Consider the following 41231-nt stretch of genomic DNA (forward strand, 5'->3'; position numbering starts at 1 on the left):
GTACTCCTTGAAATCAGTGGGGGTGTCCGGTCCCGAGGATGGTTCCTGCCGAGTAGCTCGGACGGGGCCGGTGCTTGTCTGTCAGGAGTACTTCGACAGCACACCGGCTACGGATGGGTGCCACCGTTTTCGTAACCAATCCGTTATGCCGGCCCACCGGATCAAGGGCCACCAGGGAGTCCCTCTGGTTCGCAGCCGACGATCCAGCACGTCCCCGAGATCAACACCGCGAAACGCGGACAAGGGGTGCGCTTTCTCGAGGGTGCGTCCGCTCCGTCGATCAGCGGCGGCGCATGGAGGGTTCCCGCATCGGAACGCGGGAATATCACCGGCCACCGAGTGGTGTCAGCCGTTTGTGAACTGCTCGACGGCGGGGAGCTGACCCGGCTCTCCCCGCCGGAAATCAGGCGTCTGCTGGTCCGGCTGATCTGCTACCGGCCACTTCACCCGGATCGGATCCCGAGTCATCCGATCCGCAAGCGGAAACATCAGCAGCGCGCACCACACGGTTCCTACAAAGCCCGCGGGCGCACCCCACAAATGCGGCTGTGGTGCTAAATCACTTTGTCCGGGTCGACGTTGGTGGCGGCGCCGGCCGGTGTTGCCCCGCCTTCGCCGGACCAGTCCTGGCCGGCCTCGTCATTCTGCGCCGGGTCGGATTCGACGTCGCGGCCCACCGCAGCTGCGGAGGTGCCGAGATTGACGGTCTCGGGGTGGGTGCTGTGGGCGGGGATGCCGCCGACGACGGTTCCTGACTGGCCGGCGCCGCCAGCAGTCGGGCCGCCAGCTGCCGCGATGTCTGCTGCCGCGTTGGGGGCGTTATCGCGGCGCACGGCGGACCCGATGACGGTTCCTGCGCGGCGTGCGGCCTCGGCGAGCTGTTCCGAGACCTCCGGGGCCTTTTCCTTGACCGCCTCCGCCGCTGCTGTGACCTTATCCTGGACCGGTTTGCTGTCCCAGAGGGCCGCAGCACGGGACTTGATTTTCTCGTAGGCGGCCCGGCCGGACCGTGATCCGAGGACGAAGCCCGCGGCTACCCCGGTGCCGAAAAGAAGTTTGGCTTTCATGCTGTACTCCTGCTCATTGGTGGTGCTTGTACGTGAGGGTGCTGGGTGGAAACGCCGTGAAGCCCGGGTGCCAAAAAACCGGCCCCGGGAAAGGATCCCGGGACCGGTTTTCGGTCACGCCCAGCTTTAGCGGACTGAACGCTTGGAGATCATGCCGTAGACCAGCAGGACGATGATTGCCCCGCCGATGGCCAGCAGCCAGGTGGACAGCGAGAAGAACTCGTTGATGTTGGCATTGAAGAGCAGCCCGCCAATCCAGCCGCCAAGCATGGCGCCGACGACGCCGAGCAGCAGCGTGATGAAGATGCCACCGCCCTGCTTGCCGGGGAGGATTGCCTTAGCGATTGCTCCGGCGATAAGGCCCAGAATCAGAAATGCGAAAAAACCCATTTTGTCGTTCCTTCTTCTTTCATAGAGGAGGCACCCGAGTTGCCGGGTGCGCTTCATCCTTCTAGGTCAATACTAATCATGCTTAGTATTAAAGTGCCACTCAGGACGGCCTAAATTCCCGGTTTCCTTGCTAATAGGGGGTCTTTTGGCCCGGATTTCATGCGATTCCTGCCGGCGCCCGGCCCCCGGTGCTCCCGGGTCCTCCCGGTGTCAGCGCTCCAGACGGAACCCTAGCTTGATCGTCACCTGCCAGTCGGCCACCTCGCCGTTTTCGAGGTGGCCGCGGACTTCCTTGACCTCGAACCAGTCGAGGTTCCGAAGGGTCTTGGCCGCCTCGGCGATACCGTTGCGGACGGCCGCGTCAATGCCATCCTTTGAGGTTCCGACAATTTCAGAAATGCTGTACGTGTGATTGGACAACTTCGCTCCTCATGATGGCCACCGATGCCCGGCTGCGGGCCGTCACAGCAGATTAGCCGACAGATCGTGGCTGGGCTAGGGGCCGGCGGATGCCCGTCAGGACCCGAAGACGGGTCCCGGATCGGGACGTTTGGCGGTCAGCGGTGCGCCGCCGTCGTGCGGCCTGATCTTGTTCACCATCCACGGCAGCAGGTAAGTGGTGAACCAGGCCAGGTCGCCGGCCTTGCTGTCCCGCCAGCTGCCGGCCGGCAGGGGCTTGGGCTCCAGCGGACGCAGGCCGTGCGGAACATTCAGGGTCTCCAGGACCATCGCCGCGATCGTGTGGTGCCCCATCGGTGAGAAATGCAGGCGGTCCGGATCCCACATCTGCGGGTCCGTCAGTTGCCGCAGCGTCCACAAATCGGCAATGACGCCGTGATGGCGTGCGGCGATGGTGCGGATGTTCTCGTTGAAGACGGCCACCTTGCCGCGGATGTGGCCAAACACGGGCGTGGCGCCCCAGTCCGGGCCGGTGAACAGCACAACCGTGGCGCCTGTAGCGCTAAGAAGGGCGACGGCGGCGTCGAGGGTCACGGCCAGCCGGTCCGGATCGCTCCGGTGGAAGACAAGATCATTACCGCCCGCCGAGAGCGTCACCAGATCGGGTTTGAGCTCAATGGCCGGCCCGAGCTGCTGGTCCAGGATCTCGCGCAGCACGAGTCCGCTGATGGCAAGGTTGGCGTAAGCAAAGTCCTGCCGTCCCTCGCTTAGCTCCTCGGCGATCCGGTCCGCCCAGCCCCTGATACCGCCGGGGCTCCGCGGTTCCGGATCTCCGATGCCTGCGGTGAATGAGTCCCCCATGGCCACGTACCGGCTCCAGGAGCTCTCTTTCCAGGCTCCCGCAGACCGTCCTGAAGCGGACCGTGCGGAAGAAGGCTGTCCGGAAGAAGGCCGTCCGGAGGCGGACCCCGGACCGGGAACCGGAGCGGGACCCGTTGCGCCGGTCCGGCCGGCGCCAGGATCGAGGAAACTGGCGGCGTTCACATCCCCAGCAATACGCCGAAAATCCGGGCCGCGCTAGGCCCTTAGGCCCCTGGCAGCCCCAATCCCAAGGTTTCCGCAAGCTTTCGGTTCCGGCGACCTGAGTACCCCGTGGCGTATGCTGCATACGCATGGGGGTATACCATGGAAGAGAATCTTGTTGATCCCCGGAGGTACCCATGGAACTCGATCCCGCAGACATGAAGTCTGTCATTAACCGTCTTCGCCGTGCCCAGGGGCAGCTTGCCGCGGTCACCAGGATGATCGAAGAAGGCCGCGACTGCAAGAGTGTGGTCACCCAGCTGGCTGCCGTCTCGAGCGCCCTGGACAAGGCTGGATTCTCGATCATCGCCACGGGCCTGCAGCAGTGCATGAAACAGGAAGATCCCAGCGTGGACCGCGCGGAGCTGGAAAAGCTCTTCCTTTCGCTCGCCTGAGCAGGCCGCTCGCCCGCCTATGAGACCGGGCGGCCGGCCAGGACGTAGGTCTTGAGATCATCGAGAGTCTGCCGCATGTGTGCGTCCATCGCGTCCCGGGCCAGGTGCGGATCGCGCGTTGCGAGAGCATCCGCGATGCTCTGGTGGTGGCCGATTGCGTGTTCCTGGATCTCGCGCACCTCGGAGGTCTGGGTGCGGCGCAGCTCAAGCACCCGGTGCAGCGGCGCGAACAGCACGGCAATAAATACGTTCTCGGCGGCCTGCAGGATGAGGTCGTGGAAGGCGAGGTCGGCTTCGACGAAACCGGCCAGGTCGTGGGCTTTGTACGCCGCGCGCATCGTCTCCAGCTGCCCGTGGAGGGCCGCGAGACCGGCGTCGCTGATCCGGACGGCAGCCAGTTCGCAGGCCCCCGATTCCAGCATCCGGCGCAGCTCGATCAGCTGGACCGCGGCAGCGGCGTCGTCCTTCCCTTCTGACGCAGCTCGGAGCACGGCCTCCAGGGAGTTCCAGCGGCTCAGCGGGTTCACGAACGTACCGCGGCCGCGCTCCACGCTGAGGATGCGCTGGGCTTCGAGGGTCTTCATGGCTTCGCGGACCGTCATCCGGCTGACCTCGTGCCGGGCGCTCAGCTCAAGCTCGCCGGGGACGGATGCACCGGGCGGGAACTCACCGGCAATGATCCGGTCCAGCAGTTCGTCTGCCACGACGCCGACCAACGATTTCCTAGCCAATTTTCCCCGTTCAATGCCGCCGCGCTGTCTGACCGACCAGTCTAGTGGCGCCGTACTTGCGCGCTCTTTATGCCGTATGCCACACTAGCAGTCAAACGCTAGATGTCAGACATCTTACAAATGTCAGCCTTCACCGGCGGTTTGTGTTCGCACCGCAGAGTTTCACCACAATGGAGTGCAGAGTGCCCTTTGAAGCAGATCTTCTGGCCGCCTTCCCGGCGGAGGTCCCGATTTCCGCCGCGCTCGTGGCGGGTGCCATCGGCGCCTCCACCGAGGCTTCCCCCCGGATACTGGTGGTGCTCGACGACGACCCGACAGGTACCCAGTCCGTGGCAGGCCTGCCCGTGCTCACCCGCTGGGACGTCGCCGACTTCAGCTGGGCATTTGCCCACAGGATCAACGGCAAACGCCCGGCTGCCGTCTATGTGCTGACGAATACCCGGAGCCTGGACCCGGTGGAAGCCGCCGCCCGCAACGAAGAAGTCGTCCGGAACGCCCTCGCCGCAGCCGGCGAACCGGGCGAACCCGGCGAATCGGGCAAACCGGGCGAACGGGGCGATGCCGCCCCGGGTGGCGAACCGGGCGGTGCCGGCCCCGGACTGCGCCTCGGCTTCGTCAGCCGGAGCGATTCCACCCTCCGCGGCCACTACCCGCTGGAACCGGACATCATTGCGGCGACCGTCGCCGCGGTCACCGGCGAGGTGACGGACGGCGTCGTGATTGTCCCCGCGTTCCCCGACGCCGGACGCGTCACCATCGGCGGGGTCCACTACATGCGCGGAACCGGCGACGACGCCCGCCAACTCACCCCCGTGGCCGCGACCGAATTCGCCCGGGACGCCAGCTTCGGCTTCGCCAACTCCGAGCTGGCCAAGTACGTCGAAGAGAAGTCCAGAGGCCGATTCCCGGCAGATTCGGTGATCGTGCTGGACCTGAACGTCATCCGCGCCGCCAGCCCGGACGGTGACCCGCAGGTTTCGGCCAACGCCATAGCGGACGCCATCGAAGCCGCCGTCGACTCCACGCCGATCGTGGCCGACATCGTGACCGAAAACGATCTCCGCGCCCTCGCACTGGGGCTTGAGGAGGCCGAACGCCGCGGCAAGAAGCTGCTCTACCGGGTGGGCCCGCCGTTCGTCCGGGGCCGCATCGGCCAGGAGATTCGTGCCGAGCTCAGCGGCGAGGAGGCGTACGCGGGCAACACGCCGTACGACGCCGGCGGACTGATCGTGGTCGGCTCGCACGTCGGCGTCACCACCCGCCAGCTCAGGGCCCTTGTCGAGCAGCACGGCGCCGCACGCATCGTGGAGATCGACGTCGAAAAGCTGCTGAACGGCAGCGCGGAAGCCTACCTTGACGGGATCGTGCGGACCGTGGCGGAGTCGCTGCGCAGCGCCGACGTCATCCTTCATACGAGCAGGCTGCTGATCAAGACCGACGACGCCGCCGTGAGCCTCAACATTGCCCGCACGGTATCCGCCGCCGTCGTCGCGGTGGTGAACAGGACCCTCAAGACCTTCCCGCCGCGGTTCGTGATTGCGAAGGGCGGCATTACGTCCTCGGACGTCGCCGCCCACGGGCTGGAAATCCGTCACGCCATTGTCCGCGGCCCGATGCTGCCGGGCATCGTGAGCCTGTGGGAGCCGGTGGACGGGCCCGCGAAGGGCATTCCGTACATCGTCTTCGCCGGGAATGTGGGCGGCGACCAGTCCTTGGCCCAGGTCACGCGCAAGCTCAGCAACCGATGGCCGAGCGTGTGAAGACCCTGACGCCGCCGTTCAATCGGTGCCGGCCCATCACCGCCGACCCATCACTTTCTGACGCACCTACCCCCTCGTTTCAACGGAGAAAACCATGACCTGCACTGTCGCCGTCCTCGGCCTTGGCGCCATGGGCCTGCCGATGGCCAGCCGCCTTGCCACCCGGCTGACCGTCCATGGCTTCGACATCGCGGAGCCGCGACTGCGCCTGGCCGAGGCCGCCGGAGTCCGCACCTTCGCTTCTGCCCGGGAGGCCGCCGAGGACGCGGATGCCCTGCTCCTGGCCGTGCGCAACGGCGAGCAGCTCAACGATGTCCTCTTCGGCGCCGACGGCGTGGCCTCCGTGCTGAAGCCGGGCGCCGTCGTGATCCTCACCAGTACCGTCGGCACCGAAGCCATCCCGGAAACCGTCGCCCGGCTCGCCGAATTCGGCGTCGGCCTCGTGGACGCCCCGCTGTCCGGCGGGCCGAAGCGCGCCGGGGAAGGGGACCTGCTGATCGTGGTTGGCGCCGAACCGCAGGCGCTGGAAGCAGCCCGCCCGGTCCTGGAACTGCTCGCCTCCACCCTCACCGTGGTGGGCGACAAGCCCGGCGACGGCCAGGCGCTCAAGACCGTCAACCAGCTGCTCTGCGGCGTCCACATTGCCGCCGCCGCCGAGGCGCTGGCGCTCGCGGACGCCCTGGGCCTGGACCAGGCCAGGACTCTCGCCGCCCTTGAGGCAGGGGCGGCAGGGTCCTTTATGCTCTCCAACCGCGGCCCGCGCATCCTCGAGGCCTACTCGGAGGACGGCGCGGAAGTCCTCAGCCGGCTGGATATCTTCGTCAAGGACATGGGAATCGTGGGCAAGGCCACCCGTGCCGCCGGCCTTGCGGCCCCTGTTGCCGCCGCTGCCGAGCAGCTCTTCCTTCTGGGCCAGACCCAGGGCCTGGCCGCCGCGGACGACTCCGCCGTCATAAAGGTTGTGGCACCCGCGAAGCGCACCGTTTAGCCCGTTCCGCACGCCCCTGAGCGGGGCGGCTAGGATCAGAACTTGGTCCTGGGCTCCCTCATTTTGCGCTGCTGGCAGCCCTGCCGCACGTCTGGATCTTCAGGCTGGAACCCATCACCCAGACGCAGCCCGCCACCTGGAAGCGGTTCAGTACCACCTCGCAGTCCGACGCGGACACCACCTGGCCGCTGGCCTGCAACCAGGGCTTCCACAATCTGTTCCTCGCGCCGGGGTCCTGGCCGGCCGCCGGAGCCATCGCCCTCGGGCACCCGGCCGCCGGGTGGATCCTGGTCTTCAGCAGCTGCGGCTCCATGCTGCTCGCCGCGATCGTGCTCGCCCTGAGCGGGCGAAAGTACCTCCGCGCGGCCGCCACGCAGGGCGCGACGCCGCTGCTCGCCGTCGTGCTCGGGGCGCTGGGGCTGCTGGCCGCCTGAGCCTTCCAGAAGTATGTTCCGGGACATTCCTTTGCGGTAATATCTCCGTTGCAAAGGGCAGTAGCCCTGGGAAGTGGGTCTGGCAGTCTTACGGATGGTACGACGAGCCGGGCTCGCAGTTCTTACCGGTCGCAGCCGACGATGTCCTGGACCAGTGGAGCAGCCTTGCGGTTCCAGGCTCCGCCTTTCTGGTGGCACCACGACACAGTGCCGCTGACCCGCAGAAACGGTTCCTCACAGGTCTGCAGTGCACGTGCTGAAAGGCTGTGCCGCTGCCCTGGCAGACGTTCTCAGCCAGCACACGACCACGCCCGACCAATGCTTCTTCGCCGTCTGGGCAGGCTACTCCGACATCAGGGACGAGCTGGCCGCTGCCCCCGTGGTGGTCTTTCCGCCCGAGCGGTAGATGTACCTCCTCGAAGGACCCGTCGAGGCTGCGACCGAGGCATTCGATGAACATCGTTCCAGGCGAAGTCTGCGTTGGTGGCCGGCTGATCAAGCATGGTGCATTGGCAACGATATTTACGCTGATTCGGTCTACGCGGCTGGTTCCAAAGAATGCGTCTCGGCTCTGGTGGATGACCCCCGCCTAGAAACCCTCGTTGTCGGCCCCTCAGTCGTTCATCCCGGAATTTACGCCTAAGCACCTCGAGGTTGAAGCCAGGCCTGCGTCCACATGTGGAACCCTCAGCGGGACGCGGCATGGAAAATTCTTGGCGCCGTGCGCGCGGTTCCTCAGTGGCTTGCCCGCTGATGATTGCTGGGGTTAAGTATCCTGTTGCCGGTCACGGAGTATCTGCTCGTGGTCCCGGCCGCCGTAGAAAATACCGACGATTGCCACGGTCTCATTCAGGATGGCGTAGGCGATCACGACGCGCTTCCTGTAGCCGATCGTCCTCAGCACTGGACGGAGGTCCTCCCTCGCCAAACCACGGTAGGGGAAATCGGTTAGACCTTCACAGAACGAGACGATCGATTCAGTGAAGCCTGCCGCGTTGGCCGGAGACCCGGCATCGGCGATGAAATCGTAAAAGCTCCTCAAGCTGTTTCAGTGCTTCCCGACGGAATACAAGCCGGTACTGAGTCACTGCTGCTCGTCATGCTTCGCCGAAAGCCGCGCACGCACTTCATCGACGCTCACCACAGCAGAGGGGTCGGTCACGAGTGCGTCATAGGCACTTACAACCTCCTCGCGAAGCCAAGACTCGAGCACCTGGTCGCGCGCGAACAAAGTGCGCAAACCATCTCGGATGACTTCGCTCTCACTCGCATATGCGCCCGAGCTCACGCGCTGGCGCAAGGCATCAGCCATCTCGTTCGGAAGGGTGATGCTCAGCTGCCGTGTCGTGCGCATGGTCAAGTCTCGTCTCAGTAGGACTAAATCCTACGCGCTTTAGCTACGCGTGAGTAGTTAAATCGGCGCGGAAATGACGTGCGAGTCGGCGCACGTTGAGGACGGAGCGTCGTCGACGTGGTTCCGACCACCATCGCCTCCGGAAGCGGCAGATAGCTTCGATAGCAAGGTTGAGCCCGACAAGCGGGGGTGCCCGTGTTGGCCGTTGCGGTGGACGACGAATTCCACGCGAACCTTGGCACAGGAGCTGACCCGGAGCGGTCATCCGGTGTCGGCGTGGACGGTGGCGAACTTGCTGCACGAACAGGGGTTCAGCCTGCAGGGCAACGTGAAACAGGTCGAGGGCACCGTCCATTAAGATCGTGATGCCCAGTTCAAGTACCTCAATGCCCAAAGCGCGGCACATATCAATGCCGGCCAGCCGGTGATCAGCGTGGATACCAAAAAGAAGGAGATCGTCGGCCTGTTCAATAACGGTGGGCAACAATGGCGCCCGGCCGGAGACCCGGTCCGAGTGAATGTGCACGACTTCCCCGACCCGGACCTGGGCAAGGCCAAACCCTACGGGGTTTACGACGTCACGGCCAATACCGGATGGTCTCGGTCGGGACCGATCACGATACCGCCGCGTTGTTACGCGTCGCAGTGCAGACAATCCGCCGCTGGTTCGACCAGGTCGCCAAAGTCGCCTACCCGGAGGCCGACCGTCTGCTGATCTGCGCCGACGGTGGCGGCTCCAACGGCTACCGGCTCCGCGCTTGGAAGAGCGAACTCGCTGCCCTGGCCGCTGAAACAGGAATGGAAATCACCCTCTGCCATCTCCCGCCCGGCACCAGCAAGTGGAACAAGATCGAGCACCGGCTCTTCAGCCACATCTCAATGAACTGGCGTGGGCGCCCATTGACCAGCCATGAAGTCATCGTCGATCTCATCGGCGCGACGACCACCAGGACCGGGCTGAAAGTCCACGCTGAACTCGACAAGGACACCTTCCCGACGGGGGTCAAGATCGGCGACACCGAGATGGCCGCACTGCCCATTAACCGTCACGATTTTCATGGCGAGTGGAACTACACCCTCCGGCGCGCAACACCGGCATGACCGCGTGTTGTTTACTCACAGGCCCTTAGCACCCACAGACTTCAGAACACGTTCTGAGTTAGTGTTGGTACATGAGCGCAGCAACAAAACCACGAAAGGCCCTTCAGTCCTCCAAAACCTCAGTCACATTCCAGCCCTTCAAGAACCGGACGACGTTCCAGTCTTCTGAACTAAGCCGCTCCTCCGCTGATGTTTTTGCAGCAGCGGCAGACCACCCTGTCCGGGTCACTCGCCGTGACGGCGAGTCCCTCGTGCTGATGTCCGAGAGCGCGGATGCGGCACGCATTTCACTGCTGGAACTGGCAGCCCAGCTCGTTGCAGTCTCAACAAGCACGGAGGGAACGCTTGCAGCGCGCATGAGCGACCGCTTCCCGTGGATGCTTGCTCTGAGCGCAGCTGACCAGGAGGCTTGCGCCGATGATGTCCTGGCGGCAGCGAGGGCGTCCTTTGCCACCAATCAGCCCCATCTGGCCATTGCCGAACTGACCTCGTGGCGTGAGACTGCCACAGCCATCGCAGCCGGCCTCGGCAAGGAACCTGTGGAATGTCTCGACGATGCGGAAGCCGTCGAGCGTCCGTAGAGCATGGCGAAGAGTGAGAGCGACAAGGTTGAGCGTCCGACGAAGAAGAGTGAGTGCGAACTTCGGTTTGCCTCTGTCCAGGCGCGGCGTGGCTGGACAAATCTAAAAGCCACGATCAGGATCCCCTGGTCGATGCCTGGGATTTTCTGACGCACACCCCTGAGCGGACAACACCCTTCAACTACCCTCTACGCGGTGAGCTCGGTCTTGTGAAGCGTGGCGGGGCCACCCATGAGCGGTGGCAGCACAAGCCCACGCTCAAGGGTGATGCCCGCATCTGGTTCTACGTCGTGGATCAAGTGGTCATTCTTGAGCAGGTCCATGCAAGACGTCCCAACGAGACCAAAAGTTGAGTGATCACGCATCCGTGACTTCACCGGACACCAGGATGTCGGCTGAGCCACCCCTCATTGGGACCTCGTGACCCCCCACTCGTCTGCTCAGACGGCGCCAATCACAGCGTCCGCCAGACCCGCCAGGGAAGGTGTCCCACCCGCACCACCCTGACGTCTCGCGACCCTTGGAATACGATACGTCTCGCCGACCCGGCGACCGCTGCGGCGACAATGCTTTTCTTTTCTAAAGTAGTTAAAGTACTGAGCATTAGGAGGTGACCTTTCAGTAGAAACAATATTGGAGGGAGCCACCATGCAGCTGTCAAAGGTAGCCGTCGTCAGTTCCGGCATGACCGTGCGGGAACGGTTGACCGCCCAGTCCCGGGGTGTGCTAGCCATCCAGATGGCAGATATCTCCGTTGGCAGCGACTTGGATGTGCTCGGCATGGCCCGAATCCCGTCACCGCATCCCCGCTACCTGGTCACCCGAGGCGATGTCCTCCTCCGTTCCCGCGGCCAGACCACCATCGCGTGGGCCGTCCCAGACCGTTCGCCGGAACCAGCCGTAGCCGTCATGCCACTGTTCATCATCCGGCCCAGCACTGACAGTTACGATCCGGATTTCCTCGCGTGGTGGCTGAACCAGCCGGATGCGCAGACGCACCTGCGGCGCGCCGCACAGGGGCAGACCATCCAGATGGTGGCCAAAGCGACGCTCGAATCAGTCCCGCTGCAGCTGCCGCCGCTTGCGCAACAGCGCCTCATTGCCGACGCCGCTCGCCTCGCCGCCAGCGAAGCCCAGCTGATGCACCGCCTGGCGGATTGCCAGCACACACTTCGACAAACCCAATTGACCTCCGCTGCCCTTGCCGGACAGTCCCACCCGAAAGCAGGCCGCATATGACCGAGCAAGGAAGCCCCCGCCAACCGAACAGCAGGAAGGACCAGGTCACCCAGGACCAGATCAACAATGCTGCCTGGGCAGCCTGTGACACCTTCCGCGGCGTGGTCGACGCAACGCAGTACAAGGACTACATCCTGGTGATGTTGTTCGTGAAGTACATCTCGGACATCTGGACCGAGCACGAGGAGAACTACCAGAAGCAGTTTGAAGGCAACCCGGAGCGGGTTGAGTCGCTGCTGCAGCGCGAACGGTTCCCGCTGCATAAGGAGTCAACGTTCAACCACCTGTACGCCAACCGGACCGCTGACAACATCGGCGAGCTGATCAACATTGCGCTGGAAGCCATCGAGGAGGACAACCGTGCAAAGCTCGCCGGCGTCTTCCGGAACATTGACTTCAACTCCGAGTCGAACCTGGGGCAGCCCAAGGACCGCAACCGCCGTCTGAAGAACCTGTTGGAAGACTTCGCCAAGCCCGAGCTGGACCTCCGCCCGTCGCGGGTAAGCGATGACATCATCGGCGAGACCTACATCTACCTGATCTCGCGGTTCGCCTCGGATGCCGGCAAAAAGGCCGGGGAGTTCTACACGCCGCGCTCCGTTTCTGAGCTGCTGGCCCGGCTTGCCTCGCCTCAGGAGAGGGACAGTATTTACGATCCCGCCTGCGGATCCGGTTCGCTGCTCATCCAGACTGCCGCCCAGGTGGGAAGCAACAACTACGAGCTTTTCGGCCAGGAGGTCAACGGCTCCACCTGGGCGCTGGCACGCATGAACATGTTTATGCACGCCAATGACAGTGCGCACATTGAGTGGGGCGACACTCTGAACGACCCCAGGCTGTTGGAGGGCGACCAGCTCAAGCAGTTCGACGTGGTGGTGGCCAATCCGCCGTTTTCCCTGGACAAGTGGGGAGCCGAAGTTGCCGAGTCGGACCGATGGGGCCGGTTCTGGCGCGGTGTCCCGCCCAAGAGCAAGGGTGACTACGCCTTTATTTCGCACATGATCGAATCAGCACGACGGCGGACGGGCCGGGTTGCGGTGATTGTTCCGCACGGCGTGTTGTTCCGTGCCGGTGCCGAGGGGCGCATCAGGAAGTCGCTGATCGAAGAGAACCTGCTGGACACGGTAGTGGGCTTGCCGGCGAATCTGTTCACCACCACCGGCATTCCCGTCGCCATCCTCATCTTTGACCGTTCGCGTGAAAAGGGCGGCGCCAACGAGGGCCGCGATGACGTCCTGTTCATCGATGCCAGCCGGGACTTCACCCCGGTCAAGTCGCAGAGCCTGCTGGACGAGGAGCACCTTGAGCGGATCGTTGAGGCTTACCGCGGCCGGACGGAATCTGAGCGGTACTCGCGCCTGGTGCCCCGCGACGAGATCAGCGAGAACGATTTCAACCTCAACATCCCGCGGTACATCGATACCTTTGAGGCCGAGGCTGAGATTGATGTGGCCGCCGTCCAGCATGAGATCGAGCAGATCGAAGCCGAACTGGTGGAAGTCCGTGCCCGCATGGCCGGCTACCTGAAGGAGTTGGGCCTCGATGACTGAACAAGGTGGCGCACAAGGCGGCGCAGCGGGTGAACTGGTGCTCTACACGAGCGACGACGGTCTGGCTTACGTGCAGTTACGGGCACTGAATGGCACGGCATGGTTGTCCCTAAACCAGATGGCCGAGCTCTTTGGCCGTGACAAGTCGGTCATCTCCCGGCATATTGCCAACATCTTCGAAGATGGTGAGATTGACTCCGCGGCAGTTGTTGCAGAATTTGCAACAACTGCCGCGGACGGCAAAAAGTACCAGGTGGCCTACTACAATTTGGACCTCATCCTGGCCGTCGGCTACCGGGTGCGTTCGGCCCGCGGCGTGCAGTTCCGCCGTTGGGCCACTACGGTGCTCAGCGAGTACTTGGTCAAGGGCTTCGCTATGGACGATGCCAAGCTCAAGGATGCAAAGCAGTGGGACTACTTCGACGAGTGGCTCCAGCGCATCCGCGACATCCGCGCCAGCGAGAAGCGTTTCTACCAAAAGGTGCGTGATCTATATGCCACGGCAGTGGACTACGACGCCAAATCCGATGCTTCACAGACTTTTTTCGCCAAGGTGCAAAACAAGATGTTGTGGGCCGTAACCGGCATGACGGCCGGAGAGCTATTCAAAGCCCGAGGCGACTCTGAAGTGCAAAACATGGGTCTGACCAGCTGGGCTGGAGCCATCGTGCGCAAAGGTGATGTGGCGATTGGCAAGAACTACCTGAGCTCTGAGGAAGCCGAGCAGCTCAACCGCATCGTCACGATGTACCTTGACTACGCCGAAGACCAGGCAACTCGTCGCCAGTCGATGAGCATGGCCGACTGGGCCGATAAGCTCGATGCATTCCTCAAGTTCAACGAACGCGAACTGCTCATGCACTCGGGCAAGGTGAGCGCCGCCGTAGCCAAGAAACTCGCTGAGGAACGCTACGGAGACTTTGACACGAAGCGGAAGGCTGTGGAGGCCACGGCTGCGGATGATGCGGACTTCGCTGCGATCGAGCGACTTGCGAACGAAGGGAAAAAGACTAGAGGCACTAACCAATGAGCTTGATTCCTGCCGGTTGGCATTTTTCTCAAATAGGCTCCACGGGCGGGGTCATGAGCGGAAGGCAGCGATCACCTCATCTCACGAGCGGCCCACCGACCCCATACCTTCGAGTTGCAAACGTGCTCGACGGCCGGATTAACTACACTGACGTCAATTCTATGCCGTTCACTTCGTCCGAAGTCGAGAAATATCGGCTAGTTCCCGGCGATATCCTCCTCAATGAGGGACAGAGCGTTAATCTGGTCGGGCGTGCCGCAATGTTCGAGGACCCGGAAAATACGTACTGCTTCCAGAACACGCTGATCCGCTATCGTGCGGGCGACAGCGTGGACCCAGATTTTGCCCTCCAGCTTTTTCGATTCAGTCAGAGGGAAGGCATATTTTCGAAAATCGCTGTACGGACAAACTCTATTGCCCACCTGGGCGTGTCTCGTTTCTCCGAGTTGGAGTTGCGATTCCCGCCGCTTCCGGAGCAGCGGAAGATCGCCGAGATCCTCCGCACCTGGGATGACGCGATTGAGCGCGTCGACTCAAAGCGTCGTCAATCACTGCAGCGGCGAACGGGGCTTGTTCAGACGTTGATCTTTCGACATGGCTGGCCGCACGGTGTCATTTGGCATCAGACGGCACCCGGTTGGGATATACGGCCCATTGGAAAGGTCGCCTCTGACGTTTCGTCGCGAAACGCTGACCTGAAGGCTACAGACGTTCTGACATGCTCAAAACACCGTGGATTTGTGCGTTCGGCAGACTACTTCGCCCGGACCGTACACAGCGCTGATCTGAGCAACTACAAGATCATTAGACGAGGGCAATTCGGCTTTCCCAGTAACCACATCGATCGGTCTGCAAAACGTTGTGGATGTGGGTGCGGTAAGCCCGATCTACACAGTGTTCGAGTTCGACCGGTCACTAGTCGATGTCGATTTTGCCTACCTAGTAGTAAAGACGCGCGCTTACGCCCACATGTTTGACGTGAGCACCAGCTCTTCCGTGGATCGCAGGGGAAGCCTTCGCTGGCCGGAATTTTCCAAGCTCCCCTTCCCGGTGCCGCCGCTCGATGAACAACGGCGGATTGCTGCGATTGCATCAGATGCGGACCGTGAGATCCAACTGCTGCAGCGCAAGGCCGAGCTCCTTCGCACCCAGAAGCGCGGACTCATGCAGAAACTACTCACAGGGCAGGTGCGTGTAAACGTTGCTGCCGAGACCGTCGCCCGGGGGACAAGATGATGATTGACGAGACGTTCGACGCTTCCGAGCTGAGCCAGTCGCAGGGCCCGGCGGTGCAACTGCTGGAAGCGCTCGGCTTCACCCAGCTCACGCCGGCCGAGGCATTGAAAGAACGCGGCGGCAGGCGCAGCGGTGTCCTCTTCAGCGGGATCCTCGCCGCGCAAATCCTCAAGATCAACCAGTTCACCCATAAGAAGCGTCAGTACCCCTTTGACGTGGCGGACGCGGAGGAGGCCGTGCGGCGGCTCGGGCCCGGGCTGGAACAGGCAAAGGGCCCGCAGGCGGCCAGCCTGGAAGTCTACGACCGGCTCATCCTCGGCACCACCATCACCAAAGCCGTGGACGGTGACAGCAAGAGCTACTCGCTGCGCTACATCGACTGGCAAAACCCCGCCAACAATGTCTTCCACGTCACCACCGAAATGCGCGTGGAACGCACCGGCAGCAGCGCAACCCAGCGGCTCGACGTCGTCGGCTACGTGAACGGCATTCCGTTCATCGTCATCGAAAACAAGCGGCCCACGGAGGAACTCAGGAAGGCCGGCAGCCAGCTGATCAAATACCAGAACAGCGACGGCATCCCGCAACTGTTCCACTACGCCCAACTGCTGATCTCAGCCAACCGCCAGGAGGCCCTGTACGGCACGGTTGGAACGCCGCGGAAATTCTGGGCCAGCTGGCATGACGCCGAGGACACCGATGCCGTCATTCAGCCACTCATCGCCATGCGGACCGTCAGCGCACAGGACCGGCTGCTCTATGCACTGTGCCGCCCCGAACGGCTGCTGGACCTTGTCCGCCGCTTCACGGTCTTCGACGCCGGGGTCCGGAAGATCGCCCGGCACCAGCAGTACTTCGCCGTGCGCAAAACCGTGGAACGTGTGCTGGCGGCCGGCCAGGAGGAACGCCGCAACGGCGGCGTCATCTGGCACACCCAGGGCTCCGGGAAATCACTGACCATGGTGATGCTCGGCAAAGCCCTGGTGCTGGACCCCCGGGTAACCAACCCGCGGATTGTCATTGTCACGGACCGGGACGATCTGGACAAACAGATCCGCGACACCTTCCTGGCCTGCGAGCTGGAGCCCGTCCGTGCCAAGAGCGGCAAACACTTGGGTGAACTGGTGCGCGATGGGGCTCCGCTGATCACCACACTCATCAACAAGTTCGACGGCGCCGCCGGCCGCGACGGCAGGGACGAGTCCCGCGACATCTTTGTCCTGGTGGACGAAAGCCACCGCAGCCAGACCGGCCGTTACGGCGGCTACGGCCAGTTCCATGTGGCCATGCGCCGGGTAATGCCCAACGCCTGCTACCTCGGGTTCACCGGAACGCCGCTGCTGAAGCGGGAGAAGAACACCGCGGACACCTTCGGCGGGATCATCCACAGCTACACCATCGACGAAGCAGTGCGGGACGGCTCGGTGGTGCCCATCCTGTACGAGGGCCGCCTGGTGGAACAACAGATCACCGCCGGGGTGATTGACGCCTGGTTCGAGAAGATCAGCGCCGGGCTGACGGATGAGCAAAAACGCGACCTCAAGCGGAAGTTCAGCCGCGCCGACGTCCTTGGTAAGACGGCCCAGGCCGTCCGCGCCAAGGCCTTCGACGTCTCCGAGCACTACCGGCAAACGTGGCAGGGGACCGGATTCAAGGCGCAGCTGGTGGCGCCCAATAAGGCCTCGGCCATCCGGTTCAAGCAGGAACTCGACGAGATCGGCCACGTCAGCAGCGAGGTGATCATCTCCCCGCCCGAGGACGCGGAGGACCGCGAAGAGGTGGATGCCGACTCCCGTGGAATCGTGCAGCGCTTCTGGAAAACGCAGATGGACCGCTACGGCACGGAGGCCAACTATAACGAGCAACTCATCAAACAATTCAAGGGCTCGGGCGGGCCGGAGATCATCATTGTGGTCTCCAAACTGCTGACCGGGTTCGACGCGCCGCGCAACACCGTTCTCTACCTCTGTAAACCGCTGCGGGAACACACGCTGCTACAGGCGGTGGCACGCGTCAACCGGCTGTTCTCTGACGGGGATGCTGAGAAGCAGTTCGGCTATGTGGTGGACTATGAAGGCCTCCTCGGCGAGCTGGATGAGGCCTTGACGTCCTACGGTGCCCTGGGCGACTTTGACTCCGAGGAGATCAAAGGGGCTGTGGTGGACATCCGCGAACAGATCCGGCTGCTCCCGGGACGGTGGAGCCACGTGTGGGACCTGTTCAACGCCGTCCCGCGGAAAGACGACATGGAAGCGCTGGAGCAGCACCTGTTTGACGAACCGCTGCGGCACGAATTCTACGAGCGGCTCAAGACCTTTGGCCGCACCCTTCACATGGCACTTTCCAGCGACAAGCTGCTCGACGTCATGACCCAGGCCGACGTCGACCGCTACCGGAACGATTACGCCGAGTTCGCCGAACTCCGCGCGGCGGTGCAGAAGCGCTACCAGGAGACGGTTGACCTTCGCGACTACGAACCGCGCATCCGCCGCCTGCTCGATGACCATGTGACGGCCCTGCCGGCCGAGACGATCATCGAACAACTCAACATCAACGATCCCGCCGCGCTGAAGGCCGTTGTGGAGGAGGACGGCACCACGCCCGGATCAAAGGCGGACCGGATCGTCAGCGCCACCAGAAAAACCATCACTGAGCGGATGGCCGAGGACCCGGCCTTCTACGCGCGGTTCTCGGAGCTGCTGCAGCAGGCCATTGACGAGTACCGCCGTCGTCGGGACGGTGAACGGTACCTGCTCCAGGCACGGGAAATCGCCGAACAGCTGGCCGGCGGTGACCGCGGTGCGGCGCTTCCCTCCGCGGTGGCGCACGACGACGACGCTGCCGCGATTTACGGTGCGCTCGGCAGGAGCTTCCTCGAGTCGGCACTCGAGGAATTCCTGGCCGTACCCGACGACGAAAGAGCAGCGACGGCGAAGACGGTGGTGGACATTGTTCGCGGCCGGATGGTGATCAACTTCTGGACCAAGCCCAACGAGCAAAATGCCCTCGCCACGGAACTGGATGACTATTTCTATGACTTCGGGGAACGCCACGGCGTCCAGCTGAGGCAGTCCCTGGTGGACAGCCTCACCACGGCGGTCCTCAAGGTAGCAAGGGCGCGCTTCACGAAATGACGCTGGAGACGCGGCAGATTGATTACGGCACGCAGGTCATTAAGTACCGGTTGGAGCGCCGGGACCGGGCCACGCTGGAGATCACGGTGGAGCCGGATGGGCTGGTCCGCGTCACCGCACCACGCACCACGGCTGGGGAGGACATCGCCTCCCGTGTCCGGAAGCGCGCCCGTTGGATCCTTGCGCAACAGGCATCCTTCGCCGGCTTCCGGCCACTCACCCCACCCCGCCTCTACTTCCCCGGCGAGACTCATCTGTACCTGGGCCGGCAGTACCGCATCCGGGTGGTCCCGGCCGAAACGGGGGAAGGTGCGGCCAAGGCGTCCGGCACGCCAGGCGTGAAGATGGTCCGGGGGTTCCTGGAGGTGCGGTGCGTCGACTTTCACGACACCGCCGCCATAGAGAAACACGTCAAAGAGTGGTACCGGAGGCGGGCACAGGTCCAGCTTCCCAGCCGTCTGGAGCTGAACAGGCAGCGGTTCCCCGAGCCGCACGCCGTGCAGCCAACGTCCCTCAGGCTTCAGCGCATGCCCACCCGTTGGGGCTCCACGTCTCCGGCCGGCAGCCTCGTGCTGAACCCGGATCTTATCCGCGCGCCGATGGACTGCGTTGACTATGTTCTCACCCACGAATTGTGCCACCTGCTGGTCCCGAACCATGGCCGGCAGTTCTTTGACCTGCAGCAGCTGGTGATGCCGGATTGGGAGCAGCGGAAACAGCGACTCGAACTCATCATGGCGTAGTACATGAGGGCATCTGGCTGCCCGCGCGGCGCGGACGGACAATGAAGGGACAGCACCAGCCAGCGCTTGTAGGGGCCGCATATGGTTGGCGTGGTTGGGTGCGGACGTTCCTGCGGGTGGGCCGCCGTCGGCCAGGATCGATGCCGATCCGGTGTCCGGCGGATCCGGACCACCATTGCCACACCCGCCTTTAAGTGCCAATGTCGAACCATGACGGAGAACTCGGCAGTCACTGAAGACACGTTCAGCCCGGACGTGACCACCACCCGAAATGATGAGCTGCACCGCTATGAGCTCCACGTCGGCGACAAGCTGGCAGTCGCGATCCGCTTCATCGATGAACCTGGCCATGTGGACTTCATCCACACGGACACGGCGGAGCAGTTCCAGGGACAGGGGCTGGGCAAAGTGCTGGCCCACTTCGCCCTGGATGATGTGGTGGCGTCCGGTAAGCGGATCATCCCGAACTGCCCCTTTATGTACCGGTACCTGCGCAAACACGACTCCTACAACCAGTGCGTCGACTGGCCGGAACCTCCGCCGGCGGGAGCCTGATCCGGCCCGTCTCTGAGCTGCCGGCGCCGCGGTTAGGCTGAGGCTATGACTCCCCACAACACGGCCCCTGCCGACACCACCGCCCTGATCACCGGAGCAACGGCGGGCATCGGGGCGGAATTCGCCCGCCAGCTCGCGGAGCAGGGACACAACGTGGTCCTCGTGGCCCGCGACGCGGCCCGGCTCCGGGCGCGGGCGGAAGAGCTGACACAGCGCTATTCCGTCCGGGCCGAGGTGCTCGCCGCGGACCTCGCGGACGACGGCGGGGTGGCCGCCGTCGTCGCACGGCTGACTGACCCGGCGCGTCCGGTGGAGATACTGGTCAACAACGCCGGGATCGGGCTGCTGCATTCGTTCGCGGACAACAGCATCGCGGACGAGACCAGGCACCTTAAGCTGCATGTGGAGACCGCCATGCAGCTCACCCACGCGGCACTGCAGGGCATGCTGAGCCGGCAGTCCGGCCGGATCATCAACGTCGCGAGCGTCGCGGCGTACCTGCCCCGGGGAAGCTATTCGGCCGCCAAAGCGTGGCTGGTCAGCTTCAGCCGCTGGGCAAACCTCGCCTACTCGAAGCAAGGCATCATGGTGACCGCGGTCTGCCCAGGCTTCACCCACACCGAATTCCACGACCGGATGGGCATGGACAAGAACGTGGCCCCGCGCTGGATGTGGCTGCAGGCCGAGCGTGTGGTCCGGGAGGGCCTGGCCGACAATGCCGGCGGCAAAGCGGTGTCCATCCCGACCAAGCGGTACAAAGTCCTGATTGCGGCCGTCCGGGTGCTCCCGGACAGGCTCCTGGCAGGACCGCCCCGGCGCGCCACGCAGGTTGCACGGACAGCGTCCAGACGCGCCAAAGGCCCGCCCGGCGTTCTTCCCCAATGGGTAGAACACGGAAGGCGGACCTCTTGGGCGGGGCTGTACTACAGAGTCCGGATTAGCCGGAGCGGATCAGGGTGATCCGGGCCGTGCTGCCAGAAAGGCAAGCTCAGGCCTGGGCCGGAACCTTTTCGGGTTCGCGGACCGCCGCTGAATCTGCTGCAGCTGCGGCAAACGGCATGTCCATGTGTTCCAGGTCGATCAGCGGGTTCTCGTCCTGGTTCGCGACGAGATCCCTGGCCTCAGCCTGGGTGTCCACGCTGGGCATGGAACCCGGCAGCGGGCGCCGGGCCGATTCCTTCAGGAAATAGATCGCCACAGCACCGATTGCCGAGGTGGCCATCAGGTAGTAGGCCGGCATCATGTCGTTGCCGGTGGCGCCGATGAGGGCTGCGACGACGAACGGCGTGGTGCCGCCGAAGATGGCTACGGAGAAGTTATACGCGATGCCCATGGCGCCGTAACGGCTCGCCGTCGGGAACTGCGCGGGCAGGGCCGAAGCCAGATTGGCGACGTAGAACGTCACCGGGAAGGCCACCAGGGCGAGACCCAGAAGGGTGGACCAGACGGATCCGACGCCGATCAGCAGAAAAGCGGGTATAACCAGCACAATGGTGCTGCCGGCCCCGATCCAGAGCACAGGGCGGCGCCCGATCCGGTCGGAGAGCTTGCCGGTGAGCGGAATGCAGAGGCTCATGATGACCAGCACTGGGATGGTCAGCAGGGTGCCGTGGACGGGGTCGTAGCCTTTGGATTCCGTGAGGTATGTGGGCATGTAGGACGTCAGGGCGTAACCGGCGGTATTCGCTGCTGCCACCAGGATCATGGCGACGATGAGCGAACGCCAGTAGGCCTTCACAATCCCTACAGGGCTCTTCGAGGCGGCGGCGTCGCTGGCGCTGGCGTCCTTGGAGGTCTCTTCCTGGGCGTCCAGGGTCGCCTGGAACTGCGGGGATTCCTCAATCTTGTTACGGAAGTAGATAGCGATCAGTCCCAGCGGGCCGGCAACCAGGAACGGGATGCGCCAGCCCCACTCCTCCATGGCGCCCTGACCCAGGGTCAGTTGCAGCACGGAGACGAGGGCGGCGCCCAGGGCGAAGCCGAGGTAGCTGCCCATGTCCAGGAAGCTGGCGAAGAAGCCGCGGCGTTTGTCCGGGGCATATTCACTCACGAAGGTGGTGGCGCCGGCGTACTCGCCGCCCGTGGAGAAGCCTTGGACGAGCTTGAGGACAACCAGCAGTGCTGCTGCCCAGATGCCGATCTGCGCGTAGCCGGGCAGGAGGCCGACGGCGAAGGTGCTTGCGGCCATGAGCATCAGCGTGGCCGCAAGAACCTTCTGGCGGCCGATCTTGTCGCCGAGCCAGCCGAAGACGACGCCGCCGAGGGGGCGGGCGATGAAGGTGGCGGCGAAGGTTCCCAGCAGGAACAGGGTCTGGACGGACTTGTCCGCTTCGGGCAGGAACACCGGTCCCATGGTGGTGATCAGGTAGCCGAACACGCCGACGTCGTACCATTCCATGGTGTTACCCACAATGGTGCCGCCGAGTGCTTTCTTGAGCATCGGCTGGTTGACGACGTTGACGTCGGACTCCTTGAGTCGACGGCGCGTCCGTGGCCTTGTTTTTCTGACACCCTTGGGTGCAATTTGGTTGGTTCCGCTGGCGTCCAGGACGCCTGCGGAAGAGTCGGTGGTGCTTCGGTCTTTGGGCATTTGGGCGGCTCCTATGGAGGTCATTTGCTTGCGACTTGTAGCTGCCCCGCTCCGGGCAGGCTTTCAATTTTACGCGATTTCTGTGGAATTTCCGAGTTCGGTGCCGTATCATCCGTTACTTTGGCCCCGGATCGGGGCCGATCGGCCGAATTCTTTTCCGCTGTTTCGCCGCCCCATTGCTAGGAAGCGGCGGCGTTCCCGGCGCCGACGACAAACTTTTTGCCGCGAAGGCCCCCGCGAACCGGATTCGGGCCTGATTCGGGGCTTCCTGCGGCGTCCGGAATGCACTAAGGGTTGGATCGCTTAGGGTTGAATCCAGCGCAGCGCTGATGAGAAGCCACACACAGGAGAGCAGTCCATGACGGGCAAAGACACCGAAAAAAGCAGCGAGACCAATAATGAACCCGGGGCCCAGGCCAAGGACGGCAAGCCGGGGACGCAGGAGGAGCAGGGGAAAGGCATCAAATCCCGCCTGACGGATGCGCAGAAGGAAATGCTCGCCAGCAAGTCGCGGGGCGGTGCCGGGTCCCAAAGCGTGGGCCACAGCCACAAGCCCACCCACGTCAGCGGAAAGCAGGGCCCGGCGGAAAAGAAAGTCCGCTGGTAGCCGCTACAGACAACTCACCCTTGCCGTCCTACCATGGTTGAACGCTGCATTTTACGGCGGTAACGCACGGCTTTTTGGTTGGTACAGCGTTTGTCGGCAAAGCGTTTATTGGTTCAGCGGAAGGGAAGAGCAATGGCGGAACACCATGCCGGAGACGGGATTGAGCCCGGAGTCGCCAGTCATTTGGCTGAATCGATGGATGATGCCCCGGGGCCGGAGACCACCCGCCCCGCGCCGCCCACGCCGTCCGATGGCCAGCAGTGGCCGGACGGAAACGGCAAACATCGGCATCCCAAGGAACACGACGTCAAGCACGGGCGGCCGGGACAGGGTGCCGCGGTGAACGCGGTCCACCGGATCACCCCGCCGGACACGCCGCACTCTTCATAGGAAAAGGCCACTTCCGTCCTGACTCTCCCCAGCCGGGGCGGAAGGAGTGATAGGTCCGGGACATCCTGAATTGGGTGTCCCGGACTTCGCTTTGTCCCCGTCTTGGCGGGCCCCCTCATGGCCAGCCTCCCCCACGGCTGGAGCCCCCTGACGGCCGGGTCCCCTCAGCCCTCCTCGAGCACAACGTCGGCCGGATCCTTGTCCGGCCGCCAGCCGCGCCAGACCGGGTGCCGGAGCTTCCCGCTGCCGGTCCATTCGCCGTAGGTGACCTCGCCGACGAGCGTGGCGCTCACCCAGTGCGCGTCCGAGGCGTCGGCCGCCGGCACCTCGGCGAAGGGGGAGGTCTTGCGGGGCAGGGCATCGAGTTTCTGCCGCAGTTCCTTGAGTTCGCGGGTGCTGAAGCCGCTGCCCACCCGCCCTACGTACCGGAGCTTCGGACCGTCCGGGATCCCCAGCAGAAGCGAACCCACAGACTGCTCGCGCTCGCCCTTCCCCGGCCGCCAGCCGCCGATCACCACTTCCTGGGTCCGCTCAAATTTAAGCTTGAGCCAGGACCGGCTCCGCGCACCGACGTAGCGGCCGTCCGTGCGCTTGGCCATCACGCCTTCCAGCCCCAGCTCCTCGGCGCTTTCCAGGATGCTGCGGATGTCGCCGTCGATCACGTCAGAGAGTTCCGCCGGGCAGCCGGAGGGGTGGAAAAACCGTTCGAGGCCCGCCCGGCGTTCGCTGAGAGGCAGGCGGCGGAGGTCTCTTCCGCCGTCGGCCAGCAGGTCGAACAGCATCAGCCGCACCGGCGTGGACGCCTGTGCCTTCGCGACGTCGGCGGGTCTGATGAGTTTCATCCGGCCCTGCAGCAGCCCGAAATCGGGACGCCCGGCCGGCCCGACGGCGATGATCTCGCCGTCGGCAATGAAGTCCTGCTCCGGCCAGCAGGAGCGGTCCGTCAGCTCCGGGTAGCTGGCGGACATGTCTTTGCCGTTGCGGCTGATGAGGCGGATCCTGTCCGCGTCACCCACCACCAGGGCGCGCACGCCGTCCCACTTCAGTTCAAACTGCCAGTCCTTGTCCGGCAGGTCCGCTGTGGTTCCGGAGCTGGCCAGCATGGGGCTGACGTCCGCCAGGTCCGGGGCAGGCTGCACCGGGCCACCGTCCCCGCTTACCGGGGCGGCCTCCGCCGGATGCCCCGGTTTCGACCACTCATTGTCCATCAGGTGGATGAGCCACTGGTCCCCGCCGCGGCCGGTGTGGATCAGGGCGAAGCGGCGGGTGCCACCGAGGCCGCCGTCGTCTGACCCCGTGAGGGTGGCGATGACTTCTTTGCCGGCGATCCACTTTTCGTAGTCGTAGTAGCCGCGGTCCCAGATACTGACGCTGCCGGCCCCGTACTGGCCCTTCGGGATGGTGCCCTCGAAATCCGCGTAGTCCAGCGGGTGGTCCTCGGTCTGGACCGCCAGATGGTTCGTCGTTTTGCTGGTGGGGACGCCCTTGGGCAGCGCCCAGGACACCAGCACGCCGTCGCGCTCCAGCCTGAAGTCGAAGTGCAGGCGGCTGGCGTGGTGTTCCTGGATAACGAACTTCTCCCGGCGGGTGCCGCCGTCGGGTTCCCGGTGCCGCTCGGCCGTGAACGGCTCCGGGGTGGCACCCGCGTTCCGCTTGGTGCGGTATAGCTCCAGCCGGGAGTCTGAGGCGCCGCCGCCGCCGTCGTCGTCCGGACCGGCAGACGGCGAACCGGCGGCCTGGCTGCCCGGATGCTTTCCGCCGGAGATGGCGGCGAACGGGTCCTTCCCGGCCCCCACCCGCTGCGCTACCTCCCGGTAGTCCAGCTGTTGCAGGGACGGGACACCGAGTTCGCGCCAGGTCCGGGGCGCCGCCACCAGGGGCCTGGGCCGCCCGCGGAGGGAATAGGGAACGATCGTGGTCTTCGCGGCGCTGTTCTGGCTCCAGTCCACCAGGACCTTGCCGGTGCGCAGGGTCTTCTTCATGTCGCTCACGGCCAGGTCCGGATGGTCGGCCTCCAGCGAACGCGCCAGTTCATGGGCGAACTCCGAGATCTGCTCTGAGCTTCGCGTCCCGTCCAGGGCTGCGTAGAGGTGGATGCCCTTGCTGCCGCTGGTCACCGGAACCGGGTCCAAGCCAACGTCCTGCAGGATGGCGCGGGCCAGCCTGGCGACCTCCGCGCACTCCGCCAGCCCGGCGCCCTCGCCGGGGTCCAGGTCCAGCACCAGCCGGTCCGGCGGTAGCTGGTTGCCGCGGGAATCCACACGCCACTGCGGGACATGGAGCTCCAGTGCGGCGATCTGCGCCAGCCAGGCAAGCGTGGCCGGATCATTGACCAGCGGGTACTGGATGGTGCGCTCCTTGTGCTTGATGGAAGAGCGCGGCACCCAACCGGGGGTCGAGTCGTCCAGGTTCTTCTGGAAGAACATCTCACCCGGGGCCGCGGCGGTCCCCACCCCGTGGACCCAGCGTTTGCGGGTGGCCGGCCGGTTGGCGGCTGCCGGGATCAGCACCGGAGCGACGGCGGCGTAGTAGGCCAGGACATCGGCCTTGGTGGTACCGGTCTCCGGGTACATGACTTTGTCCAGGTTGGTCACCACAATTTCGCGGCCGGCAACCCGGACCCGCTGTTTGCCGTTGGACGGCGGCTTCTCAGGCAAGGCTCTTCACCTCCGCGCAACTGTGAGGTTCACTTGATCCATGAGAGCCATCTGGAAAGGCGCAATAGCGTTCGGGCTGGTCAACGTGCCCGTCAAGGTCTACAGCGCGACTGAAGATCACGACATCAGCCTGCATCAGGTCCACAACGCCGACGGCGGCCGGATCCGCTACCAGCGCCGCTGTGAGGTCTGCAGCAAGATCGTGGACTACGAGGATATCGACAAGGCCTACGAGGAGGAGGGCCGCACCGTGGTCCTCAGCCGGGAGGAGCTCAAGTCCATCCCGGCCGAGAACAGCCACGAGATCGACGTCGTGCAGTTTGTCCCGGCCGAGCAGCTCGACCCCGTCACGTTCGAGAAGAGCTACTACCTCGAACCGGACTCCAAATCGCCCAAGGCGTACACGCTGCTGCGCCGGGCCCTGGAGGACACGGACCGGGTGGCCATTGTCCAGTTCGCCCTGCGGGAGAAGACCCGGCTGGGGGCCCTGCGTGTCCGGGGCGACGTGCTGATGCTGCAGGCCCTGCTCTGGGCCGACGAGGTGCGCGAGGCCAGCTTCCCGTCGCTGGAAACGTCCGTCCGGATCTCCGCCCAGGAACGGGAAATGTCCGCGGCGCTGGTGGATTCGATGGCTGCCGATTTCGAGCCGGACCAGTTCACCGACGACTACCAGGCCCAGCTCCGCACCCTGATCGAGGCGAAGCTGGACAAGGGCGAGTCGCTCGACACCGAGGAGACCTTCGGGCCCCCCGCCGCCGAATCCGGCGACGGCGAAGTGATCGACCTGATGGAAGCGCTCAAGCGGAGCCTGGCCAAGAAGCGCGGAGGTGGCGCGGCTTCCGCGGCGGACACGACAGCTGCCAAGCCCGCCGCGAAGGCGACTGCCAAGCCCGCCGCGAAGGCAACGGCGAAGGCGGCGGCGGCCAAAGCCGGATCCGGTGCTGTCAAGGCCGCGTCGACGACCGCCGCGAAAACAGCCCGCCCTGAGGCCGCCGTGAAAAGCACGCGCAAAGAGGCTTGAGCCCAGGCTGCGGCCCGCGGGCATCGGGATCAGGAGTTCCCGAGCACGGAAATGTGCCCGCTTTCCGTCGTCGGCATGGCTACCGTGGCCGCTGGCCGTAGAGGGGTTCGAACATCGCCTCGACGCCTTCCTGCACTCCTGCCACGGTTCGCCTCTGCTGGACTGGTACTCGTTCTGCGGCGCCCTGGGGTGGAAATGCCGCGAATCCCAAACTATCGGCGCAGGAGTGCTGTGACAAGCACGTAATACGTGTGCTTAGGGCGGAGGTGCGGGGCATGTCCGGGCGGCCGCCGCATGTCAGGCTGCTATTCGGCGTCGTGGTCCGTTTCGAGGATCTGGACCAGACGCTCCAGGGCGCCGTCGGCGCCGTCGCCCTCGGCGCGCAGCACCACAACCTCGCCGTGCGATGCGCCGAGGCTCATCAGGGACAGGATGCTGGCGGCGTCCATGGCCTCGTCTTCCGGTTCGCCCAGCCGGGCGATGGTGATTTCGAGATCGAACTCGCCTGCGGCCTCGGCAAAGATGGCGGCCGGGCGGGCGTGCAGCCCTACGCGGCTGGCTATGGTGGCGTTGCGTTCGGTCATTTCTGCTCCTTGTATATCAACGTGCGAGTTCTCGGGTGTGGAACTGGGGCCGGCTCGGCTGCGTCAGACGGAAACGGGAACCGGTTCCACCGTATCAACGGGCTTCTTGACCGCCCAGCGCTTGAGCGCGATCACGGCCAGCGCGCTGACAATGGTGCCGGCGATGATCGAGATCACGAACATCAGCAGGTTGCCAATGGCGAAGAACACGAAGATACCGCCGTGGGGGGCCTGCGAGGTGACGCCAAAGGCCATGCTGAGAGCACCGGTGAGGGCGCCGCCCACCATGCTGGCGGGGATGACACGCAACGGGTCGGCCGCGGCGAACGGGATGGCGCCTTCGGAGATGAAGGAGGCGCCCAGCAGCCACGCAGCCTTGCCGTTCTCGCGCTCGGCCAGGCTGAAGAGCTTCCTGTCCAGGACTGTGGCCAGGGCCATCGCCAGCGGCGGGACCATGCCGGCAGCCATCACGGTTGCCATGATCTGCCACGGCGCCTGGTTGCTGGCGCTGCCGGCGCTTAGGCCGGCGACGGCGAAGGCGTAAGCCACCTTGTTGACCGGACCGCCGAGGTCAAAGCACATCATGAGGCCAAGGATGATTCCCAGCACCACGGCGGATGCCCCGGTCATGCCCGAGAGCCAGCTGTTGAGTGCTGCGCTTAGGCCTGCGATGGGACCGCCGAGAACCAGGAACATCAGGCCGGAGGCAAAAATGGAGGCAAGCAGCGGAATGATCACCACAGGCATCAGGCCGCGGAGCCAGCGCGGGACCTGCCAGGTCCCGATCAGGTGCGCCATGTAGCCCGCGAGCAGGCCGCCGACGATGCCGCCGAGGAAGCCGGCACCCATAAAGCCGGCGACGGCGCCGGCGACGAAGCCCGGCGCAATACCCGGCCGGTCGGCGATTGCGTAAGCGATGTAGCCCGCCAGCGCGGGAACAAGGAAGCCCATGGAGAGGGCGCCGATCTTGAACAGCACCGCGCCGAGGTAGATCGCGAGGCCGCCGTCGGGAAGGTTGCCGAAGTTGTTCTCCAGCACCACTTTGTCGGCGACTTCGGTGATGTCGTAACCGCCGAGGAGGAAGCCCAGTGCGATCAGCAGGCCGCCGCCGGCGACGAAGGGGATCATGTAGCTGACACCGGTGAGCAGGGCCTTCTTCAGCTTCTGGCCGATGTGCTCGCCCTGTTCCTCGGCGTCGTGCTGGGCCTGTTCCTCGGCGCCATAGTGCGGCACGCGGCGGGCGTACGGGTTGTCCGCCGCCGCGAGGGCTTCCTGGATCATCTTCGCCGGCTCGTCGATGCCGCGCTTGACGGGCGCGTTAACGACCGGTTTGCCGGCGAAGCGCTCCTTGCCGCGGACGTCCACGTCCACTGCGAAGATCACGGCGTCGGCGGCGGCGATGACCGCAGGGTCCAGCGGCTTGGCGCCGGAGGAGCCCTGCGTCTCGACCTGGAGGTCCACGCCGGCTTCCTTGGCCGCGGCCATGAGTGAATCGGCGGCCATGTAGGTGTGCGCAATGCCGGTGGGGCAGGCGGTGACTGCCACGAGCCGCCTCGGTTCCCTGCCCGCGGAGCTTGCGGCCCCGGATGTGGAGGTGGCAGACACCGCAGCGGCGGCCGGAGCCGCGGAGGCGTGGGCCGCCGGCTTGTCCGCCAGCGCGCCTTCGACGAGTTCCACAACGTCGGCCTGCGACTTGGCGGCGCGCAGGGCCGCGGTGAAATCTTTCCTGATCAGGGACCGGGCCAGCCTGGAGAGGAGCTTGAGGTGCTCCTGGTCCGCGCCTTCGGGTGCCGCGATGAAGAAGATCAGGTCCGCGGGGCCGTCTTTGGCGCCAAAATCGACCGGGCGGGAGAGCCGTGCCATCGCAAGGGTCGGTTCGGTGACCGCCGTCGAACGGCAGTGCGGGATGGCGATCCCGCCCGGGACGCCGGTGGCGGTCTTCGACTCCCGGGCGAAGGCGTCGGCGAAGAGGCCTTCGGCTTCGGTGGCGCGTCCGTTGGCCGCAACTTTGCCTGCCAGGTGCCGGATCACGTCCGCGGGCGAGCTGCCCAGGTTCTGGTCGAGCTCGACCAGTTCGGTAGTAATGAGCTGAGTCACTGTCAATCCTTCCGGAGGGCCGTGATGGTTACGGCATCGGGGGTGGTTTGGTGGACTGCCGGGACTGTGGAGCCCGGCAGCGAAGCGGCGGCGGCCCCATGGGCCACCGCCTGACGGAGGCAATCGGCCGGGGCGGCGCCCCGGCTGGAGGCGAGGAGGTAGCCGGCCAGCGAGGAATCGCCGGCTCCTACCGTGCTCACGGCAATGACCGGCGGGTGCGTGGCCAGCCACGCGCCGTCGGCCGTCACAAGCACCGCGCCCCTGGCGCCGAGTGTGGCCAGTACGGCACCCACTCCGGAACGCACGACGGCGGCGGCGGCCGCCGCGGCAGCCGCCGGATCAGCTTCGAGCTCCTCGGCGGATTTGAGCGTTGCGAATCCGGCTGCGGCAGCCAGCTCCGCCAGTTCCTCGGCATTGGGTTTCAGCAGGTCCGGTTTTCCCGCTGCGTCGCCGGAGATGGCGGCGGCGAGCGGTCCGCCGGAGGAGTCGACGGCGATGTGGGGTGCCGCATTGCCGTGATCCATGGAGCGCAGCCGCCGGGTGACGGTGGCGTAGAAATCGGCCGGGACCCCGGGCGGGAGCGAGCCGGCCAGGACCACCCAGCTGGCACCGCGGGAGTGTTCCAGCAGCAGCCCGATCAGGGCCTCTTGCTGGTCCACACTCAGAACCGGGCCGGGTTCGTTGATTTTTGTGGTGACGCCGCCGGGCTCGGTGAGCGCCACGTTGCTGCGCAGCGGCTCCCCGATGGGGAGGGCGGCAAAGGGGACGTCGCCCTCCCGCAGCCCGGCGAGGACAGGATCGGCTTCGGCGCCGGGCAGCACGGCGATGGTCGTGAGCCCGGAGGCGACGAGGGCGCGGGACACGTTGACTCCCTTGCCCCCGGATTCCTGCCGGACCGAGACAGCACGTTGGACTTCGCCGCGGAGCAGGGGTCCGGGCAGGGCCACCGTGCGGTCCAGGCTCGGGTTGGCGGTCAGGGTGACAATCATGCGACCACCACCTCGACGCCGGCGTCCGCCAGGGCTTCGGCCAGCTCCCGGCTGGGGTTCGTATCAGTGATCACGGTATCCAGATCTTTCAACGAAGCGAACTGGACCAGCGTTTCGGCGTCCAGCTTGGATGCATCGGCCAGCACCACAATGCGGCGCGCCGAGTGGACGAAGGCAGCCTTAACAGCGGCTTCTTCAGGATCAGGAGTGCTCAGCCCGAAAGCTGCATGGATGCCGTTGGTGCCGATAAAGGCGATGTCGGGACGGATCCGACGAGCGGCTTCCACGGTGGACTGGCCAACGGCGGCCTGGGTGATGCCGCGGACCTTGCCGCCCAGCAGGTGCAGGGCGATGCCGGGTTCGCCGGACAGTTTTGTCGCGATGGGCAGCGAGTGGGTGATGACCACCAGTTCCGCGCCGGGCTCTGAGCTGGCGGCAGTCGCGGCCATCCGGGTGGCCAGGAGTGCCGCGAGGGCCTCGGTGGTGGATCCGGCGTCGATCAGGATGCTGCCGGTGCCGTCCCGCGGGATGAGCGCCAGGGCGGCCTCGGCAATCCGGGTCTTTTCCGGTTGCCGTTGGACGATCCGCACCAGGATGCTTTCCTCGTTGGTGCTGAAACGATCCGCGGACACGGCCCCGCCGTGGACCCGGCGCACGCTGCCGGTTGTTTCAAGGGCGGCGAGGTCTCTGCGGACGGTTTCGGTGGTGATGCTGAAGCGCTCCGCGAGGTCCGTGACGCTGGCCCGGCCGCTGCCGGCAATGAGTCCCACGATCAGCTGTTGGCGTTCCTCGGCGAACACTGGCTCTCCCTTGCGTCAGTACTGCGGACCCTCCTGCCGCCTCAGTGATCGCCATCACACGAAGTGGAGTTGCTTGACTTTATCTTTGAATATGTGGCTTTGTCAATGGAAAGCAACAAGAACGAAGAATGGTTCGCCCGTTCCGCGGGGGACATGTCCATTTTTCGCGCCGGGGAATGGGCAGAGTGGGATTATGTCCAGCCGTGGCCCCGGGCGCGGGGCATGTCCGCCGGGGCGGGCAGGGTGGACGGGCCGGGCGGGGCATGGCCTTAATGCCGGAAGCCGGGCCGGACCTCACGGTCCGGCCCGGCTTCAAGGTGTTTCGCTCCGGGTGTCTCGCTCCGGCGCCCGCGGGTGCCGTGGATCCAGGGCTCAGATACCGGCGTCCCGGCTCTCGTTCCGGGTGATGGTCTCGCCCGTGTTGGGGTCAACGACGGAGCGGGTTTCGCTGACCCGGCGGGTGCGGCTGCGGCCGGGGGAAGCCAGGACCAGGGAGGCGATCAGTCCGATCACACCGACCGCTATCAGAATGTAGCCGACCATTGTCTGGTCGACGTTTGGGATCAGGCCCGGGGTGATGGCCCAGGCGAGGATGGCGCCGAGGGCGATGAGGAAAACAGAGGAACCGATTCTCACGACTTGCTCCTTTTGTCCGGTGGGACGATGGGTGTTGCTAAGCATGCTGTCCAAAGTCACGCTACAGCCCGATACCTGGCGTTTCAACGCTTTCTGACTGCGCCCCGCCGGGGAAATCCTGCGTGCCGGCGGCCACCGCCTGCTTTTCTGCGCCGATTCCCGGCACTGCGCCCGACCCCGTAGCGAAGTCTGTGGCGTGCCCGGTGCGGCGGGCGGCACGTATTCTTGAAGGGGGCCTGGCATTAGTTTTTCAAGCACGCCCGCCCTCGCACTCGCGGCGGGCCTCACAGAAGCATGGTTGGAAATGTCTGAACTTATCCCCAGGGTTGTCGTTACCGGATTGGGCGCGGTGACCCCGGTGGGCGGTACCACCGACGAGACTTGGTCCGCGCTGTTGGCCGGGCGCTCCGGAATCGCGGCGCTCGACGATGACTGGGCGCAGGGACTGCCTGTCCGGATGGCCGGCCGGGTGACCGCGGATATCGCTTCGCAGCTCTCCACCCCCGAATACAAGAGGATGGACCGGTGCGGACACCTGGCGCTCATTGCAGCCAGGGAAGCGTGGGAGCAGGCCGGCCGCCCGGATGCCGACCCGGAGCGCCTGGCGGTGGTGATCGGCTCCGGCTACGGAGGCCTGGACACCACGCTGGAGCAGGCCAGGACTCTTGATGCCAGCGGCCCCCGCCGGGTCTCCCCGCACACCCTCACCCGGATCATGACCAACGCCCCGTCCGCCTGGGTCTCCATGGACACCGGCGCCAAAGGCGGTGCAAGGACTCCGGTGAGCGCGTGCGCCTCAGGGGCGGAAGCTATCTCCCAGGCGGCGGACATGATCCGGGCCGGGTCCGCGGACGTGGTGATTGCCGGCGGTGTGGATGCCTGCATCAACGGCCTGATCATCAGCGGATTCGCGCAAATCCGGGCGCTGTCCACGCGGAACGATGACCCGCTGTCCGCATCGCGGCCCTTCGACCGGGACCGGGACGGCTTCGTGCTGGCGGAAGGCGCCGCAATCCTGGTGCTGGAACGCGAAGACCATGCGGTCGCCCGCGGCGCCGACATATTGGGCGTCGTCGCCGGGACCGCGGTGACGTCCGACGCCGTCGACATCGTCGCTGCGGATCCGGCCATGCAGCGCCGCGTGATGGAAAAAGCAATTGCCGCGGCAGGACTCGCGCCGGAGGACATCGGCCTGGTCCACGCCCACGCGACCTCCACCCCGGTGGGGGACCGTCTGGAAGCGGAAGCCATCAAGGCCGTCCTCGGAAAGCAGGTTCCGGTCACGTCAACGAAGTCACTCACCGGGCATCTCCTCGGCGGCGCCGGAGCGCTCGGGGCCCTTGTGGTGGTCCAGGCGTTGCGGACCGGAGCATTCCCGGGCACGCGCAACCTCGAAGACCCGGACGAAGGTATGGAGCTCAATCTCAGCCAGGAAACAGTCGCAGGCCTCCCTGCCAGGGCAGGACTGGCCAACGCCTTCGGCTTTGGCGGCCACAGTACGGCCCTGGTAATCACCGAAAGCTAGGCTGTCCCCATGGAGACAGTCGTCTGGTCAAAGCCGGAACACGAACGCGCCGGCACGCCGCTGCTGGTCATGATGCACGGCTACGGCACCGACGAATCCCGGATGGTGAAACTCTTTGACAGCCTGCCGTCCGGGCTCAGCTGCGCCGCGCTGCGCGGCCCCAAGGAGATCGGCGACCACTCCGGCTGGTTCCTGCTGGACTACTTCCTGACCCATGACTTCGCGGACGTCATTGCGTCCACGAACGCCGTGTTCAGCTGGATCGACACCGTCAAGGCGAAGCACAGCAGCGTGAGCCTGCTGGGCTACTCCCAGGGCATGGCCATGGCCAGTACCCTGCTGCGCCTGCGGCCCACTCAGTTCCGGGCCGTCGTCGGGCTGTCCGGGTTTGTCCTGGACAACGAACTCCTGGCCCTGAGCGAATCGTTCGAGACGCCGCCGCCGTTCTTTTGGGGGCGGGATAAGGACGATGTGATCATCAACGACGCCGCCACGGAACACACCGAGGAATGGCTGCACGGGCACACCCAGCTCACGGCGCGCAGCTATCCCGGAATGGGGCACTCCATCTCCAAGGCCGAGCTTGTGGACGTCAGCGCTTTCCTGCGCCATTACGCGCTGCGCTGAGCGGGGCTCCCGGCCGGAAAGTCCCTTCGGGCACCAGGACCCCGATGATCCGTCGCCATTCGTCCATTTGCGAGCCAATTTTGCCAGCCTTTATACTCGGGGTCGGCCATGTTTGCGGCCGACGACGACCGGGGGAGGAAAGGGCAGGCCCCCGTTCTGCAGGCTAAGACTATGCTGCAGGCCAAGACCCCGTGCCTTACCGTCCAGGCCCGAATCAACACGGACACCGCACCCCCTGGCGCCAGAGCTGCCGCCGCGAACCTCGAGAGTTGCGACGCAGCCGCCCTCCGGACGCACTTGAATTCCCCGCGCAACTTCTTGCCCCCGCGCAAGGACCTGCAGGACTTTACACGGGCCCACGCCAAAGCACTCGCCCGGGGCCGGCCGCGGCCCGCACAATGTCACCCCCGGTGTGCCCACGACGTCACCCCGGTGCGTCGATGGCTGGCGCCCCACCGTCCCCACCGCCTTCCGCCCCCACGGATCCGGATGCCCACCTATCCGGATGCCACCGTCTGAAAGGACCTTCGACCCATGACTGAGCTTCCCGACGCTAGCTGGACCGGCGCCTCCGCCATCCTCTTTGACCTCGACGGCGTCCTGACCCCCACCGCGACCGTGCACGAGCGCGCCTGGCAGGAACTCTTCGACGGCTTCCTGCAGACGGTCCCCGAGGCCGCAGGCTACCGCGAGAGCGATTACTTTGACCACATCGACGGCAAACCCCGCTTCGACGGCGTCCGCGACTTCCTCGCGTCCCGCGGCATCGTCCTGCCGGAGGGCCCGCCGGACGACGATCCCGCGCACAGCACGGTCCATGGCCTGGGCAACCGCAAGAACAGGGTCTTCAACGACATCGTGGAAGCGGGTGGAGTGAAGCCCTTCGCAGGCTCCGTCCGCTTCGTCGACGCCGTGCTGGCCCGCGGACTCAAGCTCGCCGTCGTCTCCTCCTCCCGCAATGCCCCGGCCGTCCTCAAGGCAGCCGGACTCTCTGACTACTTCCCGGTGGTGGTGGACGGCGTCGTCGCGGTGGCCGAAGGGCTGCCCGGCAAGCCCAGCCCGGCCACCTACGACTACGCGGCCCGGCTGCTGGGCCTGCCCGGCGAGGAATGCGTCGTCGTCGAGGATGCCGTCTCGGGTGTTCAGGCCGGAAGAGCGGGGAGCTTCCACTCCGTGATCGGCGTGGACCGGGGAGCGGGGCGGCAGACACTGCTCGACGCCGGCGCCACCGTCGTGGTCAACGACCTCGCCGAACTGCTCTAGCTCCGCACGCACCGCACGACTCCTCGCCGCACGACCTTCACCGCAGCACCTCTCCGCACTGCTTTACCGCCCCAAAAGGAATCCCCACCATGGCCCTCATCACCGCTGACCGCGCCCGGTTCCCCAACGACCCCTGGCAGCTCGTCGAGACCGTCCACCTCCCCGGCAACGCGGGCACCCTCGAAACGCTCTTCAGCCTCGGCAACGGGCACCTGGGCATCCGCGGCGCGCATTGGGCGGCCGCCGACGCCGATCTGCCGGGCAGTTTCATCAACGGCTTCCACGAGACCTGGGACATCAAGCACGCCGAAAATGCGTACGGCTTTGCCCGCACGGGCCAGCGGATCCTCTACATCCCGGACGCGAACAACTTCACCGTGGTCATCGACGGTGAAACGCTGAGCCTGGACGAATCCACCGTGCTGGACTACCGGCGCAGCGTTGACTTCACCACCGGCATCTACGAATGCCGGATCACCTGGCAGTGCCGCTCCGGCGCCACTGTGACCACCACGGAACGCCGCGCCGTCGGTTACCAGACCCGCGGGGCGCTCGGCATCTCGCTGGAGCTCGCCGCGGACCGCGAGATCTCCGCGGACGTGACGTCCTCCGTGATCAACCGCCAGGACCAGCCGGTGGAGGACCACTCGGCGCATGACCCGCGCCGGTCCGGCCGGCACGCCGGACGTGTTCTGCTGCCGCTGCGCCTCGACGGCGGCGACGGCTCGCTGCGCCTGTCCTGGGAAACCGCCGAGTCCCGGCAGCGCATCGGCATGGCCGTGGACCACTGGACGTCCGCGGGACTGCAGCCCTTCGACACCCTGGTGCACGAGGATGACAGCAGCGTCCGCTACGTCCTGGCTGTCGGCGCGGACCAGCCGTTCGTGCTGGAAAAGAGCGTCAGCTACGCCGTCGGACAGTCCTCGGCGGACCTGGCCGACGACGCCGAAGCCGGACTCAAGCCGATCGCGGAGATCTTCGCCGAAAGTACCGCGCACTACCGCGACTACTGGACCACGAGCGACATCGTGCTGGCCGGCCAGGCCGAGCTTCAGCAGGCCGTCCGCTGGAACCTCTTCCAGCTGGCGCAGGCAACGGCGTGCGCCGACGTCGCCGGCATCCCGGCCAAGGGCGTCAGCGGCTCCGGCTACGAGGGGCACTACTTCTGGGACCAGGAGGTATACCTGATGCCGTACCTGACGTACACCAGCCCGGGGAACGCCCGCCAGGTCCTGGAGTTCCGCCACGCGATGCTGCCCGAGGCCAAGATCCGTGCCAAGGAGCTTAGCGTCGACGGCGCCCTCTTTCCCTGGCGGACCATCAACGGCCTCGAGGCCAGCGCCTACTACGCCGCCGGCACCGCCCAGTTCCACATCGCCGCCGCGATCGCCTTCGCCACCAACCGCTACAGCTGGGCCAGCGGCGACCAAAATTTCCAGGAATCCCTCGGCTCCGAGCTGCTGGTCGAAACCGCCCGGATGTGGGTCTCGCTGGGATTCTTCGGCAAGGACGGGCTGTTCCACATCCACGGCGTCACCGGCCCGGATGAGTACACCGCCGTCGTCAATGACAACCTGTACACAAACGTTATGGCGCGCTTCAACCTGCGCGCCGCTGCGGCGCTGGACCACCCGGAGATCGACGACGCCGAACGCCAGGTCTGGGAGCAGGCCGCCAACCGGATGCAGCTGCCCTACGACGAGGACCTCCAGGTCCACTCGCAGGACAACGACTTTATGACCCTGGAGCCGTGGGACTGGAGTACCCCGCGGTCGCAGTACCCGCTGCTGCTGAATTTTCACCCCCTGGTGATCTACCGGCACCAGGTGCTCAAGCAGGCCGACACCGTGCTGGCCATGTTCCTGCAGTGGCAGGACTTCACCGCCGAGGAGAAGCGCCGCGCCTTCGATTTCTACGATCCGATCACCACCGGCGATTCCACCCTGTCCGCGTGCGTCCAGGGCATCATGGCGGCCGAAGTCGGCTACGGCGCGGCCGCGCTGGAGCACTTCACCCACGCGCTGTTCATTGATCTGGACGACACCCACGGCAACACGATCGACGGCGTGCATATCGCCTCCACCGGCGGCGTGTGGAGCTCACTGGTCAGCGGCTTCGCCGGCCTGCGCGACCAGGGCGCGGTGCCGTACTTCGACCCGCGGCTGCCCGCTGAATGGGACGGACTCGACTTCCACCTGAAGATCCAGGGCCGGCTGCTACAGGTCGGGCTGGAACAGGGCGCCATCAGCCTCACGGTCCGCGAAGGCGCCCCGCTGGAGGTCGACGTCCGCGGCGAGCTGATCACCCTGGACCGCGATCCGGTGCGGGTGCCGCTGGCACCCGTGGCGACGCCCGAGCCCACGATCTTCCCCAGCGGACTCCCGACGGCGTCCATCCCGATCGTGCGCGCCGGCGTCTAAGCCTTGCTACAGCAACGCGGGGTCACTTAGCGCCCATTCCGGACCGCCGGACGGGCGCTAAGTGACCCCGCGTTGCTTCGGACCGGGCCGCGCCGGGCTCGACGCTTCGGAGCCGACCGGGGTATCCGGGGTATCCGCGTTAGCGGGGGCGACCTGGGCATCGGGGGTATCCGCGGCGGCCGGGGCGTTATCGCCGCGGTGCAGCGGGTGGGAAATTTCGTCTGCCGGCATCCTCGCCACCAGCATGGCGACCACGGCCATGACGGGGCATACAGTTCCGGCCACGAGGAAGATCAGCCACACCGGCAGGACCTCGGCGGCGGGGCCGGCGAGGGCCATGGAGACCGGCATGAGGGCCAGCGAGACGAAAAAGTCCAGGCTCGAGACCCGGCCCAGCAGATGCGGCGGGACCCGGCGCTGCAGCAGTGTCCCCCAGATGACCATGCCGACGCCGCCGGTGGCGCCGAAAATGAACAGGGCGGCCGCCAGGGCCCAGAAGCTGTCCATGATGCCGACAGCGGCGATCGGCAGGCTGCCCGCACCCCAGCTCACCATCATGACGCTGAGGTAGCGGCGCGGGAGCGGGAACGAGGCGGTGGCCAGCGAGGCCGCGGCTCCTCCGACGCCCATGATCGCGAGCAGGAAGCCGAACATGCGGGAGTCTCCGCCGAGCTGGTCCCGGGCCACGAACGGTACCAGGACCTCGATGGGGCCGATCAGGAACAGCACGGAAATGCAGGCCCACAGCAGGGTCCACAGCAGCCACGGCGTCCGGACGGTGTAGCTGACACCCTCGCGGAGATCGTGCAGCAGAGACGTCTTGGCGCGCGCCTGACCGGCGCCCTCCTCGCGGGCTGCGCTGCTTTTGCTGTGGGGTGCCGGTGCGGCTGCCAAAGGCCGGCGCCGGAGGAAGTTCAGGATTGAAAAGGCCAGCAGGTGGCAGGCCGCAACCCCCGTGACGGCGTACGCAGGGGACAAGGCCGCCACCAGGATGCCCGCCACCGCCGGACCGGCGGCCTGTTGCAGGATAGGCCGTATGGTGCCCTCCATGCCGTTGGCCGCGAGGAGGTCCTCGGCGGGCAGGATCCGGGGCAGGATGGCCGAGTAGGCGGGAAAGAAAAAGGCCGCCCCGACGCCGAGCACAAACGCCCCAAGCGCCAGATGCCAGAGCTGCAGCAAGCCCGCCATGGCCAGCCCGCTGATGGTTGCGATGACGGCCAGGTTGGCGCCCTCCACCGCGATGATCAGGAGCCGCTGCGGCAGCCGGTCCGCCGCGATGCCGCCGGCCAGGACAAAGGCGACTAAACCCACGCTGCCGGCCGCGGCCACGAGGGAGAGTTCCAGCGGGCCTCCGCCGAGGTGGATCACCTCGTAGACCATCGCAACGGCCCACATCCCGGAACCGAAGATGGAGATGGCCAGGGCCGCGATCAGCACCCGGTATTCGCGGTGCGCGAACGGGCGGAGGGCTCTCAATGCGCGCATGGATTCAGTCTAGGTGTCCGGCCAGTTGGAGGAACGGCGGATTTCGATTGCCAAGGACCGGATGGAATAGGCGGCGGACCGTCCGGGTTGCCGCCTAATAGGACGGGCTACCTCATCGAGACAGCCCGTTCCGACATACTGGGCCCGGACCGCCTTCAAGCTGATCGAATGCGGCGGCCGCGGCACTGATCGAGCTTCACTAGCCAGAAACGGAGATGGTGGATTTATGACTGCCTACAAGACAGTAAACCCCGCAACCGGAGAAACGATGAAGGAATTCCCGCTCGCGACCGCGGGCGAGGTGGAGCAGGCGCTCGCAGCCTCGAAGAAAGCCTTCGCCGACTGGCGATCGGCCCCGGTGGAGGCCCGTGCCAAGGTCATTGCCCGGGTGGCCGAGCTGTACCGGGAGCGGCGGGACGAGCTGGCCTGGCTGATCGCCACCGAAATGGGCAAACCACTGGCCCAGTCGCGGGGCGAGGTGGGCCTCGTGGCCGACATCTACTCGTATTACGCCGAAGAAGGCCCGTCCTTCCTGCAGGACGAACTGCTGGACGTCAAGGGCGGCGGCGAGGCCGTTGTCCGTTCCGCACCCGTCGGCCCGCTCCTGGGCATCATGCCGTGGAACTACCCCTATTACCAGGTGGCGCGGTTCGCCGCCCCCAACCTGGTCCTCGGCAACACCATCCTTCTCAAGCACGCCGGCAGCTGCCCGCAGTCTGCCCTCGCGATCGAGCAGATCTTCAAGGATGCCGGACTCCCGGAGGGCGCCTACATCAACGTGTTCCTGAGCAACGAGCAGGTAGCCGGGGTGATCGCCGATGACCGCGTCCAGGGTGTCTCGCTGACCGGAAGCGAGCGGGCCGGAGCGGCCGTCGCCGAGGTGGCGGGCCGGAACCTGAAAAAGTACGTGCTGGAACTGGGCGGCAGCGATCCGTTCATCGTGCTCGACTCCGACGACCTCGATGCCACTGTCAAGGCCGCGGTCAGCGGCCGGATGGGCAATGCCGGGCAGGCCTGCACCGCCTCGAAGCGGTTCATCATCCTCGAGGACCTCTACGAGGCGTTCGTGGAGAAATTCACCGCCCGGATGTCCGCGATCAAGCCGGGAGACCCGCTCCTGGCGGACACCCGGTTCGGCCCGCTCTCCTCGCAGAGCGCCGCAGACGGCCTGATCGAACAGATCCAGGACGCCGTGGACAAGGGCGCAACCCTGAGGACCGGCGGACACCACGTCGACGGCCCCGGCGCCTTCGTGGAACCCACCGTGCTCACTGACGTGACCCCGGGCATGCGTGCGTTCTCCGAAGAGCTGTTCGGCCCGGCAGCGGTCATCTACAAGGTGGGCACGGTGGAGGAGGCCATCGAACTGGCCAACGGTTCCCCTTATGGCCTCGGCGGCGCGGTCTTCAGCGCCGACGCAGAGAAGGCCAAGGACGTGGCGGACCGGCTGGACACCGGCATGGTGTTCATCAATTCCGTGGCCGAGACGCAGGCGGACCTGCCGTTCGGCGGGGTCAAGCGTTCCGGCGTCGGGCGTGAGCTGGCTCGATTCGGGATGAATGAGTTCGTCAACAAGAAGCTCATCCGGACCCCGCGCTAACCCCAATGCCGTTCGGTTAGCGGCCTGGGTCCGGCGTCAAGGCTGTGGGAGATCGGCGTGTCACCGGGTTAAGCTGGCGTGGCTCCTGTTTGAGTAGTTCGGTCCTCCAAGACTGATCTACCCATACGGGAGCCACGATGTCCGATTCTGCCATTAATCATGCTCCGGGG

38 protein-coding genes and 1 pseudogene are annotated in these 41231 nt (G+C 65.5%); 24 read left to right on the forward strand and 15 right to left on the reverse strand.

Going from position 1 to position 41231, the window contains the following annotated elements; all coding sequences use genetic code 11:
- Nucleotides 1-554 precede the first annotated feature (554 nt).
- The 4 genes from RCH07_RS14945 to RCH07_RS14960 form a co-directional block, all read right to left on the reverse strand.
- The gene (locus RCH07_RS14945) at nucleotides 555-1067 is read right to left on the reverse strand and encodes a hypothetical protein (protein ID WP_326968274.1); all 513 of its coding nucleotides are present in this window, start codon (nucleotides 1065-1067) and stop codon (nucleotides 555-557) included.
- A 126-nt stretch (nucleotides 1068-1193) separates the two neighbouring features.
- Nucleotides 1194-1457: a GlsB/YeaQ/YmgE family stress response membrane protein gene (locus tag RCH07_RS14950; protein WP_326968275.1), complete on the reverse strand. Its 264-nt coding sequence runs from the start codon at nucleotides 1455-1457 to the stop codon at nucleotides 1194-1196.
- Between the two features lie 210 nt (nucleotides 1458-1667).
- Nucleotides 1668-1877: a dodecin gene (locus RCH07_RS14955; RefSeq protein WP_326968276.1), complete on the reverse strand. Its 210-nt coding sequence runs from the start codon at nucleotides 1875-1877 to the stop codon at nucleotides 1668-1670.
- A gap of 96 nt (nucleotides 1878-1973) precedes the next feature.
- Nucleotides 1974-2717 carry an SGNH/GDSL hydrolase family protein gene (locus RCH07_RS14960; protein WP_442784842.1) on the reverse strand — a complete coding sequence of 248 codons (744 nt, stop codon included), beginning with the start codon at nucleotides 2715-2717 and terminating at the stop codon, nucleotides 1974-1976.
- Between the two features lie 359 nt (nucleotides 2718-3076).
- Here RCH07_RS14960 and RCH07_RS14965 point away from each other — a divergent pair, with 359 nt between their 5' ends.
- Complete coding sequence (locus tag RCH07_RS14965) at nucleotides 3077-3334, forward strand: metal-sensitive transcriptional regulator (RefSeq protein WP_326968278.1); 258 nt, start codon at nucleotides 3077-3079, stop codon at nucleotides 3332-3334.
- 17 nt (nucleotides 3335-3351) lie between these two features.
- Here RCH07_RS14965 and RCH07_RS14970 read toward each other — a convergent pair whose 3' ends face one another.
- A complete protein-coding gene (locus RCH07_RS14970; protein WP_326968279.1) occupies nucleotides 3352-4065 on the reverse strand; it encodes a FadR/GntR family transcriptional regulator in 714 nt (237 codons plus the stop codon).
- Between the two features lie 182 nt (nucleotides 4066-4247).
- Between RCH07_RS14970 and RCH07_RS14975 the strand changes: the two genes are divergently transcribed.
- The 4 genes from RCH07_RS14975 to RCH07_RS14990 all read left to right on the forward strand — a co-directional run bounded on the left by RCH07_RS14975 (nucleotide 4248) and on the right by RCH07_RS14990 (nucleotide 7653).
- Nucleotides 4248-5825, forward strand: coding sequence for a four-carbon acid sugar kinase family protein (locus RCH07_RS14975; RefSeq protein WP_326968280.1), 1578 nt, complete (start codon nucleotides 4248-4250; stop codon nucleotides 5823-5825).
- Between the two features lie 94 nt (nucleotides 5826-5919).
- The gene (locus RCH07_RS14980; RefSeq protein WP_326968281.1) at nucleotides 5920-6813 is read left to right on the forward strand and encodes an NAD(P)-dependent oxidoreductase; all 894 of its coding nucleotides are present in this window, start codon (nucleotides 5920-5922) and stop codon (nucleotides 6811-6813) included.
- Nucleotides 6814-6881: 68 nt separating this feature from the next.
- Nucleotides 6882-7247, forward strand: a complete 366-nt coding sequence (locus tag RCH07_RS14985) for a DUF1304 domain-containing protein (RefSeq protein WP_326968309.1) — start codon at nucleotides 6882-6884, stop codon at nucleotides 7245-7247.
- 247 nt (nucleotides 7248-7494) lie between these two features.
- Complete coding sequence (locus tag RCH07_RS14990; protein WP_326968282.1) at nucleotides 7495-7653, forward strand: hypothetical protein; 159 nt, start codon at nucleotides 7495-7497, stop codon at nucleotides 7651-7653.
- A gap of 360 nt (nucleotides 7654-8013) precedes the next feature.
- Here RCH07_RS14990 and RCH07_RS14995 read toward each other — a convergent pair whose 3' ends face one another.
- Complete coding sequence (locus RCH07_RS14995) at nucleotides 8014-8289, reverse strand: type II toxin-antitoxin system RelE/ParE family toxin (RefSeq protein WP_326968283.1); 276 nt, start codon at nucleotides 8287-8289, stop codon at nucleotides 8014-8016.
- Between the two features lie 42 nt (nucleotides 8290-8331).
- A complete protein-coding gene (locus tag RCH07_RS15000) occupies nucleotides 8332-8601 on the reverse strand; it encodes a ribbon-helix-helix domain-containing protein (RefSeq protein WP_326968284.1) in 270 nt (89 codons plus the stop codon).
- A 169-nt stretch (nucleotides 8602-8770) separates the two neighbouring features.
- Between RCH07_RS15000 and RCH07_RS15005 the strand changes: the two are divergent.
- From RCH07_RS15005 to RCH07_RS15050, 11 genes and pseudogenes are all read left to right on the forward strand, one after another.
- Nucleotides 8771-9684, forward strand: a pseudogene (locus tag RCH07_RS15005) (ISAzo13 family transposase); the annotation flags it as partial.
- Between the two features lie 89 nt (nucleotides 9685-9773).
- A complete protein-coding gene (locus RCH07_RS15010; protein WP_326968285.1) occupies nucleotides 9774-10283 on the forward strand; it encodes a prevent-host-death protein in 510 nt (169 codons plus the stop codon).
- 648 nt (nucleotides 10284-10931) lie between these two features.
- Nucleotides 10932-11522: a hypothetical protein gene (locus RCH07_RS15015; RefSeq protein WP_326968286.1), complete on the forward strand. Its 591-nt coding sequence runs from the start codon at nucleotides 10932-10934 to the stop codon at nucleotides 11520-11522.
- The gene (locus tag RCH07_RS15020; protein WP_326968287.1) at nucleotides 11519-13072 is read left to right on the forward strand and encodes a type I restriction-modification system subunit M; all 1554 of its coding nucleotides are present in this window, start codon (nucleotides 11519-11521) and stop codon (nucleotides 13070-13072) included. Before RCH07_RS15015 ends, RCH07_RS15020 begins: the two co-directional genes overlap by 4 nt.
- The gene (locus tag RCH07_RS15025) at nucleotides 13065-14102 is read left to right on the forward strand and encodes a virulence RhuM family protein (RefSeq protein WP_326968288.1); all 1038 of its coding nucleotides are present in this window, start codon (nucleotides 13065-13067) and stop codon (nucleotides 14100-14102) included. Before RCH07_RS15020 ends, RCH07_RS15025 begins: the two co-directional genes overlap by 8 nt.
- 53 nt (nucleotides 14103-14155) lie before the next feature.
- The gene (locus tag RCH07_RS19320) at nucleotides 14156-15079 is read left to right on the forward strand and encodes a restriction endonuclease subunit S (protein ID WP_442784844.1); all 924 of its coding nucleotides are present in this window, start codon (nucleotides 14156-14158) and stop codon (nucleotides 15077-15079) included.
- Nucleotides 14970-15338, forward strand: a complete 369-nt coding sequence (locus RCH07_RS15030) for a restriction endonuclease subunit S (protein WP_326968289.1) — start codon at nucleotides 14970-14972, stop codon at nucleotides 15336-15338. Before RCH07_RS19320 ends, RCH07_RS15030 begins: the two co-directional genes overlap by 110 nt.
- Entirely contained in the window at nucleotides 15335-18472 is a 3138-nt protein-coding gene (locus RCH07_RS15035; protein WP_326968290.1) for a type I restriction endonuclease subunit R, read from the forward strand. Before RCH07_RS15030 ends, RCH07_RS15035 begins: the two co-directional genes overlap by 4 nt.
- Entirely contained in the window at nucleotides 18469-19215 is a 747-nt protein-coding gene (locus RCH07_RS15040) for a M48 family metallopeptidase (RefSeq protein ID WP_326968291.1), read from the forward strand. The genes RCH07_RS15035 and RCH07_RS15040 overlap by 4 nt, the downstream gene beginning before the upstream one ends.
- Nucleotides 19216-19425: 210 nt before the next feature.
- On the forward strand, nucleotides 19426-19770 hold the full coding sequence (locus RCH07_RS15045; protein ID WP_326968292.1) for a GNAT family N-acetyltransferase: 345 nt from the start codon (nucleotides 19426-19428) through the stop codon (nucleotides 19768-19770).
- A gap of 45 nt (nucleotides 19771-19815) precedes the next feature.
- A complete protein-coding gene (locus tag RCH07_RS15050) occupies nucleotides 19816-20730 on the forward strand; it encodes an SDR family NAD(P)-dependent oxidoreductase (RefSeq protein ID WP_442784843.1) in 915 nt (304 codons plus the stop codon).
- A gap of 28 nt (nucleotides 20731-20758) precedes the next feature.
- Here RCH07_RS15050 and RCH07_RS15055 read toward each other — a convergent pair whose 3' ends face one another.
- Nucleotides 20759-22360 (reverse strand): MFS transporter, encoded by a 1602-nt coding sequence (locus RCH07_RS15055; protein ID WP_326968293.1) that lies wholly within the window; start codon nucleotides 22358-22360, stop codon nucleotides 20759-20761.
- A gap of 358 nt (nucleotides 22361-22718) precedes the next feature.
- Here RCH07_RS15055 and RCH07_RS15060 point away from each other — a divergent pair, with 358 nt between their 5' ends.
- Nucleotides 22719-22967, forward strand: coding sequence for a hypothetical protein (locus tag RCH07_RS15060; protein ID WP_326968294.1), 249 nt, complete (start codon nucleotides 22719-22721; stop codon nucleotides 22965-22967).
- Between the two features lie 132 nt (nucleotides 22968-23099).
- On the forward strand, nucleotides 23100-23357 hold the full coding sequence (locus RCH07_RS15065) for a hypothetical protein (protein ID WP_326968295.1): 258 nt from the start codon (nucleotides 23100-23102) through the stop codon (nucleotides 23355-23357).
- 164 nt (nucleotides 23358-23521) lie between these two features.
- Here the strand turns inward: RCH07_RS15065 and RCH07_RS15070 are convergent, their stop codons facing one another.
- Nucleotides 23522-26014 carry an ATP-dependent DNA ligase gene (locus RCH07_RS15070; RefSeq protein ID WP_326968296.1) on the reverse strand — a complete coding sequence of 831 codons (2493 nt, stop codon included), beginning with the start codon at nucleotides 26012-26014 and terminating at the stop codon, nucleotides 23522-23524.
- 40 nt (nucleotides 26015-26054) lie between these two features.
- On the opposite strand from RCH07_RS15070, the gene ku reads away from it, so the two are divergent.
- Entirely contained in the window at nucleotides 26055-27035 is a 981-nt protein-coding gene (ku, locus tag RCH07_RS15075) for a non-homologous end joining protein Ku (protein WP_326968297.1), read from the forward strand.
- 305 nt (nucleotides 27036-27340) lie between these two features.
- On the opposite strand, the gene RCH07_RS15080 is transcribed toward ku, so the two are convergent.
- The 5 genes from RCH07_RS15080 to RCH07_RS15100 all read right to left on the reverse strand — a co-directional run bounded on the left by RCH07_RS15080 (nucleotide 27341) and on the right by RCH07_RS15100 (nucleotide 32141).
- Complete coding sequence (locus RCH07_RS15080) at nucleotides 27341-27619, reverse strand: HPr family phosphocarrier protein (protein ID WP_326968298.1); 279 nt, start codon at nucleotides 27617-27619, stop codon at nucleotides 27341-27343.
- Nucleotides 27620-27682: 63 nt separating this feature from the next.
- Nucleotides 27683-29716, reverse strand: coding sequence for a PTS fructose transporter subunit IIABC (locus tag RCH07_RS15085; RefSeq protein WP_326968299.1), 2034 nt, complete (start codon nucleotides 29714-29716; stop codon nucleotides 27683-27685).
- Between the two features lie 2 nt (nucleotides 29717-29718).
- Complete coding sequence (locus RCH07_RS15090) at nucleotides 29719-30705, reverse strand: 1-phosphofructokinase family hexose kinase (RefSeq protein WP_326968300.1); 987 nt, start codon at nucleotides 30703-30705, stop codon at nucleotides 29719-29721.
- A complete protein-coding gene (locus RCH07_RS15095) occupies nucleotides 30702-31505 on the reverse strand; it encodes a DeoR/GlpR family DNA-binding transcription regulator (protein ID WP_326968301.1) in 804 nt (267 codons plus the stop codon). Before RCH07_RS15095 ends, RCH07_RS15090 begins: the two co-directional genes overlap by 4 nt.
- Before the next feature lie 372 nt (nucleotides 31506-31877).
- On the reverse strand, nucleotides 31878-32141 hold the full coding sequence (locus tag RCH07_RS15100; RefSeq protein WP_326968302.1) for a DUF6458 family protein: 264 nt from the start codon (nucleotides 32139-32141) through the stop codon (nucleotides 31878-31880).
- A 304-nt stretch (nucleotides 32142-32445) separates the two neighbouring features.
- Between RCH07_RS15100 and RCH07_RS15105 the strand changes: the two genes are divergently transcribed.
- The 4 genes from RCH07_RS15105 (at nucleotide 32446) to RCH07_RS15120 (ending at nucleotide 37976) form a co-directional block, all read left to right on the forward strand.
- On the forward strand, nucleotides 32446-33666 hold the full coding sequence (locus tag RCH07_RS15105) for a beta-ketoacyl-[acyl-carrier-protein] synthase family protein (protein WP_326968303.1): 1221 nt from the start codon (nucleotides 32446-32448) through the stop codon (nucleotides 33664-33666).
- A 9-nt stretch (nucleotides 33667-33675) separates the two neighbouring features.
- Nucleotides 33676-34293, forward strand: coding sequence for an alpha/beta hydrolase (locus RCH07_RS15110; RefSeq protein ID WP_326968304.1), 618 nt, complete (start codon nucleotides 33676-33678; stop codon nucleotides 34291-34293).
- Nucleotides 34294-34827: 534 nt separating this feature from the next.
- On the forward strand, nucleotides 34828-35556 hold the full coding sequence (locus RCH07_RS15115) for an HAD family hydrolase (RefSeq protein WP_326968305.1): 729 nt from the start codon (nucleotides 34828-34830) through the stop codon (nucleotides 35554-35556).
- Nucleotides 35557-35645: 89 nt separating this feature from the next.
- The gene (locus RCH07_RS15120; RefSeq protein ID WP_326968306.1) at nucleotides 35646-37976 is read left to right on the forward strand and encodes a glycoside hydrolase family 65 protein; all 2331 of its coding nucleotides are present in this window, start codon (nucleotides 35646-35648) and stop codon (nucleotides 37974-37976) included.
- 57 nt (nucleotides 37977-38033) lie between these two features.
- Here the strand turns inward: RCH07_RS15120 and RCH07_RS15125 are convergent, their stop codons facing one another.
- A complete protein-coding gene (locus RCH07_RS15125; RefSeq protein ID WP_326968307.1) occupies nucleotides 38034-39461 on the reverse strand; it encodes an MFS transporter in 1428 nt (475 codons plus the stop codon).
- Nucleotides 39462-39687: 226 nt separating this feature from the next.
- Between RCH07_RS15125 and RCH07_RS15130 the strand changes: the two genes are divergently transcribed.
- Nucleotides 39688-41061 (forward strand): NAD-dependent succinate-semialdehyde dehydrogenase, encoded by a 1374-nt coding sequence (locus tag RCH07_RS15130; protein ID WP_326968308.1) that lies wholly within the window; start codon nucleotides 39688-39690, stop codon nucleotides 41059-41061.
- The last annotated feature ends 170 nt before the right edge of the window (nucleotides 41062-41231 follow it).

It is taken from the genome of Arthrobacter sp. CG_A4 (assembly GCF_035985125.1).
GTDB lineage: Bacteria > Actinomycetota > Actinomycetes > Actinomycetales > Micrococcaceae > Arthrobacter.

Bases quoted from the DNA above. Each gene is read 5' to 3' on its own strand.
- RCH07_RS15045 (WP_326968292.1), top strand. From the start codon at position 19,426: ATGACGGAGAACTCGGCAGTCACTGAAGACACGTTCAGCCCGGACGTG.
- RCH07_RS14965 (WP_326968278.1), top strand. From the start codon at position 3,077: ATGGAACTCGATCCCGCAGACATGAAGTCTGTCATTAACCGTCTTCGC.
- RCH07_RS15130 (WP_326968308.1), top strand. From the start codon at position 39,688: ATGACTGCCTACAAGACAGTAAACCCCGCAACCGGAGAAACGATGAAG.
- RCH07_RS19320 (WP_442784844.1), top strand. From the start codon at position 14,156: ATGAGCGGAAGGCAGCGATCACCTCATCTCACGAGCGGCCCACCGACC.
- RCH07_RS15125 (WP_326968307.1), bottom strand. From the start codon at position 39,461: ATGCGCGCATTGAGAGCCCTCCGCCCGTTCGCGCACCGCGAATACCGG.
- RCH07_RS15040 (WP_326968291.1), top strand. From the start codon at position 18,469: ATGACGCTGGAGACGCGGCAGATTGATTACGGCACGCAGGTCATTAAG.
- RCH07_RS15110 (WP_326968304.1), top strand. From the start codon at position 33,676: ATGGAGACAGTCGTCTGGTCAAAGCCGGAACACGAACGCGCCGGCACG.
- RCH07_RS15025 (WP_326968288.1), top strand. From the start codon at position 13,065: ATGACTGAACAAGGTGGCGCACAAGGCGGCGCAGCGGGTGAACTGGTG.
- RCH07_RS15060 (WP_326968294.1), top strand. From the start codon at position 22,719: ATGACGGGCAAAGACACCGAAAAAAGCAGCGAGACCAATAATGAACCC.
- RCH07_RS15105 (WP_326968303.1), top strand. From the start codon at position 32,446: ATGTCTGAACTTATCCCCAGGGTTGTCGTTACCGGATTGGGCGCGGTG.
- RCH07_RS15020 (WP_326968287.1), top strand. From the start codon at position 11,519: ATGACCGAGCAAGGAAGCCCCCGCCAACCGAACAGCAGGAAGGACCAG.
- RCH07_RS15000 (WP_326968284.1), bottom strand. From the start codon at position 8,601: ATGCGCACGACACGGCAGCTGAGCATCACCCTTCCGAACGAGATGGCT.
- RCH07_RS14945 (WP_326968274.1), bottom strand. From the start codon at position 1,067: ATGAAAGCCAAACTTCTTTTCGGCACCGGGGTAGCCGCGGGCTTCGTC.
- RCH07_RS15050 (WP_442784843.1), top strand. From the start codon at position 19,816: ATGACTCCCCACAACACGGCCCCTGCCGACACCACCGCCCTGATCACC.
- RCH07_RS15090 (WP_326968300.1), bottom strand. From the start codon at position 30,705: ATGATTGTCACCCTGACCGCCAACCCGAGCCTGGACCGCACGGTGGCC.
- RCH07_RS15010 (WP_326968285.1), top strand. From the start codon at position 9,774: ATGAGCGCAGCAACAAAACCACGAAAGGCCCTTCAGTCCTCCAAAACC.
- RCH07_RS14980 (WP_326968281.1), top strand. From the start codon at position 5,920: ATGACCTGCACTGTCGCCGTCCTCGGCCTTGGCGCCATGGGCCTGCCG.
- RCH07_RS15080 (WP_326968298.1), bottom strand. From the start codon at position 27,619: ATGACCGAACGCAACGCCACCATAGCCAGCCGCGTAGGGCTGCACGCC.
- RCH07_RS14960 (WP_442784842.1), bottom strand. From the start codon at position 2,717: ATGGGGGACTCATTCACCGCAGGCATCGGAGATCCGGAACCGCGGAGC.
- RCH07_RS15055 (WP_326968293.1), bottom strand. From the start codon at position 22,360: ATGCCCAAAGACCGAAGCACCACCGACTCTTCCGCAGGCGTCCTGGAC.
- RCH07_RS15120 (WP_326968306.1), top strand. From the start codon at position 35,646: ATGGCCCTCATCACCGCTGACCGCGCCCGGTTCCCCAACGACCCCTGG.
- RCH07_RS14950 (WP_326968275.1), bottom strand. From the start codon at position 1,457: ATGGGTTTTTTCGCATTTCTGATTCTGGGCCTTATCGCCGGAGCAATC.
- RCH07_RS15015 (WP_326968286.1), top strand. From the start codon at position 10,932: ATGCAGCTGTCAAAGGTAGCCGTCGTCAGTTCCGGCATGACCGTGCGG.
- RCH07_RS15035 (WP_326968290.1), top strand. From the start codon at position 15,335: ATGATGATTGACGAGACGTTCGACGCTTCCGAGCTGAGCCAGTCGCAG.
- RCH07_RS15115 (WP_326968305.1), top strand. From the start codon at position 34,828: ATGACTGAGCTTCCCGACGCTAGCTGGACCGGCGCCTCCGCCATCCTC.
- ku (WP_326968297.1), top strand. From the start codon at position 26,055: ATGAGAGCCATCTGGAAAGGCGCAATAGCGTTCGGGCTGGTCAACGTG.
- RCH07_RS15065 (WP_326968295.1), top strand. From the start codon at position 23,100: ATGGCGGAACACCATGCCGGAGACGGGATTGAGCCCGGAGTCGCCAGT.